Origin of the sequence: Ensifer sp. ENS02 (genome assembly GCF_014851885.1) — a bacterium.
GTDB classification, from domain to species: domain Bacteria; phylum Pseudomonadota; class Alphaproteobacteria; order Rhizobiales; family Rhizobiaceae; genus Ensifer; species Ensifer adhaerens.
Genome location: NZ_JACVAO010000022.1, coordinates 56,229 through 98,320 on the forward strand (window position 1 = coordinate 56,229; position 42,092 = coordinate 98,320).

Here is a 42,092-nt window from a genome sequence, read left to right on the forward strand (position 1 = left end):
CGGCCAATCCCTTCCACTGGCTGACGATGGTGGGCGCGCTGTTGATCGCCGTCGTGCTTTTCGCGCCGAAGGGCATCTATGGCACCGCGGCTGCGTTCTTTGCCCGCCGCAAGGAGGCACAGTGATGCAGCCGATCTTCGAAGTCCGCAACTTGAAGCGCGCCTTCGGCGGGCTCGCGGTCACCAATGACGTCAGCCTCAGCATGGCGCCGGGCGACCGGGTCGCGCTGATTGGGCCGAACGGCGCCGGCAAGACGACGTTCGTCAATCTCGTGACCGGCAATCTCAAGCCGGATTCCGGCGAGGTGCGTATCGGTGGCGAGGTGGTGACCGGTATCGACGCCATCGGTCGGGTGCGAAGGGGACTCGTTCGCTCGTTTCAGGTGACGCGGCTCTTTGCCGATATGACACCTTCCGAACATGTTGCGCTCGCTGTCCTGCAACGCACTGGCCGCGCCGGTCGTCTGTTCGGCAATTTTCTGGGCATGCCGGACGTCATGGCCGAGGTGGCAGACCTTCTCGGCAAGCTCGGGCTTCGGGAACTGATGCACCGCAAGGTGAGCGAGATCGCCTACGGTCAGCAACGCTTGCTGGAGATCGCCGTTGCGCTGGCGCTGAAGCCGCGGGTGCTGCTGCTCGACGAGCCCGCCGCCGGCGTGCCGCAGAGCGACACCGGCCGGATCGAGCAGGCACTGGCCGACCTGCCAGCCGATCTCGCCGTCTTGATGATTGAGCACGACATGGATCTCGTCTTCCGCTTTGCCAAGCGCGTCGTCGTGCTGGCCGCCGGCGCGATCATCTTCGACGGTTCGCCGTCTGACGTGACGAAGGATCCGCGCGTGCGGGAAGCCTATCTGGGGAGCTATGCCAATGCCAGCCACGCCGCTTGAGGTGGAAAACCTGTCCGCCGGCTATGGGCCGACGCGGGTGCTCGAAGGCGTGTCCTTTGCAGTTCCGGCAGGTGCCCGGCTTGCCGTTCTCGGTCGCAACGGCATGGGCAAGACGACCCTGCTTGCAACGCTTGCCGGCCAGACGCGACGTTATGACGGGCGCATCCGCATGGGCGGGACGGACGTGACCGTGTTGCCAAGTGCTGCCCGCGCCATGCAGGGGCTCGGCTTCGTGCCGCAGGCGCGCTGCGTCTTCCCGACGCTGACCGTGGAGGAGAACCTGTTCGTCGGCCTCAAGAACCGCCCGAAAAGTGCGATCCAGGAAGCCTACGACATGTTCCCGCGTCTCTTCGAGCGCCGGCGCAATCTCGGCAGCCAGCTCTCAGGCGGCGAACAGCAGATGCTGTCGACGGCACGCTCCATCCTCGGCCGTCCGTCGATCCTGTTGCTCGACGAACCGCTGGAGGGCCTGGCCCCCGTTATCTGCGAAGAGCTGATGAAGGCGTTTGCCGAACTGGCAAAGACCGGCGACATGACGATCGTCTTGGTCGAACAGCGCATTCAGAGCGCGCTCGACTTTGCCGACCGGGTGATCGTGCTCGAACGCGGCCGGATCGCCTGGACCGGAACGCCGGAAGCGCTGGCGGGAGATCACGATGCCGTCGAGCGGCTGCTCGGCGTCGGCGGGCTCCACTGACCACGCGGTCGGTTGTGGCTGCTCACTTCGGTTCCCGTCGCGACGTATCGAGACGGGAACGCTCTCTTTCGTAGTAGCGCGCGAGTGGCGGCAGGGCGCTCTTCAACTGGTCGAACACCGCGTCATGAGCTCGAAGCGTGCCGTCATATTTGGCCTGTACGAAGGCTTGGTGGCGTTCGATCGCGTCCTTCTTGGCGCCGATGGCGACGGTGAAGACCGGCGACACGGCGGTGCGGCCCTTGACGGTGATGCGATCGAGTTCGGCGATCGGGAAGGTCTTTTCGACGAGACGCGCGGTCTCCTCGCCGAGGAGCAGGGAGATGCCGTAGTCCTTCGATGCGCCTTCGAGGCGCGAGGCCAGATTGACGGCGTCGCCAAGGGCCGAATAGTCGAACCGCTGGTGCGAGCCCATGTTGCCGACGACGCATTCGCCGGTGTTGATGCCGATGCCGATCCTCAAGGTTTGGGCCGGTCGGCGTTCCCGTTTCGCCTCGCTTTCGAGTTCCCGGTTCACCCGTTCAAGCCGCGCAAGCATGTCGAGCGCCGCCCCGACTGCATGCACGGCATGGTCGGGGTCGTCGAGCGGCGCGTTCCAGAAGGCCATCAGGCAGTCGCCGATATATTTGTCGATCGTACCGCCCTGTTCGAGAACGGCTTCCGAAAGCGGCGTCAGCAGCCGGTTGACCAGTGCCGTCAAACGCTCCGGGTCCTCCTTCATTTCCTCGGCGATAGTGGTGAAGCCCCGGATGTCGCAAAAGAGGATCGACAGCGTGCGCCGCTCACCGCCGAGCCTCAGGTGTGACGGGTCTTTCGCCAGGCGCTCGACAAGGGCAGGGGAGAGGTACTGCTGGAAGGCGCGGGTGATTTCGCGGCGCTTCTTGCGTTCCTCCGCATAGTCGAGCCCGGCCTGGCCGGCAGTCACGGCAAGGAACGCAAGCCCAGGCCCAAGCGGCGACAGAAAGACGTGGCCAAGACGCATCGCGGCATAGCTGGCGGCGATGATCAGGCCGATGGCGACGGCGCCATAGGCAAGCGTGCGCCAGCCGGTCGTCCGCAGCACCGAAAAGGCCGCAAGCATCGCGGCCAGCGCAATGGCGGCAACCACATACGGTCTTGCAGCGCGCTGAATGAAAAGCTCATGGGCCAGATTGTCGTAGATGGTAGCCTGCATCTCGACGCCGGAAACGAGCTTGTTCGAATGTACGGTATCCGATGTCGTGAAGGCATCGGCCCCGCCATCGGCGATCGATGGCGCATTTTGCAGGCTGAGGCCGACGAGCACGACGCGGTCCTCGAACATGCCTTCTGGCAGGAAATTGTCGGGATCGAGCGCCTGGTAATAGGAGACGGTGGGATAGGTCCGCGCCGGTCCGAAGACCTGGATCAGCGCGTCCTTTGGCGGTGCGTGCGATTTTGCGCCGGCGATTGCCGCGAGCACGGCGGCAAATCCGTCCGGATAGTCGGGAACGGCGCGCAACGTTCCGTCGCCGCTGAGGCTGACGGAGGCGATCCCGGTCCAGGCGCCCTTTGCGATGAAGCGGGCGAGCGGCTCGGTGCGCACGAACTGGTCGGCCTGGGGCGCCTCCACCAGCGTCTGGTCTCCGGCAAGAACCACGTCCGCGCCGAGCGCCTTTTCCAGCGCCTCGTCGTTGGCGGCATCGGCCGAAGGTTCAGCGAAAATCACGTCGATGCCGATGGCGCGTGCGCCGGCCTTGCGCAGCGCCTCGATGAGGCGCGCATGCAGGGCGCGCGGCCAGGGCCATTGGCGCCCGATTTCGGCCATCGACGGTTCGTCGATCGCGACGATGATCGGGCTGTCCTCGGGCAGCGGCGGGCCGTCGATAGTCGACAAGTAGTCGAAGCTGCGCAACTCGTTCAGCCGCCAGGCATTGGTCAAGGTCGCCAGCGACAGCGCGATGGCGACGAAAACCGCAAGCGCAAGAAGTTTCAACCGCCGTTGCAGGAAGCGGGGGCTGTCCCATTGTCCGGACCGACCGCTCGATGCCTGCACGGCGACGCGCTCCTCCATCAGAACCGCACTTTGATCGTGCCTTTGAACGTTCGTCCCCAACCCGGCAGGCCATTGCCCAGCTCGAAATCTTCATCGAGCAGATTGAAGGCTGCCAAATCGACCTCGATCTGCTTGTCGAACGGTTCCCATTGCAAGGCGGCGTCGAGCGTCCAGAAGTCGTCGAGCGTCTTTAACCCGCCGGGTCGTGAACCGACATAGTTGGCGGCAACGGTCGTCTTGACGTTCGCCGTGCTGACCCAAGTCAGCGCCGCTTGGCCGGTGTTTTCGGGCACGAACAGCAGTTCGCCGGGCTGGCTGCCGGTGTGTTCCTTAACGTCGGCTTCCGTGTGGGCCGCGGTCAGGGAGAGGCCGAAGCCGTGGCCGATGGCAAAGTTCGCCGTTGCCGCAACCCGGTCGAGCCCGACCTTGGCATACGCAAGGCCGGTGGTCGAAAGCGGAATGTCGAGCGCGAGTTGCCGCACCTCCTGGTGCTGGTAGTCGAGCGCGGTGAAGAACCAGCTGTTCCACTCCGCGTCCCAACGCAGCGCCAGCGTATCGGCATAGCCTTCGGCGCCGAAGCGCAGCTGGTTCGGCTGCAGCCCGACGATGCCGATCGGCGCAAGGGTGGCGACGTCGAAGTTGAGGCCATCGCGCATGGCTGCCGCCCGCAGCCAATGCCCTTCGGACGGCGCCCAGGCGATGCCGATTTTCGGTTCGAGCCTGACATCGCCGTCGTTGACGCCTTCGATATAGCGGGCAAAGAGGGCGCCTTCCGTCTTCAGGTCCGGCGTGATTTCGTAGATCGTGTCGATGTAAGCCTTGGCGACGGTCTGTGTGGCGGACGTCGAACCGGACGCGATGACGGGCGCATTGCTGCTGCCGGTGCTGACGCCCAGCGGGTCAAAAATGTCGAACGCGCTCGATGACTTTACCACACCGCCTTCGACGCCGTAGCGCCAGGTGAAATCGCCGTCACCGTAAAGGTGATTGATGGCGGCGATATATGTTCTCTGCTTGTCCTCGTTTCGGCTCGTGGCAAGGTCGGGAAATCTGATGTCCGAAAAGCGAACCCGCTCGTTGTCCGTGCTGTTCTCATCGGAGAAGAAGAACGCGGCATTGGCGATGTTGCGGTAGCCGAAGGTGTGGCTCCATGCCACCCCCGACAAAAGGCGCGTCGAGTCGTTGTCGTTTATCCCATCGAGATTGAAGGGGATGAGAGGCGGAGGCGGGATATCGAAAATACTGCGTTTATCATCAAGATCCCCGTAGTTGGCATAGGCCACGACCCTGTCATCCGGCGTCGGGGAGGCTGTCACATAGCCATTGCCGCCAAGCAGGCGTGCTTCACGCTCGATCGCCAGGCCATTGCCGATATCGATCGTATCGCGCGGCTTCTCCCAATGCAGATTGCCGTAGACGCTGATCGGGAAGGGCGAGAACGTCAGCCCGCGCAGTTCCGCTTCGCCGATCCCGCCCTCATGGTCGCTGTCGGCGATGATGCCGCCTGCGACCGCGGCCTCGAAGAACGGCCGTTGGACGAGATTGGCCGTGCGCTCGCGGCTTGCCAGCATGTGCGGCTCGATCAGCAGCCCCTGGAAGAAGGCGGAGAAGCTCTGCGGATTGGCGGTGTTGACGACGGGGCTGCCATCGAAATCATAGGTGTTGAACAGCGGATTGACGCTGCCGCGGATCGCCTGGTCGACATAGCTCGATCCCGTGAACGGATCGAAGACCACATCGCCGTAATATTGCCCCCAGGCGTTCAGGCCTTGCAGGCGGAAGGCGTCGTTGAGCGTCGATCCGGCATCCTGGTTGGCGCCGAGCGGAGCACTTTCGCCGCCGCGCGCCCGCGTCCGCCGCATCAGTTCCTGCGCGTAGCGGATCGCCGCATCGGAATCGTATTCGTCGATCGCAATCGCGGTCCGCACGGTCGCGACAACGGGGTCGTTCGGGTCGAGCCGGTCGGCATTGTCGAGGGCCTGTGCCGCCGGAAGGCGGTCTCCCTTTTCATAATGCGCCGCCGAGAGCAGCAATTGCGCGTTGGAATAGGCGGGGTTGGCCGTCGAACCGGCCAAGAGGTCGTCGATCGCCTTGTCCAGGTTGCCGTTCTGCAAATGGTACCGACCGCGGGCGACGAGCACGAGGTCGAAGGAAGGATCGATCGCGAGTGCCGTATCGATCTCGCGCTTTGCTTCCGCAAGCCGCATTTCATCGAGGTACTGATAGGCCAGGTTGGCGTGGTAAAGCGGATCGGCCGGATCGAGTTCCACGGCCTTCTGGAATGCTCTCTCGGCGCCGCGATTGTCGCCCCGCTCGCTTTTTGCCAGGCCCACCCAGTTCCAGAGAGACGGGTCGCCCGGCGTGATTTCCAAGGCACGCTCGAGATCCGCCAGCGCGCCTATTCGATCGTTTTCAATGAGCAAGCGGTACTTGGCGCGCGATTCCAGTGCGGTCGGGTCGTCGGGATCGTTCGCAAGCGCCTTTTGGATACCGGCGCGCGTTTCGTCTCGATCGTCGAGCAGCATTGCAAATTGCGCGCGGGCCGCTGGGAGGAACGGATCGTCCGGATATCGCCTTTCCGCCTTCTTGATCGTTTCGATCGCTGCGCGGATATCGGTGCGAAAGCCCGCGGTCCAGGCCGCAGCGAAGGCGCCATAGGCACCTGTTGCCTGAGACGGCGGCTGCTCGATCCGGTCCGGGTCGGCGAGAGCGCGTGCGAAATAGCCGCCGAAGGCCGCGACGGAGCGGCGGTCGGCATCGAGCCCGGGGGTTGCCTTTTCGAACAGCTGTGCCGCATCGCCGTAGCGGTTTTCAGAACCGGCAATCAGCGCTTCGACGAGATAGGCGCGCGCGGCTTGAGATCGATTGAGGCCGAGGCGTCGAGCCTGTTGAAGGGCGGCTGTGGCCTGGGCTCGCCCGTCGAACCGCAGTTGGATTTCGGCGAGTGTCAGCCAATCTTCGGCCGAGCGCGACGCTTCCGGCCGGGCTTCGATCCGTTCGCGCTCATCGCGCATGTCGCGCACCTTAAGCGGGGTTGACGGCATGAGCGCGAAGGCGTCGCGTAAAGACAGATGGAAGAGCATCTGTTCGCGGTCCTTCGGCGTCACGATCACGATCTTGGTCGGCGCTTTCCCGATCGCGGCAACGGCGCCTTCACCCTGCTTCACGGTGACGCTTCCAAGTTCGTTGGCGAGTTCGACCACGCCTTCAAGCACGGTCAGCGAGGTCGTGTCGCCGGCGACCGTCAGGGTCCAATCGGTGCCACGAATGGCAGCGGTTGCCGCCGGCGTGTCGATCGTCAGGCCCTGGCCGCCACGCTCCGCCCGTGCCCAGATCGTGCCTGACTGCAGTTCGAGATTGGTATCGCTGCCTGTGCCCATCCGTTTGACGCGCAACGCCGTGTTGCGGCCGAGCCGGATCTGGGTGTGGTCGGAGAAAAGCACCGCCAGCGCCCCGGTCGCATTGGTGCGCAGGATATCGCCGGACAAAAGGTCCTGTGCGAGATCGACGAAGCGCCAGCTCGAAACGTCGACGAAGCGCACTTCCTCACCGGATTTTCGGGCAATCACCGATCCGGCCACGGGCGGTGTTCTTTGAACCGGTTCTGCCAAGCCTGCGCTTGGACAGAGGATTGCCACTGTCGCAAGCAGTCCCCGAAGCTGATGCCGCCCCATCTTCGTTCCCGTCTCCGTCCCACCGTGGATTCAGTGAATTTCGATCAGGATAAAGTCAATAGAATTCGAATATTCTTAATTGCGTTCCAAGTGATATGGCTAGTTCGCGAGGCAAATCTGTAACGCCAGGGCGAGAGCAAGGGGTCTCGTCTGCCGCTCCTTGTTGTCGGACAGTCGGTGAGGAAGGCTTATCCGAATTAGAGCATTCGCGTGGGTGGTTTTGGCCCACGATTTGGCGTCCCTGCACCGGCTGCCTGCCGGCTCCATCAGGTGGTCCGGCGACTCCGCTGGGGCTGCAACGCTTATTTTCCAAGCGCTCAAATCTTGACGCAAATATCGCGTGGCCAAAGCGGGCGGCGCGGGACATGCCGCGGCCGTTATCAACGCTAATGCGAAGTTCTGACGGAAGCCACGACCGGGTGAGCCAGCCTCGCTCACTTACGCCGAAGCTGGAGCGTCGCCTACACCGCGGCGCGCACCCGTTCCCAGGCATTCATGAGGTGCCGACCGAGAACTTCGGAAAGCCTTGCCTTGTCGCGGGCTTCGAGCGCGACGATCATCTCCTCATGCTCGGCAACGGCCGCTGCCCATTTTTCGGGCCCCTCGTGGCCGATGAAGCGAATGCGCTTCAGCCGCGTCTGCAAGATCGCATGCATATCCGCCAAGGCGGCGTTTGCCGCCAGTTGGGCGATGGCCGAATGGATCTGCTGATTGAGCTTGTAATACTGCAGCCGGTCACCGGCCTTGTAGCGCGAGACCATTTCGTCGTGGAGCGCGCGCACTTCGGCGATGCCGGCGTCGCTGGCGGCTTCACAGGCGAGCTTGCCGGCAAGCTCTTCCAGCGTCTGCAAGACCGTCAGCATGTCACGCACGTCCTTGGCGCTGAAACGCTTGACGACGGCGCCGCGGCTCGGAACGAGCTCCACCAGTCCTTCGCTCGCCAGATACTTGATGGCTTCGCGCAGCGGCGTGCGTGAGACGCCGAGCTGCTCGCCGAGTTGACCTTCATGCAGACGCGTGCCGGGCGAGAGATCACCCTCGATGATCATGTCGCGCAGATGCGTGACCAGCGTGTCGTGCAGCGCAGTGCGTCGGATCGGGCCGGGGCCGCCCTCGGGGCGTTTCTCCAGAGAGGTAATTTCGTTCATCGTTTCGCTTCTGCATCTGGCGACTGAAGTGTCGGCCGTCTGTTCCCGTTCGCGCCAATTGAATCAGCGCTGTCTCATTAAAGCATGGAGACGGCCCCCGATATCGTCAACAGAAAATGCTGCATACAGAATACAAAAGACTTGATGCAGAATTTTGAATAACGTATGACGGCTCTCGAAAGAATGAAGTGGAGGACATCTCTCATGACGACCAACGGTGTAGCCGCTAACGGCGCGCGTCCTGTCATCGCGCTCGCTATGGGCGATCCGGCCGGCATCAGCCCGGAGCTCACGGCAAAGCTGCTGGCGCTTTCCGATATTCGTGAGGCTGCCCACATCATCACGATCGGCGATCGTCGTATCCTCGATGAAGGCGCCCGCATTGCCGGCGTCACGCTCGACCTTGCATCCTCGACCCTGGAGGACCTCGACGCTGTCGGGACCGAGCGCCACGTGTTCGTCGACCTTGGCCATCTCGATCCGGCCGACGTCGTTCGCGGCGAGGCGACGCTTGCGGGCGGCAACTTTGCGACCCGCAACTTTCGCGTAGCGCTCGAGCTGGCGCATGCCGGCAAGGCGGAAGCAGTCTGCTTCACGCCCTTCAACAAGAAGGCGATGCGCTTTGCCTATCCGGGCTACGACGACGAGATCCGTTTCGTCTCCGACGTTCTCAACTTCACGGGCAAGGTCCGGGAATTCAACGTTCTCGAGAAGGTCTGGAACGCCCGCGTCACCTCGCACATTCCGATCAAGGAAGTGGCCGACAACCTGTCGGTCGAGGCGATCCTTGCCGAGCTCGAGCTGACCCAGAGCTGCCTCAAGGAAGCCGGTTACAGCGAGGCGAAGATTGCTGTTGCCGGGCTCAACCCGCACGCCGGAGACGGCGGCAGCTTCGGCATGGAAGAGATCGACATCATCGAGCCGGCCGTCGAAAAGGCCAAGGCGCGCGGCTTCAACGTCGACGGCCCGTTCCCGGCGGACACAGTCTTCGGCCGCGCCCTGAAGGAAGGCTACAACGCCGTAATGACCATGTACCACGACCAGGGCCAGATCGCGATGAAGCTGATCGGCTTCGACAAGGGCGTGACGATGATGGGCGGCCTGCCGTTCCCGCTCTGCACGCCGGCCCACGGCACGGCCTACGACATCGCCGGCAAGGGGATTGCCGACGTCGGCGCCAGCCGCGAAGCGCTGCTTCTGGCAGTGCGCATGGCGAAGAAAAAGGCGGCTCTCAAGGCTGCTGCCTGATTTCGCACGCTTTCAAGCAATAACGGCGCAGGAGGAGGTCTTGCGCCGCAGAACCACAAAAACGGGAGGACCCGCATGAAGAATACCGTCTCCATCGCATGCATCATGGCAGCCGTTTTCGGCGTTGCTGCTCCGGCCGCCGCTTTCGAGCCCGATCGTCCGGTTGAATTCGTCGTCACCGCCGGCCCCGGCGGCGGCACCGATATCTTCGCCCGCACGATCCAGGCGATCATCGGAAAGTACGAGCTGATGAAGGCTCCGGTCGTGGTCACCAACAAGGGCAGCGCCGGCGGCGCCGAAGGCTTCGTCTACACGGCGACCAACAAGGGCGACGCCTACAAGCTGGCATTCGGCACCAACAACGCCTACCTGCTGCCGGTCCGCGCCAAGGTTCCCTACAAGGCTGAAGACCTGACGCCGGTTGCGGCGCTTGCTTCCGACGAGTTCGTTCTCTGGGTCAACGGCAAGGCCTCCTACAACACCGCTGCCGACTTTGCCGCCAAGGCGAAGGAAGGCGGCCTCAAGATCGGCGGCAGCCAGTCGAAGGACGTCGACCAGATCCTGACCTCGATGATCAACGAGACGACCGGCTCGACGATCAACTACATCCCGTTCAAGAGCGGCGGCGAAGCGGCCGTTCAGCTCGCCGGCGAGCACCTCGATGCCAACGTCAACAACCCGAGCGAAAACCTTGGCCAGTGGCAGGCCGGAATGGTCAAGCCGCTTTGCGTCTTCAAGAGCGTCCAGCTTTCGAACGAAACCAAGGTTGCCGGCGACAAGGCCTGGAGCGACATCCCCACTTGCAAGGAATCGGGCATCGCCATCGACAACTACTCCATGCCGCGCACCGTCTGGCTGCCGGCCGGCGTTGACCAGGATGTGGTCAAGTTCTATGCGGACCTGATGCGTAAGGTTTCGGAAACGCCGGAATGGGCGAAGTACCTGGCCGACACGTCGCAGTCGCCCGCCTACATCGCCGGCGACGACTTCAAGGCCGCCATCGAAATGGATGGCGCTGCTGTCGGCGAAGTGCTGAAGCGCGAAGGTTGGCTCGCCAACTAACAGGCGACGATCGGGACGGGTGCCATCCGGCGCCCGTCATTCGCTTTGAAAGGTCACGATCATGAGCCAGAACGGTGCGAATGGGGTCTCCCGCTTCGCGGTTGAGCTTGGTGTTGCCGCACTGACCGGCGCCTTCGGTGCTGCGGTCTGCTACGGATCTCTCGATATCGGCGCGGGCTGGACGGAATTCGGTCCCGAAGCCGGCTATTTTCCCTTCTATGTCGGGCTTCTGATCCTTCTCGGAAGCGTCGCCAATGCGATCCACGCCTTCGTGAAACATCGCGGGTCCGGTGAAATCTTCATCGACGGTCACCGCGCCAAGGTGGTGGCATCGTTCCTGCTGCCGCTGGTTGTCTTTGCCGGCGTATCCGCCTGGCTCGGCCTTTATGTCGGGACGGCGCTCTATATCGCCGGAACCATGCTCTTCCAGGGGCGCTACAAATGGTGGATCGCGCTGCCGTCGGGCATCGCTGTTTCGCTGTTTTTCTTCATCGTATTCGAGTTCGGTTTCAAGGTTCCCCTGCTCAAGGGACCGATCGAGGCCTGGTTCGGGATCTATTGATCCCGACCGCTCAAGGGCATGTCGCGTAAGCGCGCACAGCGGTCTCGCGCTAACGACAAGCAAAAAAAATCAAAGACTTAAAGCGCGGGGAGCGACAAGGATCGTGACGTGCTTTAAGCCCCGGGAGGAATGACATGGAAAATATCGGTCTTCTGATCGATGGCTTCGGCCACATCCTCAGCTGGAACCATATCCTGCTGATGATGATCGGCGTCACGCTCGGCATTCTGGTCGGCGTGTTGCCCGGCCTTGGCGCGCCGAACGGCGTTTCGCTGCTCTTGCCGCTGACTTTCTCGATGGACCCGATCTCCGCCATCATCCTGCTCTCCTGCATGTACTGGGGGGCGCTCTTCGGCGGATCGACCACATCGATCCTGTTCAACATTCCCGGCGAACCCTCGTCGGTGGCGACCACGTTCGACGGCTATCCGATGGCGAAAGCCGGGCAGGCGAGCCGAGCGCTGACGCTCGCCTTCGTATCCGCCGGCATCGGCGCGCTGGCCGGCGTCGTGATGATCACACTGCTTTCCGGCTGGGTCGCGAACTTCGCACTGCGTTTCTCGTCGCCGGAATACTTCGCGGTCTACTTCCTTGCGTTTGCAAGTTTCATCTCGATGGGCGCGCAATCGCCCTTCAAGACGCTCGTCTCGATGATGCTCGGCTTCGCGCTTGCTTCCGTCGGCATGGACACGATCTCCGGCGACCTGCGCCTGACCTTCGATATCCCGACGCTGATCAAGGGCGTCAGCTTCCTGATCGCGGTCATGGGGCTCTTCGGCATCGGTGAACTGCTGCTGACGACGGAAGAGGGTCTGCGCTTCGAAGGCATCAAGGCGCGCGTCAAGCTCGTCGAGATCGGTCGCACGCTGGTCGAGATCCCGCGCTACTGGTTCACGATCCTGCGCTCGACGATCATCGGCATCTGGATGGGCATCACGCCCGCTGGCCCGACCGCGGCTTCCTTCATGAGCTACGGCGTTGCCCGTCGCTCGGCCCGCGACAAGTCGAAGTTCGGCAAAGGCGACCCGCGCGGCGTCGTCGCACCCGAGACCGCCGACCACTCGGCCGGCACCTCGGCGCTGCTGCCGATGCTGGCGCTCGGCGTTCCCGGCTCGGCAACGGCGGCCGTCATGATGGGCGGCCTGATGATCTGGGGCCTGACCCCCGGCCCGATGCTTTTTACCGAGCGGCCGGACTTCGTCTGGGGCCTGATCGCGTCCATGTATCTCGGCAACGTCGTCGCCGTCTTCCTGGTGATCGCCACCGTGCCGCTCTACGCCTCGATCCTGCGCGTGCCTTTTGCGATCATCGGCCCGATCATCGTCGCCGTCATCTTCTCCGGCGCCTATCAGGTGGCAAACTCGGTCTCCGACATCTTCATGGTCATCGGCTTTGGCGTACTCGGCTACGTCTTCAAGAAGCTCGACTACCCGCTTGCGCCGCTGGTTCTGGCCATGGTGCTCGGCGACAAGGCTGAGGACGCCTTCCGCCAGTCGATGCTTCTTTCCGGCGGCACCCTGAACATCTTCTGGTCAAACCCGCTGGTTTCCTCTCTGATGGCGCTTGCTCTTGCCCTACTGCTGTCGCCGCTTGTCTTCGGGCTGGTCGGCCTGGTCCGCAAGCGCAAGCAAGATGCGGCCACGCCGCATGGCGACGGCAGCGCGGCGGCTTGACGGAGCCGCCGCACCTCAAAACAAGCGCATCGGAAAAGCGCGTCGCGGTCTGCTTATAGGCTGCGTCGCAAAATAAGTGAGGAAAACCATGGCGAACCCATCGCGCAAATGGACCCGTGAAACCTGGCCGATCGCGGCCGCGATGATCCAGTATCCGAACGTGCTAGCAGACGGCAGCTCCGTGCAGGATCAGTCGGTCGAGCAATGGGCCGAGACACTCGCCGATGTCGTCGACGCCGGCTTCACCGAGCTCGACCCGACCGACAGCTGGATCCGGCTCGCCGACCTCCCGGCCGCGCGGCGCGATAACTTCGTCAAGCTGACGCGTGACCTTGGCCTTTCCATGCCGGCGATCTCGACTTCGCGGCGTAGCGTCATTGATCCGGAGCATGGCGACGAATATCTCGCCTACGGACATCGGGTCATCGACACGGCTGCGGCCATCGGCGCCGGCTCCGTTTCCTTCGGCTTCTTCGGGCCTTTGACCGACGCGCAGAAGAAAGCGCTCTGGTTCTGGACCGTCGACGGCGTCAAGAACCCGGAAGACCCCGCGCTCTGGAGACAAGCGGTTCAGCGCATCCGCGAACTTGGTCGCCATGCCGAGGAACTCGGGATCGAGCTGGCGCTCGAGATGTACGAGGACACCTATATCGGCTCGGCCGACAGCGCCGTGCGCTTCGTTACCGATGTCGGCCTGCCGAACGTCGGCATCAATGCCGATCTCGGCAATCTCGTGCGCCTTCACCGCCCGGTCGAGCACTGGCAGCCGATGATGGCCAAGGTTGCACCCTTCGCCAAATACTGGCACGTCAAGAATTACTACCGCACCGAGGATGAGACCTCGGGGCTGGTGGTCACCCATCCGGCGCCGCTGGAATTCGGCGTTATCAACTATCGGGCGGCGATCCGTATGGCCTTGGCGCATGGCTTCGACAGCCCGTTTCTCTGCGAGCATTACGGTGGCGACGGGCTCTCCGTCAGCGCCGCCAACCGGGACTATCTGAGGCGCATTCTGCCTCGCGACTAAGGGAAGAGACGCGATGACCACAATCTTTGACGCACCGGAAGAATTTGCGACGACCGCGCTTGCCGGATTCAGCTCGATCTACGCGCGCAACGTCCGTCTCGTGAAGGGCGGCGTCGTGCGCTCGACCAAAGTGCCGAAGGGCAAGGTCGCCGTCGTCGTCGGCGGCGGCTCCGGCCACTACCCGGCCTTTGCCGGCTATGTTGGCCCGGGCATGGCGGATGCGGCCGTGGCCGGTGACGTCTTCGCCTCACCTTCGACTGCCGCAGTTGCCCGCGTCTGCCGGGTGGCTGATCAGGGCGGCGGCGTGCTGCTTGGCTTCGGCAACTATGCCGGCGACGTCTTGAACTTCGGCGTTGCCGCCGAGCGGCTGCGCGCCGAAGGCATCGACGTGCGGATCGTGCCGGTGACGGACGACGTGGCGAGCGCCTCTGCCGAAACCCCGGCCAAGCGCCGCGGCATCGCCGGCGACCTCGTGGTCTTCAAGGTTGCTGGAGCCGCAGCGGAAGCGGGCCTCAATCTCGACGAAGTTGAGCGCGTCACCCGTCTTGCCAACGACCGCACCGTCTCCTTCGGTGTGGCTTTCGGCGGCTGCACGCTTCCGGGCGCCAAGGGTCCGCTCTTCACCGTTCCAAAGGGCGAGATGGCCCTTGGTCTCGGCATCCACGGCGAGCCGGGTATCCGCGAAGAAAAGATGGTTTCGGCAACTGAGTTCGCGAAGCTGCTCGTCGGCAAACTGCTCGCCGAGCGGCCGGCGGATGTGCGCAAGGTCGCACCGCTTCTGAACGGCCTCGGCTCGACCAAGTATGAAGAACTCTTCGTGCTTTGGGTTGCGATCGAAAAGGAACTGAAGGCGGCTGGCCTGGAGATCGTCGATCCGGAATGCGGCGAATTCGTCACCAGCCTCGACATGCAGGGCTGCTCGCTGACGCTGATGTGGCTGAACGACGAGCTCGAGACCTACTGGCGCGCGGCTTGCGATGCGCCGGCCCTGCGCAAGGGAGCGATCATCGCCACCGAGCCCGCGACGGACACGCTCAAGGATGACGAGGACGCCATTTCCTTCGCAGCCGCTTCCGAGACCTCCCGTCAGAGCGGCGCGTGCATTGCGCGGCTGATCGGCGAAATGGCCGAGGCGCTGAAGCAGGCGGAAGACGAACTCGGTCGCATCGACGCCTTTGCCGGCGACGGCGACCACGGACAGGGCATGCGCCGCGGTTCGGCCGCGGCCAACGATGCCGCGAAGGCGGCGGTTGCAGCGGGTGCAGGCGCCGCCAGCGTTCTGGCGGTGGCGGGCGATGCCTGGGCGGACCGGGCCGGCGGCACGTCGGGCGCGATCTGGGGCCTGCTGTTGCGCGCCTGGAGCAATGCCTTCAACGATGATGCAGCCCCGACCGATGCCGCGATTGTCGACGGTGCCCGCCGTGCACTCGATGGCGTGACCCGCCTCGGCCGCGCCCGTGTCGGCGACAAGACCCTTGTCGATGCATTGGTGCCTTTCGTCGAGACCCTGGAGCGCGAGTTTGCCGCCGGAAAGCCGTTGATCGAGGCATGGCAGGCGGCGGCAAAGGCTGCGACCGAAGCGGCCGAAGCCACTTCGAGCCTGACGCCGAAGCTCGGCCGGGCACGGCCGCTTGCGGAAAAGAGCATCGGTCATCCGGACGCCGGCGCCGTTTCTCTGGCGCTGACGGCACGCGTTGCCGCCGGTGTCCTGGCGCAGGCCGCAAAGGCCTAAGAAACGATATCTCCTCCGATCGGGCGGCGCCGTCGCCCGATCGGAACCTCCCCCCGTGTAACCGCTGCATTGCCCCGCGCCAATCGGCGCCGCCGTCACACGCTGCCGCGCAAATCAGCTCCGCGGAATGCCCGGCCCCGGCCTTTCCGTGGCTTTTTCAACACAATCTGCAGTCATTGTTGGGGAAACCCGACCAATTTTATCGTCTGCTAAAAGCTTGCCACGGAATTGCCCGATCGCGGGCTATGGCTTTGGTTTCCTGCAGCGTGCGCTATGTGCTTGAGTTCGTGTGCCGCCGGTCAAATGACAATCATTTCTGACGTTCCGAGAAGGAGACAAGAATGAAAAAGAGTTTTGCCGTAAAGGTGTCCGCAGCGTCTCTGGTTCTCGCGGGCGCGATCGCCGCAAACGCAGCCGATCTCGCGACAGTTCAACCGCAGCCCGAGCCCGACACAAGCAACGGCGTCAAGATTGGTTACCTCGATTGCAACATCGCTGGCGGTGTCGGCTATGTGCTCGGCTCGGCCAAGGAAGTCGATTGCGTCTTCCGCTCGACCATGGGTGCTGAAGCCTCCGACCACTATTCCGGCGCCATCCGCAAGATGGGCGTCGATGTCGGCTTCACGACGCAGAGCCGCCTGATTTGGGCCGTGTTCGCACCGACCGCCGGCTACCACCGCGGTTCGCTCGGCGGTCTCTACCAGGGTGCAACGGCGGAAGCGACCGTCGGCGCCGGTATCGGTGCCAACATCCTCGTCGGCGGCACCTCCGGTTCGATCCACCTGCAGACGATCAGCGTGACCGGCCAGATCGGCCTAAACCTCGCGGCCACCGGCACGTCGATGACGCTGACGGCCGTCAACTAACGTCGTTTGGGCGGCCCGTTGCACCTCCCACAACGGGGCGTCAAAAGACCGGGTAAGACGCAAAGGCACCGCGCGCTGGAGACGGCGCGCGGTGCCTTTGTTTTTTGGCCTGTTGCCATTGGCCGATTCGCGTTTAAGGAATGCGGCCAGGAATCGTGCGCCGACAGCGCGAACTTCGAGGGGTTGGATTGAACAAAAGCCTTTGCCTGGGCGTCGTTGCCCTTTGCCTTGCGTCTGGGCCGCGGTTCGCCTCTGCCGAATGGCAGCCGGTCGAAAAGGAAGCGCTCTACACAATCACCGGGCAGACGGGTGCCGAGCTCTACGCCTCGATCGGCGAACGGGGTCCGAAAGCCGGAATCGGCAGGGCGATCGCACACACCAACTTCAAGCTGACTTGGACGCGAAAATATGAAGAGCAAGGCGGTGCCTGCGTGCTGGCGGTGGCAAAGCCGAAACTGATCATCACCTACACCCTGCCGAAACCGGCAAGGCCGCTGCCTTCAGGCACGCGCGAAAACTGGGACATCTTCATCGACGGCGTGCGCAAGCACGAACTCGTGCACGGCGATTTCATCAAGGAGATGGTCCGCGCGATCGAGCAGGCGACGCTGGGCCTCACTGTTCCCGACGATCCGAAGTGCCGCAAGATCAGGACCGTCATGACCGAGCGCCTCGGCGCGCTCTCGCAGACGCAGCGCCAGCGCAGCCGCGACTTCGACCAGGTCGAGTTGACCGATGGCGGCAATATTCACCAGTTGATTCTGAAGTTGGTCAACGGGCCGTAACCGCCTCGTTCTCAGCTCGGAAAGGCGCCGAACCTCTGCCCGGCGCCGTATCACTCACGCATAACGCACCAAAAACTCTTCGGCCGTCAGCTCGCGGAAATCGTCGAGCGCGCGGCGCAGGCGCTGGTGGTCCCAGTCCCACCACGAGAGCGCGTCCATCCGCTCGCCGACGCCCTCGTTGAAACGGGCGCGGATGAGCTTGGCGGGCACGCCGCCGACGATGGTGTAGGGCTCGACGTTCTTCGAGACGACTGCGCCGGCGCCGATAACAGCACCGTTGCCGACAGTGACGCCCGGCAGGATGGTGGCGCCGTGGCCGATCCACACATCATGGCCGATCGTCACCCGGTTCGAGCGCCGCCAGGCGAAAAGGTCGTGGTCGAGTTCGGTATCGTCCCAATAGTTCGGCGCGCGATAGGTGAAGTGATGCAGCGTCGCCCGCCAGGTCGGGTGGTTGGTGGCGTTGATGCGCACGGCGGCTGCGATGTTGACGAACTTGCCGATCGTTGCGCACCAGATCGAGCCGTCCTGCATGATGTAGGAGTAGTCGCCGAACTCGACCTCGTCGAGCCTTGAGCGCTCCTGCACTTCGGTGTAGCGGCCGAGCGTCGAATTGTTGACGCTCGCCGTCGGGTGGATAAAGGGCTCCAGCCCGAGCTTCTGGCTCATGCGGCAGCCTTTCGCGGCGAGAAGGCCGAGACGTCGAGAATGCGATCGGCAACGGCGTCGCGCACTTCCTCGTCGTGGAAAATGCCGATCAGCGCGGTGCCCTTGGCCTTTTTCTCGGCGATCAGTTCGACGACAACCGCCCGGTTCTTCGCGTCGAGCGACGCGGTCGGCTCGTCGAGCAACAGGATCTTGTGGTCGGTGATGAAGCCGCGGGCGATGTTGACGCGTTGCTGTTCGCCGCCGGAGAAGGTCGCCGGTGGCAGGCTCCAGAGTTCGCGCGGCAGGTTCAGCTTGTTCAACAGTTCGGCCGCATGGGTGCGGGCCTCTTCGAGCGGCATGCCGCGGGCCTGTAGCGGCTCGGCGACGATGTCGAGGGAGGAGACGCGCGGCACCACCCGCAGGAACTGGCTGACATAGCCGAGCGTCGTGCGCCGGACTTCGAGCACCGTGCGCGGCTCGGCCGTTGCCAGATTGACCAGCTTGCCGTCGTGATCCATCAGGATCTGGCCTTCGTCGACGCCGTAATTGCCGTAGAGCATTTTCAGGATCGAGCTCTTGCCGACGCCGGAGGGGCCGCCGAGAACGACGCATTCGCCGGCCTTCACCGAGAAGGAGACGTTGGCGACGACCGGCCGGCGGATACCGTCACGCAGATGCATGGTGAAGCCTTTTGCGACTTCGGAAACAACAAGGGGCGTGGCCATGGTTTACACCTGCAGGATCGAGGAGACGAGGAGCTGGGTATAGGGCTCGCGCGGATCGTCGAGCACGCGGTCGGTCAGCCCCTGTTCGATGACCGCGCCATCCTTCATCACCATCATGCGGTGTGAAAGAAGGCGGGCGACGGCGAGATCGTGGGTGACGATGATGGCGGCAAGCCCGAGGTCATGCACGAGGCCGCGCACGAGATCGAGCAGGCGCGCCTGAACCGAGACGTCGAGGCCGCCGGTCGGCTCGTCCATGAAGACGAGGCGCGGGGAGGTGACGAGGTTGCGGGCGATCTGGAGGCGCTGACGCATGCCGCCCGAAAAGGCGCGCGGCTGGTCGTCGATGCGGTCGATGCCGATTTCCACCCGCTCCAGCCAGTCTCTGGCGGTGGCGCGGATGTTGCCGTAGTGGCGATCGCCGACGGCCATCAACCGCTCGCCGACATTGGCGCCGGCAGACACGGTCATGCGCAGGCCGTCGGCCGGGTTCTGGTGCACGAAGCCCCAGTCGGTACGCATCAGGAAGCGGCGCTCGGCTTCGCCCATGCGGGCGAGGTCACGGTACTGACCGTCGCGCATGTGGTACTCGACGATGCCGGAGGTCGGCATCAGACGGGTCGAGAGGCACGACAGAAGTGTCGTCTTGCCCGAGCCGGATTCGCCGACGATGGCGAGCACTTCGCCCGCATAGAGCTCGAAGGAAACGTTGCGGCAGCCGATGCGGCTTCCGTAGAACTTCGAGACGTCGTTCACTTTCAAAAGCGGGAGCGTACTCATTCTGCGGCTTCCTTTCGGGCAAGCATGTGACCTGCATGGCCGCAGGCGCGGCGGTCTTCGCAATGATCGGTATCGGAGCAGACGAACATGCGTCCGCCCTTGTCGTCGAGGATCACCTCGTCGAGATAGACGTCCTCGGCGCCGCAGAGCGCGCAGGGCTTGTCGAAGCTCTGGATCTCGAAGGGATGGTCGTCGAAATCGAGGCTGACGACTTCGGTATAGGGCGGGACAGCGTAGATCCGCTTTTCGCGACCGGCGCCGAAGAGCTGCAGCGCTTCCGACATATGCATCTTCGGATTGTCGAACTTAGGCGTCGGCGACGGGTCCATCACGTAACGTCCCTCGACCTTGACCGGATAGGCGTAGGTCGTGGCGATATGGCCGTTGCGGGCGATGTCCTCGTAGAGCTTCACATGCATCAGCCCGTATTCCTCGAGCGCATGCATCTTCCGCGTCTCGGTCTCGCGCGGCTCGAGGAAGCGCAAGGGTTCCGGGATCGGCACCTGGTAGACGAGCGTCTGTCCCTCCGAGAGTTTTTCCTCCGGAATGCGGTGGCGCGTCTGGATGATCGTCGCGTCTTTCGTCCGGGTGGTGACGGCAACGTCGGCGACCTTCTGGAAAAAGGCGCGGATGGAAACCGCGTTGGTTGTGTCGTCCGCGCCCTGGTCGATGACCTTCAAGACGTCCTGCGGACCGAGGATCGAGGCGGTGACCTGCACGCCGCCGGTGCCCCAGCCGTAGGGCATCGGCATTTCGCGTGACGCAAATGGAACCTGGTAGCCGGGAATGGCGATCGCCTTCAGGATCGCGCGGCGGATCATGCGCTTGGTTTGTTCGTCCAGATAGGCGAAATTATAGGTAGCAAGGTCGTTCATCGCTGATTACCCTTGAGTGTGTCGACCGCTGATGAGGCCAGGATTTGAGCGAGATTTTCGTCTGGGTGATTGGGATCTTCGTGCTGTGTTCGGCGGTTGCCGGCCTGTTCGGCATTGCCCGCCGGCCGCAGCGCGGGCCGGACAGCAGGGCGCGTAAGAACGACGGAGGTGGCGACGCCGGTGGTGTCTATGCCGGTGACGGCGGCGGTTGTGGTGGCGGGGATGGCGGCGGCGATTGAACCGCTAGGGCTGGCGGCATGTCGCATCATTCTGCCGCCTCCCGTTGTACCTTCGGTGTTTCACCTGAATTCGCGGCCTCGTAATCGCGGCGCATGCGGCGCACGAGATCGAGTTCGGCCTGGAAGTCGACATAGTGCGGCAGCTTCAGGTGCTCGACGAAGCCGGTAGCCTGAACGTTGTCTGCATGCGAGATGACAAATTCCTGATCCTGGGCGGGTGCGACGATGTCCTCGCTGAACTCGTCAGTGCGCAGTGCCCGGTCGACCAGCGACATCGACATCGCTTTGCGTTCACTCTGGCCAAAGACGAGGCCGTAACCGCGGGTGAATTGCGGCGGCTGCTTGGCCGAGCCCATGAACTGGTTGACCATCTGGCATTCAGTGACGCGGATCGCGCCGAGTGAGACGGCAAAGCCGAGTTCCGGCAGATCGAGTTCGACTTCCACTTCTCCGATGCGGACTTCGCCGACGAATGGGTGGGTGCGGCCGTAGCCGCGCTGGGTGGAGTAGGCGAGCGCCAAAAGGAAGCCTTCGTCGCCGCGGGCAAGCGCCTGCAGTCGCAGGTCCCGGGCCATCGGAAACTCCATCGGCTCGCGGGTAAGGTCGCCCATGACATGGCCCTCGGGCATCTGGCCATCACCCTCGATCAGGCCTTCGCCGTCGAGAATGTCGGAGACGCGCATCACATGCTCACCGGGCTCCTTGACTGCCGGTTCTTCGACCGCTTCGTCGGCGATCAGTGATGGGTCGAGCAGGCGGTGGGTGTAATCGAAGGTCGGGCCCAGAAGCTGTCCACCGGGCAGATCCTTGTAGGTCGCCGACACGCGGCGCTCGACCTTCATGTTGGCGGTATCGACCGGCTCGGAGTAGCCGAAGCGCGGCAACGTCGTGCGATAGGCGCGCAGGATGAAGATCGCCTCGATCATGTCGCCGCGCGCCTGGCGGACGGCAAGGGCTGCGAGCGCACGGTCATAAAGCGAGGCTTCCGCCATCACTCTATCGACCGCAAGGCCGAGCTGCTCGACTACCTGGTCGATAGTGATGGAGGGAAGGCTACGGTCGCCACGGCGGCGATCGGCGAGAAGGCGGTGGGCATTGGCAATGGCGGCTTCCCCGCCCTTGACGGCTACATACATGGCTCACGCCTCCTTGAGCGAAAGACGGGTGGTGCGCGGCAGGCAGACGAGCTTGTCGCCGGCCGTCAGCACGAGATCGACGCCGCGCGGAAAGATCGCGCGATTGGCGGTCCAGAATTCGAGGAAGACGTCCGGCAGCCCCTTCACCGCAATCTCCGTCACGTCCTTGATGCCGGGGCCTTTGGCGGTCAGCGCAGGGCCGCCGCTCAGCGCTTCGACTTCGATGACGAGTGTCGTCGAGCGATCCGGATATTCCTGCGTGCCAAGCGAGAACTGGTCGAAGCCGGGGAAGGCCGCGCCCTTTTCGATGAAGGCGAAGCGCGCGTCGGTCTTGCTGGTGGTGAGCGGAGCACCGGTGTGGAAAGCGATCCACTGCGGAACGGCCGATTTGGAAAGTGCCGGCGTCAGCCAGACGGGCGTGTCATGGTCGCACAAAGTCAGCGCTACGGCGCCTGCGGCGGTAGCGAGCGGAGCCGGAGGCGTGCTCGTCGCTTCGAGGCGCTTGATCGTACCCGGACGGGCAAAGCCGTCCATCAGGTCGCGGAAGACGGACTGAGCGGCAAAGACTGGATCGGCAAAGGCGCCGGCGTAAATCTGCGATTGGCTGGCCATCAGTCGTCTCCCCGAACCATGGTGAAAAAGTCCACGCGGGTGGCCGCGGTTTCTTCCGCCTTGCGGCGTTCTTCCTGGGCAAGCCGGTCGGCCACGCGGCCAAGCAGGGCCTCGACCCTAGCCCTGTCGCCGTCACGCTGGGCAAGGGCGTCGAAGATGGCGGCAAGCCGGGCGCGTTCCTTGTCGGTTCCGAGCAACTGCCCGTGGCCGATTTCGCCGGTCGAAAGGCGGACGGTGGCGCGCGACACCGTAGCCTCGCCGAGATTGAAGGGATCGCCGCCGCCGCCGATGCGGCCGCGCACCATGACGAGGCCGGTCTCGGGGCCTCGGACCGGGTGAACCTCGGGCTGGTCTGCGAGCGCTTTCCAGGCGTCCTTGAGTTCGGCGAGCGTTGCCTGGGCGAGCAACCGCATGGCCTCCTTGCGCGCCGGGTCCGGCGGGCTTTCCTGCTTCACTTTCGCGTCCATCATTTTCACCTCAAATGTCTATTGATCTAGACAACTATACATCTTATACTTTTTCATAACGTCGGCAAATGACAGGCTTGTGACATGCCAATGCGAAAAGACACGGCAGCGCGAAAAGTGGTGGAGCGCCAGACCGGCGTCGCTCTCTGGCGGCAGATTGCCGACCGGATCCGCCTGGCAATCAGCAATGGCGACTATGACGCGACCGGCATGGTGCCACCGGAAACGGTGCTTGCGGGCGAGTTCGGCGTCAACCGGCACACGGTCAGAAGCGCGCTGGCGGCGCTGGCCGAAGAAGGGCTGGTGCGTCCCGTCCAAGGGCGCGGCACAATGATCGAGCGCAAGGAGCGGGTGAGTTATCCGATTTCAAAGCGCACGCGCTTCTCGCAAGGTCTTGGCCACCAGGTGAAGGAAATTGGCTCGCGGCTGCTCGGCCACACGGAATTGCCGGCAAGGGGCGAAGTGGCGAGCGCGCTTGCCATCAGGCCCGGTGATCCGGTGATCGAACTCAGAACCGTCAGCAGCGGCGATGGTCGACCGCTCTCGGTTTCCTCGAGCTACTATCCGGCGCATCGCTTCCCGCGCATGGCCGAAGAATTCGAACAGCTGCACTCCGTCACCAAGGCCTTCGCAGCCCACGGTCTGGATGATTATGTACGCGCCTCAACGGAGATCGTCGCCCGGCACGCTGACGCCGACGAGCTTGCGATGCTGAAGCTCTCGCCGGGCGCAATCGTGCTCGAAGCCCAGTCGATCAACGCCGATCTCGACGGCAAGCCGATCGAATATTCCCGTAGCCGCTTTGCCGCTGACCGGATGAAGCTGCGGATCGAGACTTGAGGCCGTCAGGCCGCCTCTGCCGGTCGCGATGACGTCTCGCTCAACCAGAAGCGTTCCGATCCCTGTCAGGAAATAAGGCAAAGGCCGTATTTCCGACGCGTTTTTGCCGCATGACCGGAGCCTGCATCAGGACCGCGCATTCGGGAATTCTCTAAGGGGGAGAATGGCAATGGCGACGTGGCGACCCGATCCTTCCTTCTATCCATCACCGCGCATGGCGGCCAAGGCTCCAAAGGAGACGCTCGCCTACGTGGCGGCTTTCGATCCGGACCGAAGAAGGCCGGACGCGATCGCCGTCGTCGATGTGGATCCGGCGTCGCAAAGCTATTCGCAGATCGTCGGGCAGGTCGAGATGCCGAATGTCGGGGACGAGTTGCACCATTTCGGCTGGAACGCGTGCTCCTCGTGCCTGTGTCCCAACGCACCGCATCCACATGTCGAGCGTCGCTACCTGGTGGTGCCGGGCCTGCGCTCCTCCCGTCTCCATATCATCGACACCAAGCCGGACCCCCGCAATCCGAAGATCGTGCGGGTGATCGAGCCCGCGGAAATCGCCGAGAAGGCGAATTATTCGCGGTTGCACACAACCCATTGCGGACCTGAAGGCATTTACGTCAACGCGCTTGCGGATCGAGACGGCAAGGCGCCCGGCGGCATTTTCCTGCTCGACCATCAGAGCTTCGATGTGCTCGGACAGTGGGAAATGGACCGTGGGCCGCAGAAGCTCGCCTATGATTTCTGGTGGCACCTCGGCCACGACACGATGATCACCAGCGAATGGGGCACGCCCGATACTTTCGAGAACGGGCTGGTGCCGGAGGTGCTGCTTGGCTCGAAATACGGCCGCCGCCTGCATTTCTGGGACCTGCACAAACGCAAGCACGTGCAGGAGATCGACTTCGGCGAGGAACACCAGCTCGTTTTCGAACTGCGCCCGGCCCACGATCCGACCAAGGCCTACGGCTTCGTCGGCTGCGTCATCAGCCTCAAGGACCTCTCGGCGTCGATCTGGACCTGGTATCGCGACGGCGACCGATGGGCCGTGAAGAAGGTGATCGAGATTCCGGCAGAACCGGCCGATCCGGATCTGTTGCCACCGGTGCTGAAAGGCTTCAGCGCGGTCGCTCCGCTCGTCACCGACATCGACCTGTCGATGGACGATCGCTTCCTTTACGTTTCCTGCTGGGGCACCGGCGACATGATGCAGTACGACGTGTCCGACCCCTTCGCACCGAAGGAAACGGGGCGGGTCAGGATCGGCGGCATCGTTTCGCGTGCGAGCCATCCGAAGGCGAAGAACGGTGCGCTCAACGGTGGGCCGCAGATGGTGGAAATCAGCCGCGACGGCAAGCGGGTCTATTTCACCAACTCGCTCTATGGCGCCATCGACCCGCAGTTCTATCCCGAAGGCATCGACGGTTGGATGGTCAAGCTCGATGTCGCCGATGGTGGCGGGATCGCCTTCGACGAAAACTTCTTCGTCGACTGGCCAAAGGGTCATCGACCGCATCAGGTTCGTCTCGAAGGCGGCGACTGCTCGTCCGATTCCTATTGTTATCCGTGAGGAGGGAGCCGCGGTGCAGCCGGGTCACGGCGAATGACGACGGTCTGGCCATGGCTCTCGCTCGCCGGCCTCGGTGCCTTTCACGGCCTCAACCCGGCAATGGGCTGGTTGTTTGCGGTTGCGCTCGGACTTCATCGCCAGAGCAGCCGGGTCGTCTGGCTGTCCCTCGCACCCATTGCGGTTGGTCACGCGATCTCGGTCGCGACCGTGCTGGCGGTGGTCGCAGCATTCGGCTCGGTGCTGGATCCGAACACATTCAGGATCGCGGCCGCCGTGCTCATTCTGGGGGCCGCCGGCTACACCGCCATTCATGGCCATCGCCACCGCGTCCGGATCGGAATGCGGACCGGCATGGCGGGACTTGCGGTCTGGTCATTCCTGATGGCGACGAGCCATGGGGCCGGCCTGATGCTGGTGCCGGCGGTGCTCAGTCTCTGTCTTGCAGGTCACGCCGGCGAACTGGCGATGGCAAGTTCGCTGCCGGTCTCGCTCGCCGCCGTTGCAGTGCATAGCATCGCAATGCTGACGGTGACCGCGGTGCTGGCGCTCGCCGTCTTCACCTGGTTCGACCTTGCGGTCCTGCGTTCCGCCTGGATCAATTTAGATCGCCTCTGGACGCTCGCCCTCGGAGCAACCGGCGTCGCACTCCTCATTCAATGATCTGCATCGCAGCCGCCAGGCTATTGCCGCTGCGATTTTACATAAGCGATATAGCCGCGGACATCGGCGGCGGGCTCGGCATAGGCGGCCCCGAGCGTTCTTTCGATGCTTGCCATGTAGGTCTTTGCCCAGTCCGGCAGGTCATAGTCGATCGCGGCCAGGAACTCGAGCGTTGCTGCGAGCCGGATATCGGCGATCGAGGGCTTGGCGCCACCGATGAACGGCTTGTCGCCAATGTAGAAAGCGCGGAATACGTCGAGCGGTTCGGCAAGGGCTGCAACCGCTGCCTTCCGGGCGATCTCCTTCGTCGCGGCATCGGCATCGCTGCAGCCGACTTCGCCCGCGTAGAGCGGAAAGTTCAGCGCCGGATAGGTTGCGCGGGCAAGGTAGGGATAGAAGGTGCCGATCAGGTAGAACATGGCGCTGTCGATCATCGCGCGTGCTTCGGGTTCCCTCGGGTAGAAGTCATCAAGCCCATGTTTGTTGCAAAGGTACTGCATGATCGCGCAGCTTTCCCAAAGCGCGCCCCTGGGCAGGTCCGCGGTCTCGATCATCGGTGTCAGATGCGACGGCGCTCGTGCCAGATATTCGGGCGAGCGCGTCTGGCCGTAGACATCGTTTTCACTGAAATCGAGCTTGGCCGCGCGCAGGAACACGCGCGCGGTCATGTTGTTGACGCTGGGCTTGATCACGTTGAGCTGGATTGCGGACATGGCATTCCTCCCGGTTGATCGTCGTTGAACTGGTGCCGGCTCGCCCGCCGCAGACACCGCCACTTGGCTGCAGATCTCGCCAAGCGCCACCCTATCGCGGTCCGTATGGGTTCTTCGGTTGGCGATCGAGCGACAGCGTCGGCCGAGAGCGTTCGTTCAGGGCTTCGATCGCATCGGCGAGATGGACCTCGGCGATGTTATAGTCGCCGCGTTCAGTCCTGATCCTATGCGCTTCCATCAGGACTTCGGCATGGCTGTGACCGGCCGGCGGCTCGAAGCGATAGGAGGCAAGTTCAACCAGCAGCCCAAGCGGATCTTCGAAGTAGATCGAATCCATGAAGCCGCGATCCTTGACGCCACTGTGGCGGATCTTTCGCTCCTCGAGCCGCTCCACCGCCTGGTTGAATGTCGCGCGCGAAACAGCAAAGGCGATGTGATGCACACAGCCCATGTCGGTCGGGGTGCGCTCGGGATCCGGCGTGCGGTTCTCGTCGGTGAAGACGGTAATCAGGCGGCCGTCGCCCGGATCGAAATAGAGGTGGCTTTCGCTCGCCCGGTCGAGGTTCGGTTGCTCGAAAATGAAGGGCATGCCGAGCAGCCCCTCCCAGAAATCGATCGACGTCTGACGGTCCGCCCCGACAAGCGTGATGTGGTGAACGCCTTGCGATTGCAGTTTGCGCATAGCCGGCCTCCCGGGTTCGGCGGAGAATGTGGGCCGAATGGCTCCTGGCACCGCTTTCCACCGCATGCAATTGTCGCCCGTCGCGGGCAGAAGGCAAGCGCCAATCACGGGTGGGTTGGCGGGCGGCAAACGTGTTGTGGCTGGGCAATGCACAGCTTTTAGCCCACCCGACCTTCGTTCTGAGGTTGTGTCTGCCGAAGAAACCGTTTCCGACACGCGTGTTTTGATTTCCCCGGCAAACTTTCCTATCTTCCGGTTGCAGTATCCGCAGGGTGGATGGAGGACAGATGCCGGTCATGCGGCGGTCGAAGATCAGGCAGCGCCTGCTGATCATGCTTGTCACCGGTATCGGCGGCATGGCGGCGGCTGCGATTTCCTTTGCATCGGCGGTTTATGATGCAGCCAATCCGGTTCCTGTTCCGGTCATAGGTAAAGACCAGGTCGTCGACACGGGCCGGTGGCGGGTGACCATAAACGGCGCCCATATGTCGTCTCTGCCGCCGACCGGCACCAAACCGTTCGAGCCGAAGCGGTTCCTGCTGGTGAATCTCGAACTCGACAACCGGTCCGTGGCCAGCAGCTACGTCTTCATGAACCTGATCACGATCAAGGATGACGCCGCTCCGCTGCAGCCCAAGCCCACCTATTACCTGGCGAGGGACAAGTGGATCGCCAGCGCGATCAATCCGAACATGCCGGAAGACCTGGTCGCGGCCTGGGAGTGGCCGGCGGACCGACCGGAACCGCAAACGCTTTCGCTGGCGATCGGCAAACAGATCTATAAGCCACGTGACAATCTCTACGGCGCGCCGAATTGGTTCGATGACGGCGAGGCCGCGGTCGTCGAGTTGCCGGTGACGCAAGCTGTGGAGACGACGGAGCAATGATGTCGGCTTTCCGTACGCTGCTGCTTTGCGGCCTTGCAATCGCCGCGCTCTATGGGATGCGAAACAGCACCCCCGGCTACGGCGACATCACCGCGCCGATCGCCATTCGCGGCGCTGTCGGCGAGCGGGTGGAGACGCGCGACTTCGCTTTCGGCGCAGCCAATGTGCATCTGGCACGACAGCTCAAGATCGAAAGTTTTGGACGGGTCAAGGACTTCTCCACATCCGGCATCTGGCTGGTCATCGAGGGCGCGGCCGTCGCCAAGACGGAAACGATGACGTTGATGTCTGCGGAATGGCTGGCGAGCAATGGTTTGCGCTACGCGTTGAGCCAGCGGTTCTCGACCGTGCCGGGCTATCTGCCGACGGAGCGGCTCGAACCCGGCCTGCCAAGGCCGGTGCTTCTTGCCTTCGAGCTTCCCGAGGCGGCCGTTGACCAGGGCACGCTGCTCGTCGCACGCAGTCGTGTGTCGCCGCTCGCCGAGGAACTGTCGATTGCGCTCGGCGACAAGAAGCCGGCCGAGATCAAGCCGTCCGTCACCATTGCGCGCAGCGGCAGCGGCGCGCCCTGGACACTGGCCGCGCACTGAGGGAGGTAGTCATGAGCGAGAAACGCACCTTCTGGACCTGCCTGCTCGCGTTGATCGTCGCGCTGCCGCTCGCCTTCGTCGCCCGCGCATGGGAAAGCCTTGGTGAGAGCCAATGGCTCGCCGGCGGTAGCCCGGAAGTCGTCGTTGCGGATGGAGCGGCGCAGGCCTTCGCCGGTGGGCAATGGAAGCTTATGGATATGCGACGCCTGCCGCGCACCGACGACGCACGCGTCATTCTTACCGAATTCGAGGCATCGCCGACCGATCTCGCCGCTTTGTCGAAGGGCGCCTGCCGCGTTCGACTGATCGACGACAAAGGGCGCCGCTTCGAACCGGTCACCCTGACCGAGCCGATCGTGCGAGAGATGTATCCGGAGGTGGCCGAGCGTCAGCGCTGCAGTGTCCTGGCCTTTACGGATGCCAAGGCCGGCAGCCCCGTCCGCATGGCCGAGAGCTTCATCGTTCCGGCGGAGGCGCGGGACCTTTCGCTGCGGATCGAATTTCCCGGCGCCAGTGACGAGACGCTGGTGTTCAAGTGGACGCGTAGTTGATCTCGACTTTCTCGGCCTGACGGGAAACGGCGTGTTCGAGCATCGCCGCCAGCAGGGTGATGCGCAGGGCATCGAGCACGATGCCGCCGTTGAGATCGCTGGGGCTGCCGATGAAAAGGCTCACGGCATCGAAAACGAGCCGCCAGCTCGCAAGATCTCCCACGTCCAGCGTCCGTGTTGCCGCGTACCACGTCCAGGCGCCGAGCCAGGCAATGGCATTGTAGGCGATGATAAAGGCGAAAAGTGCCGCCAGCCCCGAGCCGAGCGTCAGCTTCAGGCAGGTCCAGATCGGCGCATAGCGGGAGCGATAATCGCCGATGAAGTGGTCGAGAAAATCGGCGACCCATTTGCGCAGCGTGCGGGCGCGGCGCGGCTTTGGCGATGCCGGCCGGGTGCGCGGTGTTGCGCTCGAAAGCTCGTAGCCGTTGATGATGGCCGCCATGACCAGCCAGACGACCGGAAGGAGCGCATAGAAGAACAGGCCTGTGGCCTGGCTATCCCAGTCAGGTTTTCTCAATTCCACCGGCACGAAGGTCTCGGCGGCATGCGCAATGCCGGCGAAGGCGAAGCCGTTCATGCTCAGAAGCTTGCCGGCGCCAAGCCAGGTGATCACCTGGTCCTTCCAGACCGACAGGCCGTAGAGACCGATGAAGATCCAGCTTGCATCTGCGGCTACAATCAGAAGACGCCAGACGGGCGCTTCGCTCAGCTTGCTCATGCGTTTTGCGCCCCAGCGTACAAGCCAGCAGAGCGCGATCGACACGAGAACGCCGCGCGACCCCAGAATATCGAAGAAGTTGGCTTTTTCGCCGAAAGCGACGGCAGCAAGTGCTGACCGCGAATATTCGCGCACGGTATCGCCGAGAAGCCCCCAGGCGGCGTAGTAGGCAAAGAACGGCAGGAGGGCGGCGGCGGTGACGGCGAGCAGCCTGCGGTCGGTCTTCGGCACCTTGGTCTCGACAGGCGCCGCTGCCGGCTGCTGCCGGAGCGCTTCGAGCGCCGGCAAGCCCGGGCGAAGGACCATGAACATCAGCACGATGACGACGAGCTTCGCCAGCACGACGAGGGAGAGCGTGACCATGCCGCCGAGCGGATGCTGCATCCCGATCCAGACGGCTGCCCGCATCAGGAGATCGTGCACGATGGCGCCGCAGGCACCGAGCAGCAGGAGCTGCGGCCAGAAGCGGGCGAGAAGGCGCGCCATCAGGGCAAAGGGTCCGAACACTTCGGCGATCGACGTCATGCCGACACCATAGTTGCGTCGGCCGGTTACGACAACCGCTCGGGGCGAACGGAGAGAGGATGTCCTCCGCGTCGCCCGGCGTCAGATGTTGCGGCGCTTGCCCTCGATCAGGTCGAGCACCGCGCGTGCCGCATCGAGCACGTTGGTGCCAGGGCCGAAGACCGCCGACACGCCGTTCTCCATCAGGTAGTCATAGTCCTGGCGAGGGATGACACCCCCACAGATGACGATGACATCCTCGCCGCCACGCTTTTTCAGCGCTTCGGCCAATTGCGGCATCAGCGTCTTGTGGCCGGCTGCGAGCGAAGAGACGCCAATGACATTGACCTTGCTCGCAAGCGCCATGTCGGCCGCCTCCTCCGGTGTCTGGAACAACGGGCCGGCAAGCACGTCGAAGCCGATGTCGCCAAAGGCCGACGCGATCACCTTGGCGCCGCGGTCGTGGCCGTCCTGGCCGAGCTTGGCGACCATGATTTTCGGCTTGCGGCCGAGTTTTGCCGAAACCTCGTCGAGGCGGCCGGAGAGCACCTCGAGTTCAGGCTCGCCCTCATAGGCCTTGCCATAGATCTTGCTGACGACCTTGGGCGTTGCGGCATGGTCACCAAAGGCGCCGCGCATCGCATCGGAGATTTCGCCGACGGTCGCACGCGCCCGCGCCGCTTCGACGGCGGCCGCCAAGAGGTTGCCTTCGCCGGTCGAGGCGACCTTTGAAACCGCGGCCAGGGTCTCTTTCACCTTTGCGCTGTCGCGCCGCCGCTTCGTTTCCTCGATGCGACGGATCTGCGCGGCGCGCACGGCGCTGTTGTCGATTTCCAGGATGTCGATCGGCTCCTCGTTGTCGAGCCGGTACTTGTTGACGCCGACGATGATTTCCTCGCCCTTGTCGACCGAGGCCTGGCGGCGCGTCGCGGCCTCTTCGATCAGTCGCTTCGGCAGGCCGGCGTTGACCGCACGGGTCATGCCGCCCATCGCCTCGACCTCTTCGATCAGCGCCCAGGCCTTTTCTGCAAGTTCATTGGTCAGGCTCTCGACATAGTAGGAACCGGCAAGCGGATCGACGACCTTGGTGACACCGGTCTCGTGCTGCAGGATCAGTTGCGTGTTGCGAGCGATGCGCGCTGAAAACTCCGTCGGCAGCGCGATCGCCTCGTCGAAGGAGTTGGTGTGCAGCGATTGCGTGCCGCCAAGGGCGGCCGACATCGCCTCGAAAGCGGTGCGGATTATGTTGTTATAGGGATCCTGCTCCTGCAGCGAGACGCCCGAGGTCTGGCAATGGGTACGCAGCATCAGCGAAGACGGCTTCTTCGGCTCGAACTCCTTCATGATCCGGGTCCAGAGCAGCCGCGCCGCCCGAAGCTTCGCCGCTTCCATAAAGAAATTCATGCCGATGGCGAAGAAGAACGAAAGCCTCCCGGCGAACTCGTCGACGTTCAGCCCTTTGGCAAGGGCAGCCCGCACATATTCGCGCCCGTCGGCGAGCGTGAAGGCAAGCTCCTGCACCAGCGTCGCGCCGGCTTCCTGCATGTGGTAGCCGGAGATCGAGATCGAATTGAACTTCGGCATCTCCTTCGCCGTATACTCGATGATATCGGCGACGATGCGCATCGAGGGTTCCGGCGGGTAGATGTAGGTGTTGCGGACCATGAACTCCTTGAGGATATCGTTCTGGATGGTCCCCGAGAGCTTGTCGCGCGAAACGCCCTGTTCCTCGCCGGCGACGATGAAGGAGGCGAGGATCGGAATGACCGCGCCGTTCATGGTCATCGAGACCGACATCTCGTCGAGCGGAATGCCGTCGAACAGGATCTTCATGTCCTCGACCGAGTCGATCGCAACCCCTGCCTTGCCGACATCGCCTTCGACGCGCGGATGATCGCTGTCGTAGCCGCGATGGGTCGCAAGGTCGAAGGCGACGGAAAGGCCCTTTTGTCCGGCCGCGAGATTCTTCCGATAGAAGGCGTTCGAAGCTTCGGCCGTGGAGAATCCGGCATATTGGCGGATCGTCCAGGGACGCCCGGCATACATGGTCGCGCGCGGACCACGCACGAAAGGCTCGAAGCCCGGCAGCGAATCCAAATGATCGATGCCGTCGAGGTCGCCGGCCGTATAAAGCGGCTTCACCGCAATGCCCTCGGGCGTCTGCCAGGTGAGGCTTTCCGGCGCTGCCTTCAGTTCACGCTCGGCGAGCGTTTCCCAGTCCTTGGTGGTCTTTTCGGTCATCGGATGTTCTCCTGGATGATGGCGTCGACGGCCGTCGCCATCATTCGAATTCCATGATCAGTTCGTCGACCGCGAGGCTGGCGCCGGCGGCGACCGCCACGCGCTTGACCACGGCCTTCTTTTCGGCGCGCAGAATGTTTTCCATCTTCATCGCTTCGACCACGGCAAGAGCCTGCCCGGCCTCGACGGTGTCGCCGGCCTTGACCGTGACCGAGGTGATGACACCCGGCATGGGGCAGAGCAGCATGCGCGACGTGTCCGGTGGCAGCTTTTTCGGCATCAGCCGCGCCAGCTCCGCAACCCGCGGGCTTCTGACGTGGGCAATGGTGTCGATGCCGCGCCAGCGGAGCCGGATGGCGGTTCCAACCCGATCGACTTTGACGCTCAAGGGCTCATTGTCGATGTTGAAGGTGGCAAGGGTGCGGCCGGGAGCCCAGTCACCGGCGATCGTAACCGAGGCGCCGTCGGCAAATCGGACATAGGCACCATCGGCAGACGCGCCGGCGGTGACTGCGAAGTTGTGATCGCCGAGGCTGACCACCCAGTCGTGACCGACGATGCGACGGTGATTGCCGATCGTGCCGGAGATCTGGCTGGCGCGCTCCTGCAGCACCTGATTGATCGATACGGCGACGGCTGCGATCTTGCGAAGCGACTGCTCGTCGGCCGCAACGCCGTGGAAGCCGTCGGCGAATTCCTCGGCGATATAGGCCGTGGTCAGCCGGCCCTCTCGGAACCGCTGCTGCTGCATGACGGCTGCAAGGAACGGCAGGTTGTGACCGATGCCTTCCACCTCGAACTGATCGAGCGCATCGGCCATGGCATCGACTGCCGTCTTGCGATCCGGCCCCCAGGTGCAGAGCTTGGCGATCATCGGGTCGTAATACATCGAGATCTCGCCGCCCTCGAAGACGCCGGTATCGTTGCGTGTCACCGTGCCATCTTCGCGTCTGCCCTCGACCGGGGGACGATAGCGCGTCAGCCGACCGATCGACGGCAGGAAATTGCGGTAGGGGTCTTCCGCATAGAGCCGGCTTTCGATAGCCCAGCCATTGAGCTTTACGTCGTCCTGGCCGAAGGCTAGTTTTTCGCCGCTCGCAACACGGATCATCTGCTCGACGAGATCGAGCCCGGTGATGACCTCGGTCACCGGATGCTCCACCTGTAGGCGGGTGTTCATTTCGAGGAAGTAGAAATTGCGCTTGCCGTCGACGATGAACTCGACGGTACCGGCCGAATGATAGCCGACGGCCTTGGCGAGCGCGACCGCCTGTTCGCCCATGGCCTTGCGGGTCTCGGCATCAAGGAAGGGCGAGGGGGCTTCTTCGATGACCTTCTGGTTGCGTCGCTGGATCGAGCATTCGCGTTCGCCCAGGTAAAGCGTATTGCCGTGTTTGTCGCCGAGCACCTGAATCTCGATATGGCGTGGCTCGGTCACGAATTTCTCAATGAAGATGCGGTCATCGCCAAAGGCGTTCTTCGCTTCGTTCTTCGACGACTGGAAGCCTTCGCGTGCCTCCTGGTCGTTCCAGGCGATGCGCATGCCCTTGCCGCCGCCACCGGCCGAAGCCTTGATCATGACGGGATAACCGATCGAACCGGCGATCCGAACCGCCTCGTCGGCATCCTCGATCAGACCCATATGGCCCGGAACCGTGGAGACACCCGCTTCGGCCGCGAGCTTCTTCGAGGTGATCTTGTCGCCCATCGCCTGGATGGCTCCAACCGGCGGGCCGATGAAGGCAACGCCTTCCTTTTCCAGGGCTTGCGCAAAGGCGGCATTTTCCGAAAGGAAGCCATAGCCCGGATGAACGGCATCGGCGCCGGTCTTGCGGATCGCATCGATAATTTTGTCGATGACGATATAGGACTGCGCCGAGGGCGAGGCGCCGATATGCACCGCCTCATCCGCCATGCGCACATGCATCGCGTCGCGATCGGCGTCGGAATAGACCGCGACCGTTGCGATGCCGAGCTTCTTCGCAGTCTTTATGACGCGGCAGGCGATTTCACCACGGTTGGCGATGAGGATTTTCTTGAACATCTTGTTTCTCTTTCAAATCCGGACTGCGCGTCAGCGTTTGAACTTGCGGCGATAGGGCAGAAGCGCGATCGAGGATGCTGCGGCAGCACCTCCAAAGAGCAACGCGAAAGGCACCACGACCATGAGGGTTGCGAGTACCGGGTTCGTCGAGCGGATGATGTGCGTGCCGACCGCGCCGATATTGAGCCAGATCAGCACGCCGGCCGTTATGGCCCCGATCGCAACGCCGATCAGCGCGTTGACGGTCATGTAGCGCAGCATCTGCCAGTGGTCGCGTCGGGCCTCTTCCGGTGTCATTACGCGTTCCGGCTCCCGTTCCATCGTCGCCTCCATCAGAGCGGGATCGTGTCGTGCTTGCGCCAGCGGACATCGACCTGCTTGTTGCGCAAGGATGCGAAGGCACGAGCGATGCGGCGACGCGACGAATGCGGCATGATCACTTCGTCGATGAAGCCACGCTCGGCAGCCACGAACGGATTGGCGAAGCGCTCCTCGTATTCTTTGGTGCGCGCGGCAATCTTCTCGGCATCGCCGAGTTCCGAGCGGTAGAGGATCTCTGTTGCGCCCTTGGCGCCCATCACGGCGATCTCGGCGGTCGGCCAGGCATAGTTGACGTCGGCGCCGATGTGCTTGGAGGCCATGACGTCGTAGGCGCCCCCATAGGCCTTGCGGGTGATCAGCGTCACCATTGGCACGGTCGCTTGGCTATAGGCGAAGAGCAGCTTGGCGCCGTGCTTGATGACGCCGCCATACTCCTGCGCCGTGCCAGGCAGGAAGCCGGGCACGTCGACCAACGTCAGGAGCGGGATCGAGAAGGCGTCGCAGAAGCGTACGAAACGCGCGGCCTTGCGCGAGCTGTCGATATCGAGGCAGCCGGCAAGCACCATCGGCTGGTTGGCGACGACGCCGACTGTCTGGCCCTCCATGCGGATGAAGCCGGTGATGATGTTGCGGGCAAAGCTCTGCTGCAGCTCGAAGAAATCACCTTCGTCGGCGAGCGCAAGGATCAGTTCCTTCATGTCGTAGGGCTTGGTGGCGCTATCGGGGATCAGGCTGTCCAAACGCATTTCGAGCCGCGCCGGGTCGTCGTGGAAGGGACGGACCGGCGGTTTCTCTCGGTTGTTGAGCGGCAGGAAATCGAAGAGCAGGCGCACGTGCTCAAGCGTTTCGATGTCGTTCTCGTAGGCTGCGTCGGCGACGGAGGACTTTTTCGTGTGCGTGCCCGCACCGCCGAGTTCTTCGGCCGTGACGATCTCGTTGGTCACGGTCTTTACGACGTCGGGCCCGGTCACGAACATGTAGGACGAGTCACGCACCATGAAGATGAAGTCGGTCATGGCCGGCGAATAGACGGCGCCGCCGGCGCAGGGCCCCATGATGACCGAAATCTGCGGGATGACGCCCGAGGCTTCGGCATTGCGGCGGAAGACCTCGGCATAGCCGGCAAGGGAAGCCACGCCTTCCTGGATGCGGGCGCCGCCCGAGTCGTTGAGGCCGATGACCGGCGCGCCGTTGCGAACAGCCATATCCATGATCTTGCAGATCTTCTGCGCATGCGTTTCCGACAGCGAACCGCCGAGCACCGTAAAGTCCTGGGAGAAGACATAGACCTGGCGGCCATTGATTGTGCCCCAGCCGGTGACGACGCCGTCGCCCGCGACCTTCTGGCCTTCCATGCCGAAGTCGACGCAGCGGTGCGTGACGTACATGTCGTATTCTTCGAAGGAGCCTTCATCGAGCAGCACCTCGATGCGTTCGCGCGCCGTCAGCTTGCCTTTGCCGTGCTGGGCGTCGATCCGCCGCTGGCCGCCGCCGGCTCTTGCTTCCGCCCTGCGGGCTTCGACCTGTTCTAATATGGCGCGCATGGTGCCCTCCCGATTTTTTGATGCCCGGCTTTTTCAACGATTGTGCAGAGGCGCTTCGAGCTTCGCAATAGCGTCGAAGACGGCATGGAAAAACGTCTCTTCATGTGCAAATGTGAAATAGATTATTTTGTGAAACGTAAATTGCAAAGTTGCAAACATGGCGATCGGCAAGCTCTACATCGGCCGCAAGGTCAGGGAACTGCGGGAAGCGAACAAGGCGACGCAAGGTCAGTTCGCTGAACGCATCGGTATTTCCACCAGCTATCTCAACCAGATCGAAAACAACCAGCGGCCGGTTTCGGCGGCGGTGCTTTTGGCGCTCGCCGAAAAATTCCAGATCGACATCTCCGAGCTTTCGACCGGGGAGGGCGATCGCCTGCTTTCGGCGCTCTCCGAAGCGCTCAGCGACCCCCTGTTCGAGACCTATTCGGCGAGCCTGCAGGAGCTGAAGCTCGTTGCCCAGAACGCGCCAGGCCTGGCGCATGCGCTGATCACCTGCCACCAGGCCTACCGCCGCAACAGCGAACAGCTTGCGAGCATCGACGACACCATCGGCCGCGGCGGCCCCTTCGTCGAAACGACGCCCTATGAGGAAGTGCGCGACTTCTTCCATTTCGTCGACAACTACATCCACGAGATTGATATACTCGCGGAGCGCCTGGCGAGCGAACTCGGGCTCGGCGAAGGCGACAATCATGCAGCGCTTGCAAGCTATCTGGAGCAGCGCCATGGCGTCCGTGTTGTGCGCGGTGCTGCCGGCGACGAGGCGATCCGTCGCTTCGATCCGCGTGCCCGTATCCTGACGCTCAATCCTTACGCGCCGCCAGCGACGCGCGACTTTCAGATCGCCCTGCAGATCGCCCAGCTTCATGCCCGCGAGGAGATCGACCGGGTGGCCGGCAGCGCCGGTTTCCGCACGGAAGAGGCCTATGAGATCTGTCGCATCGGCCTGCAGAACTATTTCGCCGGTGCGCTCATCTTGCCCTATCAGGCGTTCTCAAAAGCCGCCCGCGACTTGCGGCACGATATCGAGCTGCTCGCCGCCCGTTTCGGCGCGTCATTGGAGCAGGTCTGTCACCGCCTTTCGACCTTGCAACGGCCGGGGCAGAAGGGCATTCCGATCTTCTTTGCCCGCATCGATCGCGCCGGCAACATCACCAAGCGCCATAGCGCCGCGAAGCTGCAATTCGCCCGCTTCGGTGCCGCCTGTCCGCTTTGGAACGTGCACCAGGCCTTCGAGACTCCGGGCAGAATCATCCGGCAACTCGCCGAAACGCCTGACGGCGTGCGCTACCTCTGTCTCGCCACCCAGATCACCAAGGGTGGCGGCGGTTTTCGCGCCGCGCAGCCGCGTTATGCGCTGGCACTCGGCTGCGAGATCTCCTACGCCGATGCTTTCGTCTATGCCGACGACATGGATCTCGGCAACCGCGCCGCCTTCGATCCGATCGGCATTTCCTGTCGCATCTGCGAGCGCACGAAATGCGCCAGCCGCGCCGTACCGCCATTGAAGCGTCGCCTGATTGTGGATCATGACTTACGCGGCGCTCTGCCGTATCGTCTAAGTGAGAACTGATTGGGCTTGTCTGTTCATTTTTGAACAGACCCTGTGAGAAGTTGCATATGGGCCTGCCGGAGGTTTGGTGTAACTAGGCCCTAATTGCTCGACTATGCGGTCAGGGAGGACATGCATATGGATTTTCGCCTGTCGGAGGAACAGGAGGCCATTCGTCAGATGGCGCTCGATTTCGCCCGCGACGAGATTGCCCCTCACGCGATCGACTGGGATCAGCAGAAGCATTTTCCGGTCGACACTTTGCGCGGCGCCGCCGCACTCGGCATGGCCGGCATCTACGTCCGTGACGATGTCGGCGGCACGGGCCTGACCCGGCTAGACGCTGCGATCATCATCGAGGCGTTGGCGACCGGCTGCCCCGCCGTCGCCTCCTTCATGTCGATCCACAATATGTGCGCCGGCATGATCGACCGTTATGGCACCGACGAGCAGCGCCAGCGGCTGCTGCCCAAGCTTTTGACTATGGACGTGCTCGCGAGCTACTGCCTGACCGAGCCCGGTTCCGGTTCGGATGCGGCGGCGCTGAAGACAAAGGCGGTCAAGGAAGGCGACAGCTATGTGCTGACCGGCCAGAAACAGTTCATCTCCGGCGCCGGTGAATCCGGCCTCTATGTGATCATGGCGCGCACCGGCGAAGACGGCCCCAAGGGGATCTCGACCTTCATCGTCGAGAAGGATGCGCCGGGCCTGACCTTCGGCGCCAACGAGAAGAAGATGGGCTGGCACGTGCAGCCGACCCGCGCCGTCATGCTCGACGGCGTGCGCGTACCCGCTGAAAATCGCCTCGGCGGCGAAGGCGACGGCTTCAAGATCGCCATGGGCGGGCTCGATGGCGGTCGCTTGAACATCGCCGCCGCGTCGCTCGGCGGTGCTCAATCGGCCTTCGAAAGGGCGCTGGCCTACGTTCAGGAGCGGCGCGCCTTTGGCAAGGCGATCGGCGAATTCCAGGCGCTACAGTTCCGTCTCGCCGACATGGCGACCGATCTCGAAATCGCCCGCACTTTCCTTTGGCGTGCCGCTTCGGCGCTCGATGCGGGCGACCCGGAAGCGACGAAGCTCTGCGCCATGGCCAAGCGCTTCGTCACCGACCGCTGCTTCGCCGTCGCCAACGACGCGCTGCAGCTTCATGGCGGCTATGGCTATCTCGCCGATTATGGCGTCGAGAAGATTGTCAGGGACCTTCGGGTGCACCAGATCCTGGAAGGCACCAACGAGATCATGCGCCTCATCGTGGCGCGTTCGCTTATCGGCCGGAAATAGGCCAGAAACGGGAAAGACCGCTCATGGAAATGCAGACGCCAGCACCGGAAGTGATCGTCGAGCGCCAGGGCGCGGTCGGCCGGATCCGGTTGAACCGCACGCGCGCGCTGAACAGCCTCAACGTGCCGATGATCCGGTTAATCGCGGCGGCCCTGACCGAATTCGAGAACGATCCGGCGGTCGCTGCCGTGCTTGTCACCGGCGAGGGCGAGCGCGGGCTTTGCGCCGGCGGCGATATCCGCATGATCTATGAAAGCGGCCGCGAGCGGCCGGAGGAGGGCGCCCAGTTCTGGCGCGAGGAGTTCGTCGTCAACAGCCGCATCTCCGGCTACCGCAAGCCCTATATCGCCATCATGGACGGCATCGTCATGGGCGGTGGCGTCGGAATCTCCGCCCACGGCAGCCATAGGATCGTTACCGAGCGCACCAGGCTTGCAATGCCCGAAACCGGCATCGGTTACTTCCCGGATGTCGGGGCCACCTGGCTTTTGCCGAAGGCGCCCGGTGAATTCGGCACCTATCTCGGTCTCACCGGCCGGGACATCGTTGCTGCCGACGCGATCCTTGCGCGGCTCGCGGACAGTTTTGTCGCTGCGGACAAGCTGGAAGCCTTGATCGCTGATCTCGCCGCACTTGCGCCGAGCGCGGGCAGCGCGGATGTCGACGGCGTGATTGCCAAGCATGCCTCGGAAGCTCCGGCAACGCCGCTTCAAGGCCATCTTGCCCTGATTGACCGTTGCTTTGCCTTCGATACGATCGAAGAGATCCTAGCGGCGCTCGAAGCCGATGGTTCCGATTTTGCCAGGGAGACGCTCGCGCTCTTGAACTCCCGTTCCGCGCTCAGCATGAAGCTGACGCTCGATCTCCTGCGCGCCGGCCGCCGCAGTGCTTCGCTGAACGAATGCCTTGAGCGCGAATACTCCGCGACGCTCGGCATGCTCGCCAATCCCGATTTCTACGAGGGCGTGCGTGCCGCTGTGATCGACAAGGACCGCAATCCGAAATGGTCGGTTGGACTTGCCGACGTGACGCCCGATAGGCTCGCGCGATTTGCGCGCAAAGATCACCCGCCACTGTTCTAGCGCCTGAGGATGGGGCGCAGTTCGGTTTTGGCCGAGTTTCAATGCGAGGAGGAATGACATGACGAAGATCGCCTTTATCGGGCTCGGCAATATGGGCGGTCCGATGGCCGCCAATCTGGTGAAGGCGGGACACGCGGTCACAGGCTTCGACCTGTCTGAGGCTTCGCGCAACGCCGCGGCGAAGACCGGCGTTTCCGTCGCCGGCTCGATAGCACATGCGGTGCGCGGTGCTGAATGCGTCATCACCATGCTGCCGGCCGGCGCCCATGTCCTCTACGTCTGGGATGAACTTCTCGGCTTCGTCGATCCGGGCACGCTCCTGATCGACAGTTCGACGATAGACGTCGATAGCGCCCGGAAAGCTCATATGCTCGCCGAAAAGATCGGCTGCCCCTCGCTCGACGCACCGGTTTCCGGTGGCACCGGTGGTGCTGCGGCTGGCACCTTGACCTTCATGGTCGGCGGCAGCGACGAGGCTTTTTCGCGCGGCAAGCCGCTACTCGACGCTATGGGCAAGAAAATCGTCCATTGCGGAGGTGGGGGCGCCGGTCAGGCGGCGAAGATCTGCAACAACATGATCCTCGGCATTTCCATGGCCGGTGTCTGCGAAGCTTTCGTGCTGGCCGAGCGTCTCGGCCTGTCGCACCAGGCACTGTTTGACGTGGCTTCTACGTCGTCCGGCCAGTGCTGGTCGCTGACGACCTATTGCCCGGTGCCGGGCCCGGTTCCGACCTCGCCCGCCAACAACGAGTATAAGCCGGGCTTTGCCGCAAGCCTGATGCTCAAGGACCTGAAGCTGTCGCAGCAGGCAGCGAGTGCCGCTGGTGCGACGACGCCGATGGGCGCGCAGGCCGCGCAGCTCTATTCGATGTTCGAGAAACTCGGCCATGGTGGCGAGGATTTTTCGGCGCTGATCCGTCTGTTGCGCGGGAACGACGAGGCCAAGGCCGGTTAATTCATCCCGTGCCGATCGATTTCCGCCCGTTTACGCGGGCGGAAAGCGGCCGCTGCTGCCTGTGGATAGAAATAGCGTTTAATTTCAATGTGTTGTGCGATTTACGTCGGGCCCATGAAAATCCCTGTTGACGTGTCGGAGGCTGGGGGTCTATAAGCCCGATCACTGACGAGGGCGGCGGCGCTGCTGGCGACGACGACCTTCGCTCTAGAGTTTCCTGGTTGGCTTGGTGCTGATTGAGGGGTTCGGGACGAGAGTTCTGGGCTTTATGGAAACGGTTTGACGGACGGTGCGTTCGTCGGTTTTTTGACAATTGAATATAGAGAAAGAGAAACGTGGGCGGCGGAGCTCGTGAGGAACCTTTAGGGGTTCTTTCGGAAAGAGACTTTGGCGGTCACGTTTTAACAAGAGACTACACCTGTTTTCTCGATGGCGATCTTTGGATTGTTGTTGATTGAAGACAAGGTGTGAGTTCTCGTCGATTCAGAACGTGACGTAATGCCA

At 63.2% G+C, this 42,092-nt stretch carries 39 protein-coding genes (1 of these 39 only partly in view); 22 read left to right on the forward strand and 17 right to left on the reverse strand.

The annotated features are described in order from the left end of the window. The 3 genes in view from IB262_RS31270 to IB262_RS31280 are tightly spaced (each overlapping or abutting the next) and all read left to right on the forward strand, a layout consistent with a single transcriptional unit that may run on beyond the window. On the forward strand, positions 1-125 hold the final stretch of the coding sequence (locus IB262_RS31270) for a branched-chain amino acid ABC transporter permease (protein ID WP_034800115.1). The gene continues 874 nt to the left of window position 1, outside the view; the window shows 125 of its 999 coding nt (coding positions 875-999); its start codon lies beyond the left edge, outside the window; it ends in the stop codon at positions 123-125. Further along, a complete protein-coding gene (locus IB262_RS31275) occupies positions 125-889 on the forward strand; it encodes an ABC transporter ATP-binding protein (protein WP_060529554.1) in 765 nt (254 codons plus the stop codon). Before IB262_RS31270 ends, IB262_RS31275 begins: the two co-directional genes overlap by 1 nt. After that, on the forward strand, positions 870-1,586 hold the full coding sequence (locus IB262_RS31280) for an ABC transporter ATP-binding protein (protein ID WP_060583617.1): 717 nt from the start codon (positions 870-872) through the stop codon (positions 1,584-1,586). Before IB262_RS31275 ends, IB262_RS31280 begins: the two co-directional genes overlap by 20 nt. Before the next feature lie 22 nt (positions 1,587-1,608). Here the strand turns inward: IB262_RS31280 and IB262_RS31285 are convergent, their stop codons facing one another. The 3 genes from IB262_RS31285 to IB262_RS31295 form a co-directional block, all read right to left on the reverse strand. Next, positions 1,609-3,615: a CHASE2 domain-containing protein gene (locus IB262_RS31285; protein ID WP_192494215.1), complete on the reverse strand. Its 2,007-nt coding sequence runs from the start codon at positions 3,613-3,615 to the stop codon at positions 1,609-1,611. After that, positions 3,615-7,271 carry a FecR domain-containing protein gene (locus IB262_RS31290; protein ID WP_192494216.1) on the reverse strand — a complete coding sequence of 1,219 codons (3,657 nt, stop codon included), beginning with the start codon at positions 7,269-7,271 and terminating at the stop codon, positions 3,615-3,617. Before IB262_RS31290 ends, IB262_RS31285 begins: the two co-directional genes overlap by 1 nt. Before the next feature lie 461 nt (positions 7,272-7,732). Further along, complete coding sequence (locus IB262_RS31295) at positions 7,733-8,419, reverse strand: GntR family transcriptional regulator (RefSeq protein WP_034800075.1); 687 nt, start codon at positions 8,417-8,419, stop codon at positions 7,733-7,735. Between the two features lie 204 nt (positions 8,420-8,623). On the opposite strand from IB262_RS31295, the gene IB262_RS31300 reads away from it, so the two are divergent. From IB262_RS31300 to IB262_RS31335, 8 genes are all read left to right on the forward strand, one after another. Further along, positions 8,624-9,667 carry a 4-hydroxythreonine-4-phosphate dehydrogenase PdxA gene (locus IB262_RS31300; RefSeq protein WP_192494217.1) on the forward strand — a complete coding sequence of 348 codons (1,044 nt, stop codon included), beginning with the start codon at positions 8,624-8,626 and terminating at the stop codon, positions 9,665-9,667. Positions 9,668-9,742: 75 nt separating this feature from the next. Further along, the gene (locus IB262_RS31305; protein ID WP_192445745.1) at positions 9,743-10,729 is read left to right on the forward strand and encodes a tripartite tricarboxylate transporter substrate binding protein; all 987 of its coding nucleotides are present in this window, start codon (positions 9,743-9,745) and stop codon (positions 10,727-10,729) included. Positions 10,730-10,790: 61 nt separating this feature from the next. Then, complete coding sequence (locus IB262_RS31310; RefSeq protein WP_060644769.1) at positions 10,791-11,291, forward strand: tripartite tricarboxylate transporter TctB family protein; 501 nt, start codon at positions 10,791-10,793, stop codon at positions 11,289-11,291. Between the two features lie 134 nt (positions 11,292-11,425). Beyond that, entirely contained in the window at positions 11,426-12,964 is a 1,539-nt protein-coding gene (locus IB262_RS31315) for a tripartite tricarboxylate transporter permease (RefSeq protein ID WP_034800081.1), read from the forward strand. Between the two features lie 88 nt (positions 12,965-13,052). After that, the gene (locus IB262_RS31320) at positions 13,053-13,991 is read left to right on the forward strand and encodes a sugar phosphate isomerase/epimerase family protein (RefSeq protein WP_192494218.1); all 939 of its coding nucleotides are present in this window, start codon (positions 13,053-13,055) and stop codon (positions 13,989-13,991) included. Between the two features lie 13 nt (positions 13,992-14,004). Further along, a complete protein-coding gene (locus tag IB262_RS31325; RefSeq protein ID WP_060520519.1) occupies positions 14,005-15,723 on the forward strand; it encodes a dihydroxyacetone kinase family protein in 1,719 nt (572 codons plus the stop codon). A 341-nt stretch (positions 15,724-16,064) separates the two neighbouring features. Continuing rightward, complete coding sequence (locus IB262_RS31330) at positions 16,065-16,589, forward strand: DUF992 domain-containing protein (RefSeq protein WP_034800084.1); 525 nt, start codon at positions 16,065-16,067, stop codon at positions 16,587-16,589. Between the two features lie 188 nt (positions 16,590-16,777). Next, entirely contained in the window at positions 16,778-17,374 is a 597-nt protein-coding gene (locus IB262_RS31335; RefSeq protein WP_226020769.1) for a DUF922 domain-containing Zn-dependent protease, read from the forward strand. 54 nt (positions 17,375-17,428) lie between these two features. On the opposite strand, the gene IB262_RS31340 is transcribed toward IB262_RS31335, so the two are convergent. The 4 genes from IB262_RS31340 to IB262_RS31355 are packed head-to-tail and all read right to left on the reverse strand — an operon-like array spanning position 17,429 to position 20,402. Next, positions 17,429-18,043, reverse strand: coding sequence for a DapH/DapD/GlmU-related protein (locus IB262_RS31340; RefSeq protein ID WP_090301699.1), 615 nt, complete (start codon positions 18,041-18,043; stop codon positions 17,429-17,431). Continuing rightward, a complete protein-coding gene (gene phnL, locus IB262_RS31345) occupies positions 18,040-18,747 on the reverse strand; it encodes a phosphonate C-P lyase system protein PhnL (protein ID WP_192494219.1) in 708 nt (235 codons plus the stop codon). The genes IB262_RS31340 and phnL overlap by 4 nt, the downstream gene beginning before the upstream one ends. 3 nt (positions 18,748-18,750) lie before the next feature. Then, positions 18,751-19,527, reverse strand: coding sequence for a phosphonate C-P lyase system protein PhnK (gene phnK, locus IB262_RS31350; protein ID WP_034800088.1), 777 nt, complete (start codon positions 19,525-19,527; stop codon positions 18,751-18,753). Continuing rightward, complete coding sequence (locus IB262_RS31355) at positions 19,524-20,402, reverse strand: alpha-D-ribose 1-methylphosphonate 5-phosphate C-P-lyase PhnJ (protein WP_034800089.1); 879 nt, start codon at positions 20,400-20,402, stop codon at positions 19,524-19,526. Before IB262_RS31355 ends, phnK begins: the two co-directional genes overlap by 4 nt. 44 nt (positions 20,403-20,446) lie before the next feature. On the opposite strand from IB262_RS31355, the gene IB262_RS31360 reads away from it, so the two are divergent. Further along, positions 20,447-20,641, forward strand: a complete 195-nt coding sequence (locus IB262_RS31360) for a hypothetical protein (RefSeq protein ID WP_192494220.1) — start codon at positions 20,447-20,449, stop codon at positions 20,639-20,641. Between the two features lie 26 nt (positions 20,642-20,667). Here IB262_RS31360 and IB262_RS31365 read toward each other — a convergent pair whose 3' ends face one another. Genes IB262_RS31365 through phnG form a run of 3 tightly spaced genes read right to left on the reverse strand, consistent with a single transcriptional unit; the run spans position 20,668 to position 22,856 of the window. Beyond that, on the reverse strand, positions 20,668-21,777 hold the full coding sequence (locus tag IB262_RS31365) for a carbon-phosphorus lyase complex subunit PhnI (protein WP_060529560.1): 1,110 nt from the start codon (positions 21,775-21,777) through the stop codon (positions 20,668-20,670). A 3-nt stretch (positions 21,778-21,780) separates the two neighbouring features. Continuing rightward, a complete protein-coding gene (gene phnH, locus IB262_RS31370; RefSeq protein ID WP_060529561.1) occupies positions 21,781-22,389 on the reverse strand; it encodes a phosphonate C-P lyase system protein PhnH in 609 nt (202 codons plus the stop codon). Then, positions 22,389-22,856 (reverse strand): phosphonate C-P lyase system protein PhnG, encoded by a 468-nt coding sequence (gene phnG, locus IB262_RS31375; RefSeq protein WP_089046012.1) that lies wholly within the window; start codon positions 22,854-22,856, stop codon positions 22,389-22,391. The genes phnH and phnG overlap by 1 nt, the downstream gene beginning before the upstream one ends. Before the next feature lie 90 nt (positions 22,857-22,946). On the opposite strand from phnG, the gene phnF reads away from it, so the two are divergent. The 3 genes from phnF (at position 22,947) to IB262_RS31390 (ending at position 25,920) form a co-directional block, all read left to right on the forward strand. Further along, entirely contained in the window at positions 22,947-23,696 is a 750-nt protein-coding gene (gene phnF / locus IB262_RS31380; protein ID WP_029742729.1) for a phosphonate metabolism transcriptional regulator PhnF, read from the forward strand. A 169-nt stretch (positions 23,697-23,865) separates the two neighbouring features. Then, positions 23,866-25,260, forward strand: a complete 1,395-nt coding sequence (locus IB262_RS31385; protein ID WP_192494221.1) for a selenium-binding family protein — start codon at positions 23,866-23,868, stop codon at positions 25,258-25,260. A 33-nt stretch (positions 25,261-25,293) separates the two neighbouring features. Next, on the forward strand, positions 25,294-25,920 hold the full coding sequence (locus IB262_RS31390; protein ID WP_192494222.1) for a hypothetical protein: 627 nt from the start codon (positions 25,294-25,296) through the stop codon (positions 25,918-25,920). A gap of 20 nt (positions 25,921-25,940) precedes the next feature. Here the strand turns inward: IB262_RS31390 and IB262_RS31395 are convergent, their stop codons facing one another. Next, a complete protein-coding gene (locus IB262_RS31395) occupies positions 25,941-26,633 on the reverse strand; it encodes a glutathione S-transferase family protein (protein ID WP_029742732.1) in 693 nt (230 codons plus the stop codon). 91 nt (positions 26,634-26,724) lie between these two features. Then, complete coding sequence (locus IB262_RS31400; RefSeq protein ID WP_060520524.1) at positions 26,725-27,315, reverse strand: VOC family protein; 591 nt, start codon at positions 27,313-27,315, stop codon at positions 26,725-26,727. A gap of 287 nt (positions 27,316-27,602) precedes the next feature. Between IB262_RS31400 and IB262_RS31405 the strand changes: the two genes are divergently transcribed. The 3 genes from IB262_RS31405 to IB262_RS31415 are packed head-to-tail and all read left to right on the forward strand — an operon-like array spanning position 27,603 to position 29,343. Further along, positions 27,603-28,202, forward strand: a complete 600-nt coding sequence (locus IB262_RS31405) for a hypothetical protein (protein ID WP_192494223.1) — start codon at positions 27,603-27,605, stop codon at positions 28,200-28,202. Beyond that, positions 28,199-28,792: a hypothetical protein gene (locus tag IB262_RS31410; RefSeq protein ID WP_192494224.1), complete on the forward strand. Its 594-nt coding sequence runs from the start codon at positions 28,199-28,201 to the stop codon at positions 28,790-28,792. Before IB262_RS31405 ends, IB262_RS31410 begins: the two co-directional genes overlap by 4 nt. A gap of 11 nt (positions 28,793-28,803) precedes the next feature. Continuing rightward, positions 28,804-29,343 carry a hypothetical protein gene (locus tag IB262_RS31415; RefSeq protein ID WP_060520527.1) on the forward strand — a complete coding sequence of 180 codons (540 nt, stop codon included), beginning with the start codon at positions 28,804-28,806 and terminating at the stop codon, positions 29,341-29,343. Here the strand turns inward: IB262_RS31415 and IB262_RS31420 are convergent. The 5 genes from IB262_RS31420 to IB262_RS31440 all read right to left on the reverse strand — a co-directional run bounded on the left by IB262_RS31420 (position 29,324) and on the right by IB262_RS31440 (position 36,715). Then, the gene (locus tag IB262_RS31420; RefSeq protein ID WP_192494225.1) at positions 29,324-30,586 is read right to left on the reverse strand and encodes a hypothetical protein; all 1,263 of its coding nucleotides are present in this window, start codon (positions 30,584-30,586) and stop codon (positions 29,324-29,326) included. The two genes, IB262_RS31415 and IB262_RS31420, sit on opposite strands and share 20 nt — an antisense overlap. 81 nt (positions 30,587-30,667) lie before the next feature. Further along, positions 30,668-32,806 (reverse strand): methylmalonyl-CoA mutase, encoded by a 2,139-nt coding sequence (scpA, locus tag IB262_RS31425; protein ID WP_060520529.1) that lies wholly within the window; start codon positions 32,804-32,806, stop codon positions 30,668-30,670. A 40-nt stretch (positions 32,807-32,846) separates the two neighbouring features. Continuing rightward, positions 32,847-34,850 carry an acetyl/propionyl/methylcrotonyl-CoA carboxylase subunit alpha gene (locus IB262_RS31430; protein WP_192494226.1) on the reverse strand — a complete coding sequence of 668 codons (2,004 nt, stop codon included), beginning with the start codon at positions 34,848-34,850 and terminating at the stop codon, positions 32,847-32,849. A gap of 30 nt (positions 34,851-34,880) precedes the next feature. Continuing rightward, positions 34,881-35,171, reverse strand: a complete 291-nt coding sequence (locus IB262_RS31435; protein WP_246802770.1) for a hypothetical protein — start codon at positions 35,169-35,171, stop codon at positions 34,881-34,883. An 11-nt stretch (positions 35,172-35,182) separates the two neighbouring features. Beyond that, positions 35,183-36,715, reverse strand: coding sequence for an acyl-CoA carboxylase subunit beta (locus IB262_RS31440; protein ID WP_029742743.1), 1,533 nt, complete (start codon positions 36,713-36,715; stop codon positions 35,183-35,185). A gap of 157 nt (positions 36,716-36,872) precedes the next feature. Here IB262_RS31440 and IB262_RS31445 point away from each other — a divergent pair, with 157 nt between their 5' ends. The 4 genes from IB262_RS31445 to mmsB all read left to right on the forward strand — a co-directional run bounded on the left by IB262_RS31445 (position 36,873) and on the right by mmsB (position 41,588). Beyond that, positions 36,873-38,291, forward strand: a complete 1,419-nt coding sequence (locus IB262_RS31445; RefSeq protein WP_029742744.1) for an XRE family transcriptional regulator — start codon at positions 36,873-36,875, stop codon at positions 38,289-38,291. 117 nt (positions 38,292-38,408) lie between these two features. After that, positions 38,409-39,551 carry an isobutyryl-CoA dehydrogenase gene (locus IB262_RS31450; protein WP_029742745.1) on the forward strand — a complete coding sequence of 381 codons (1,143 nt, stop codon included), beginning with the start codon at positions 38,409-38,411 and terminating at the stop codon, positions 39,549-39,551. 23 nt (positions 39,552-39,574) lie between these two features. Further along, positions 39,575-40,633 carry an enoyl-CoA hydratase/isomerase family protein gene (locus IB262_RS31455; protein ID WP_060583579.1) on the forward strand — a complete coding sequence of 353 codons (1,059 nt, stop codon included), beginning with the start codon at positions 39,575-39,577 and terminating at the stop codon, positions 40,631-40,633. Positions 40,634-40,691: 58 nt separating this feature from the next. Continuing rightward, positions 40,692-41,588 carry a 3-hydroxyisobutyrate dehydrogenase gene (mmsB, locus tag IB262_RS31460; RefSeq protein ID WP_034800108.1) on the forward strand — a complete coding sequence of 299 codons (897 nt, stop codon included), beginning with the start codon at positions 40,692-40,694 and terminating at the stop codon, positions 41,586-41,588. Positions 41,589-42,092 lie beyond the last annotated feature (504 nt).

What these genes read in the sequence shown, in the direction of transcription:
- IB262_RS31355 (WP_034800089.1), bottom strand. Translation starts at nt 20,402, where the DNA reads ATGAACGACCTTGCTACCTATAATTTCGCCTATCTGGACGAACAAACC.
- IB262_RS31430 (WP_192494226.1), bottom strand. Translation starts at nt 34,850, where the DNA reads ATGTTCAAGAAAATCCTCATCGCCAACCGTGGTGAAATCGCCTGCCGC.
- IB262_RS31315 (WP_034800081.1), top strand. Translation starts at nt 11,426, where the DNA reads ATGGAAAATATCGGTCTTCTGATCGATGGCTTCGGCCACATCCTCAGC.
- scpA (WP_060520529.1), bottom strand. Translation starts at nt 32,806, where the DNA reads ATGACCGAAAAGACCACCAAGGACTGGGAAACGCTCGCCGAGCGTGAA.
- IB262_RS31330 (WP_034800084.1), top strand. Translation starts at nt 16,065, where the DNA reads ATGAAAAAGAGTTTTGCCGTAAAGGTGTCCGCAGCGTCTCTGGTTCTC.
- phnH (WP_060529561.1), bottom strand. Translation starts at nt 22,389, where the DNA reads ATGGCCAGCCAATCGCAGATTTACGCCGGCGCCTTTGCCGATCCAGTC.
- IB262_RS31455 (WP_060583579.1), top strand. Translation starts at nt 39,575, where the DNA reads ATGGAAATGCAGACGCCAGCACCGGAAGTGATCGTCGAGCGCCAGGGC.
- IB262_RS31410 (WP_192494224.1), top strand. Translation starts at nt 28,199, where the DNA reads ATGATGTCGGCTTTCCGTACGCTGCTGCTTTGCGGCCTTGCAATCGCC.
- IB262_RS31400 (WP_060520524.1), bottom strand. Translation starts at nt 27,315, where the DNA reads ATGCGCAAACTGCAATCGCAAGGCGTTCACCACATCACGCTTGTCGGG.
- IB262_RS31395 (WP_029742732.1), bottom strand. Translation starts at nt 26,633, where the DNA reads ATGTCCGCAATCCAGCTCAACGTGATCAAGCCCAGCGTCAACAACATG.
- phnF (WP_029742729.1), top strand. Translation starts at nt 22,947, where the DNA reads ATGCGAAAAGACACGGCAGCGCGAAAAGTGGTGGAGCGCCAGACCGGC.
- IB262_RS31390 (WP_192494222.1), top strand. Translation starts at nt 25,294, where the DNA reads ATGACGACGGTCTGGCCATGGCTCTCGCTCGCCGGCCTCGGTGCCTTT.
- IB262_RS31275 (WP_060529554.1), top strand. Translation starts at nt 125, where the DNA reads ATGCAGCCGATCTTCGAAGTCCGCAACTTGAAGCGCGCCTTCGGCGGG.
- IB262_RS31405 (WP_192494223.1), top strand. Translation starts at nt 27,603, where the DNA reads ATGCCGGTCATGCGGCGGTCGAAGATCAGGCAGCGCCTGCTGATCATG.
- IB262_RS31305 (WP_192445745.1), top strand. Translation starts at nt 9,743, where the DNA reads ATGAAGAATACCGTCTCCATCGCATGCATCATGGCAGCCGTTTTCGGC.
- IB262_RS31320 (WP_192494218.1), top strand. Translation starts at nt 13,053, where the DNA reads ATGGCGAACCCATCGCGCAAATGGACCCGTGAAACCTGGCCGATCGCG.
- IB262_RS31290 (WP_192494216.1), bottom strand. Translation starts at nt 7,271, where the DNA reads ATGGGGCGGCATCAGCTTCGGGGACTGCTTGCGACAGTGGCAATCCTC.
- IB262_RS31365 (WP_060529560.1), bottom strand. Translation starts at nt 21,777, where the DNA reads ATGTATGTAGCCGTCAAGGGCGGGGAAGCCGCCATTGCCAATGCCCAC.
- mmsB (WP_034800108.1), top strand. Translation starts at nt 40,692, where the DNA reads ATGACGAAGATCGCCTTTATCGGGCTCGGCAATATGGGCGGTCCGATG.
- IB262_RS31385 (WP_192494221.1), top strand. Translation starts at nt 23,866, where the DNA reads ATGGCGACGTGGCGACCCGATCCTTCCTTCTATCCATCACCGCGCATG.
- IB262_RS31300 (WP_192494217.1), top strand. Translation starts at nt 8,624, where the DNA reads ATGACGACCAACGGTGTAGCCGCTAACGGCGCGCGTCCTGTCATCGCG.
- IB262_RS31440 (WP_029742743.1), bottom strand. Translation starts at nt 36,715, where the DNA reads ATGCGCGCCATATTAGAACAGGTCGAAGCCCGCAGGGCGGAAGCAAGA.
- IB262_RS31445 (WP_029742744.1), top strand. Translation starts at nt 36,873, where the DNA reads ATGGCGATCGGCAAGCTCTACATCGGCCGCAAGGTCAGGGAACTGCGG.
- IB262_RS31420 (WP_192494225.1), bottom strand. Translation starts at nt 30,586, where the DNA reads ATGACGTCGATCGCCGAAGTGTTCGGACCCTTTGCCCTGATGGCGCGC.
- phnK (WP_034800088.1), bottom strand. Translation starts at nt 19,527, where the DNA reads ATGAGTACGCTCCCGCTTTTGAAAGTGAACGACGTCTCGAAGTTCTAC.
- IB262_RS31435 (WP_246802770.1), bottom strand. Translation starts at nt 35,171, where the DNA reads ATGGAACGGGAGCCGGAACGCGTAATGACACCGGAAGAGGCCCGACGC.
- IB262_RS31285 (WP_192494215.1), bottom strand. Translation starts at nt 3,615, where the DNA reads ATGGAGGAGCGCGTCGCCGTGCAGGCATCGAGCGGTCGGTCCGGACAA.
- IB262_RS31325 (WP_060520519.1), top strand. Translation starts at nt 14,005, where the DNA reads ATGACCACAATCTTTGACGCACCGGAAGAATTTGCGACGACCGCGCTT.
- IB262_RS31280 (WP_060583617.1), top strand. Translation starts at nt 870, where the DNA reads ATGCCAGCCACGCCGCTTGAGGTGGAAAACCTGTCCGCCGGCTATGGG.
- phnG (WP_089046012.1), bottom strand. Translation starts at nt 22,856, where the DNA reads ATGGACGCGAAAGTGAAGCAGGAAAGCCCGCCGGACCCGGCGCGCAAG.
- phnL (WP_192494219.1), bottom strand. Translation starts at nt 18,747, where the DNA reads ATGGCCACGCCCCTTGTTGTTTCCGAAGTCGCAAAAGGCTTCACCATG.
- IB262_RS31415 (WP_060520527.1), top strand. Translation starts at nt 28,804, where the DNA reads ATGAGCGAGAAACGCACCTTCTGGACCTGCCTGCTCGCGTTGATCGTC.
- IB262_RS31450 (WP_029742745.1), top strand. Translation starts at nt 38,409, where the DNA reads ATGGATTTTCGCCTGTCGGAGGAACAGGAGGCCATTCGTCAGATGGCG.
- IB262_RS31295 (WP_034800075.1), bottom strand. Translation starts at nt 8,419, where the DNA reads ATGAACGAAATTACCTCTCTGGAGAAACGCCCCGAGGGCGGCCCCGGC.
- IB262_RS31340 (WP_090301699.1), bottom strand. Translation starts at nt 18,043, where the DNA reads ATGAGCCAGAAGCTCGGGCTGGAGCCCTTTATCCACCCGACGGCGAGC.
- IB262_RS31310 (WP_060644769.1), top strand. Translation starts at nt 10,791, where the DNA reads ATGAGCCAGAACGGTGCGAATGGGGTCTCCCGCTTCGCGGTTGAGCTT.